The sequence below is a fragment of the Loktanella sp. 3ANDIMAR09 genome, assembly GCF_001420005.1.
In the GTDB taxonomy this organism is placed as follows: Bacteria; Pseudomonadota; Alphaproteobacteria; order Rhodobacterales; family Rhodobacteraceae; genus Loktanella.
Genome location: NZ_LJAK01000016.1, coordinates 1 through 57,671 on the forward strand (window position 1 = coordinate 1; position 57,671 = coordinate 57,671).

Consider the following 57,671-nt stretch of genomic DNA (forward strand, 5'->3'; position numbering starts at 1 on the left):
CCCCAAACCAGATAAACGTGATTTACGTAACGTTTTCATAACCTTAAATGAAAGTCACGCTGCGGATCGTCTGTCAGCGAGACGCCTTTCGGATCCGCCGCCCAATCTGCATCGCATCCTCTTGGACCGGGACAACGCGTCCAATGCATTGGGGTAGCAATGCCGCATAACGACCCAGAAACGCCTTTTTGCACAGACCGTGCCCGTGATCCGGGTCCAGGTCCGGACCATCATGCCGATCAGGTGGCTTGCGATTTTGGATGTTTACTCTGCGATATGGCAAATTATGATCCAGCGGGCGCAGGGGTTCAGCCTGCGTCAGCCCGTCCCATGACCAGCCCGGCGGAGATCATCATGCAGAATACCGCCGCCCTGACGCTGACCGGGGCCGCCCCCATGCCGGGCCACCGCGCCCTGACCAGGTCGATCGCACAGCCGCCGCAGATAACCAGCGCGCGGCAGACCGGCGATGCGCACCGCAACAGGTGCACCGTTTCAACGGACCGCTGACCCGCCCCCCGATCTGCCGCGCCTCATCCCTGCCTTTGACCGATCCCCCTTTGGGTATCGGGGTCATTTTCATTCCGACAGGCTGGATATCGCCATGACGCATTCCGACAGACAGACACGACCCGTTGATTCACACCCGGCCCCCACCTGGCAGCCACTCGCCCAAAGCGCACTGCTGCGGTGCTACCCCGATCATCCGCTTGCCCCGCAGGCTGCGCGCGCAAGCACCGACACGCCACCCGCCGCCGGCACCAGCGCCGCAGATGCCCTGCGCGCCTGGGAGATCAAGGAAGGCCTGGCCGATCTCTTTGACCCCGACGATCTTGCAGACGACATGCCCATGCCCAGCGGAACGCCTGCGGCCGATGCCATGAATTCCGCTGAGATCACCGCAGCCCTGACCGCGGGCGATGATCCATGGGCCACCGACAGCGTCACCCGGAACTGTCGCCCCCCCTACCCGGTCGCAGCCAGCGCTGTGCTGGCCCTCGCGCAGCTGGCCAAGACCTTTGGCGATCAGGCGGCAGCCAATGCACTGCTGTTCGATGGGGCCGCCACCGTGCTGATCTGCGACAGCACGGCCGAGGCGCGGCGCCTCAAGGACGCGCTGATGAAAGGGTTTCGCGCCAAAGCCACGCCCCCCGGCCAGCCGCTGTCGCAGACCCCGCTCCGCCCCGATGTCGTCCTGGTCGATACCGGCACACCGACCTCCATCGCGGCAGAGCTGGCCCGCGCCGAGGACAAGCTGGCAGAGCCTGCACCACTGGTCATTCTGACCTCACCGGGTCAGGACCTGCCCGGCGCGCTGTCGCTGCTGCCCGTCGTTCACATCGCCCGGCCCTGCACCCAGACGCTGATCTGGACCCTGCACCTGACCCACAGTGCGACCAGCCAGATTGCCGAGGATGCAGTGCGCGCGGCCCTGCCCGCTGATGCCGCCCTCGCAACGCTGCCGATGAGCACGGTCGACCTCGCCTTGCGCCAACACAGCCCGTTACGTGTCGCGCATAAGCTGGCAGAGCTGGCATTGCCGAAGACTATCGTCGCAGACGACGGACCGACGCTCGACGATCTGCCAAGTCTTGGTGAGGCAGGCCAAACCCTCCGCCAGATCGCCACCGATCTGAACGCCTACCGGGCGGGCACCCTGCCGTGGTCGGACGTTGCCAATGGCGTGCTGCTGACGGGCGCACCCGGCACCGGCAAGACCTTTGCTGCCGCAGCCCTCGCGCGTGCCGCTGGTGTGCCTTTGATTGCCACCTCATTGGGTGACTGGCAGACGGCAGATACCGGTCGCGGACACGAGATGATGCGCGCCCTCGCCAAAAGCTTTGAGACCGCCATCGCTGCCGCATCCGGCCCGGCCAAGGGGGCCGTGCTGTTCATCGACGAGGTTGACGCCATCCCCTCACGCGAAGGCCGCCAGGATCACAATTCGAACTATTACCGGAATGTCACCAACATGCTGCTGGGACGGCTTGACGGGGCCATTGCTCGCGACGGCGTGATCGTCATCGGGGCCACCAACCATCCCGAACTGCTCGACACGGCAATGGTCCGCCACGGTCGGCTGGGGCTGCGCATCGACATGCAGCACCCCACGACCGCCGATCTGCCGGATGTGCTGCGCTATTATCTGCGCAATGATCTGCCGGACGCCGACCTGATCACCATCGCGCGCGCAGCCGCCGGTGCCACGATGGCGGATATCAAGGGGCTGGTGCAACGCGCGCGCCAGACCGCCCGTGCCAAGGGTCGCGATCTGGCGGTCAGTGATCTGATGGCTGCGCTGAGGGACACCCGCCCGCCGGTGCCACAGGCGCTGCGCGCGCGTGTCGCCATCGCCGGTGCCGCCAAGGCCGTCGTCTCGCAAATCACCGGATACGCCCGCCCCGACCAGATCAGCCTGATCATGGCACGGGACGTCACGGCGCAGGTCGCGCTGACCCCGCTGCCGGATGCGCGCAGGCCGACCGACATTCAGCGCGAGATGATCGCCCTGCTGGCCGGACGTGCCGCCGAAGAGGTGATCCTTTGTTCCGTGTCCGGTCGCAGCGGCGGCGACGCGGCATCCGATCTGGCACGCGCCACCCGTCTGGCGATCGCCGCCGAACTCAGCTTTGGCCGTGGGCCGGGTCTGATCTGGTGCAGCGCCGACGCAGACCCGGCCACGCTCTTTGCCCGCCATCGCGGACTGCGTGACCGCACCGCCCGCCGTCTCGACGCCGCCTACGCCCAGGCCTGCGACCTCGTCCACACGCACCGCGTCACGATCGAAACGCTGGCCGGTGATCTGCTGGTGGGTGGCGTCGTGGAACGTGAAGCCCTGCGTGAACTGATGAAGGTTGATGTCACCGGTGCCGACGATCCGGCGGCCTTCTGGCCGGGCATGTAAACAAAGCCCGTCGCGGGCCGTTGTTCCCAGAACAGAACAGTCCGCGGCGTTGTCGCGCAAACCGAACAGCGACCGTCCCCACAACGACAATAGGGGCAAAAGGCCAGGACAACCCGCCCCATACCGCGCAAGTCTGCTCAGTCGTTGCCGAACAGATCCCGCGTGAACACCCGGTCCGAGACATCCGCGATGTCATCGGTCAGCCGGTTCGCCACGATCAGATCGCAGCGCGCCTTGAAGGCATCCAGGTCGCGGATCACCTCGGAGCCAAAGAAACGCTCTTCCTCCAGCGCGGGTTCATAGACCACGACGGTGATCCCCTTGGCCTTGATCCGCTTCATGATGCCCTGCACCGAGGATTGCCGCCAGTTGTCGGACCCCGCCTTCATCACCAGCCGGTGGATGCCCACGCAGGTCGGGTTCATCGCCACGATCCGGTCGGCCAGCACGTCCTTGCGGGTGCGATTGGCATCCACGATGGCCTGCATCATGTTCTGCGGCACATCGGCGTAATTCGCCAGCAGCTGCTTGGTATCCTTGGGCAGGCAATAACCGCCATAGCCGAACGAGGGGTTGTTGTAGTGATCGCCGATGCGCGGATCGAGGCCCACACCCGCGATGATCTGGCGGCTGTCCATGCCCCGCATCAGCGCATAGCTGTCGAGTTCGTTGAAATAGGCCACCCGCATCGCAAGGTAGGTATTGGCAAAGAGCTTGATCGCCTCCGCCTCGCCCGCGTCGGTGAACAGCACGGGCGCGTCCTTTTTCACGGCCCCCTGCACCAGCAGATCGGCAAAGCGGCGGGCCGCCTCGCCCCGGTCGCCCACGATGATCCGGCTGGGGTGCAGGTTGTCGTGCAACGCGCGCCCCTCGCGCAGGAATTCGGGGGAAAAGAGGATGTTGTCCGACCCCAGATCGGCGCGCAGATCGGCCACACAGCCCACAGGGATCGTCGATTTGATGACCACCGTGGTATCAGGTGATGCGGCCAGAACGGCCTGCGCCACCGCCCGGACAGAGCTGACATCAAAGAAGTTCGCAACCGGATCGTAATTCGTGGGCGTGGCCACGATGGCGTAATCCGCCCCCTGCACCGCCGCCGCCAGATCGGTGGTCGCACGCAGGTCCAATGTGCGGTTGGTCAGATAATCCGCAAGCTCTGCATCCTCGATCGGGCTGCGGCGCGCGTTCACCAGATCCACGCGCGCAGGGTCCAGATCGACGGCCACGACGGTGTTGTGCTGCGCCAGCAGCACCGCATTCGACATGCCCACATACCCCAGACCGATCACGGCGATTTTCATGGTGATGCTCCTTGTGCGGCCTGGCAGGGGGGGCCGCGCCCTATTCCCCCGGTTTCAGCTTGTCGTCCCAGAACGCGCGGCTGGTCAGTTCCGGATAGCCCGCCTGCCAGGTGTCGCGGATCTGGCGATAGTCGCGCGCCAGCCGGTAGACGTTCTTGATGAAACGCCAGGTTTCGGTGGCAAAGCGTTTGCGGTCACGGCGCAGCGTATAGGCCGCCGAGCGGTCCGCGTTCAGGAACGTGATCTGCCGCGCGCCATACATCAGCCGGAAATCCTCGCGGCTTTCGGGGGGCATCACCAGCTTGCTGCCACGTAGATTCGCAAAAGGCAGCAGGTGACCGTTCAGGGTCAGCAGCAGCAGGGCGCGCAGGGGGCGCGGCAGCCTGCCGATGCGTTCGGGTTTCGTGCGGTCCAGCGGTTCCCAGACCTCGGTCGTGGTCATCGCCTTCAGATCGCCCCGCCGCTGCGCCATATCCGCGTGATCCGCAAAGAACTGCGGCCCGCGCAGGATATCCTCGATCGCAAGGTTCACCGCCGACAGGCTGTCGTAATGGAACCGCAGGACGGTGCGCAGATAGAACCCCAGCAGCATCCGCCGCAGCCCCAGCCAGCCGACATCCTTTGCAGGCAGGCTCAAATGGTGGGCCAGGTGGCTGCGCAGGTCCAGATACCATGTGGTGGGCGAGGCCTTGCTGACAAAGCTTTCCTGGATCGAGGCCACCCCGGGCAGGGTCACAAAGGTGAAATCATTGGCCAGCGAGAAACTGACATCATCCCCGCGCACAAAGAACGGAAACGGCAGGTATTCCAGCTGCGTGACCGGAAAGGCAAAATACCACCAGCCGCCGTAGAATCCCTTTGGCTTGCCGATGGTGGTGTCGAATTCCATCCCGAAGACCACGTCGGGATCGCGCATGTCCGCGCCGAAATACAGCGGATGGCAGCCCCGATCAAAGGTGGCGCCGTTTTCCCAGATCTTCCAGCGATGGTCAGCGTCCATCATCGCCCCCACGACCGCCAGCCGCGGGTCCTGGCTATAGGCCAGGATCATCCATGTGCGGGTGATCGCCCCCATGTGGATCGAGGCATCGTCATCCATGAACAGGCAATGGCTGCCACCGGTTTTCTGGGTTTCCAGCAGACCGCGGGTGAACCCGCCTGCCCCGCCCAGATTGGCATTGGGGATCACCGTGACCCCGTCGCCGGATGCGGCATCGACCGACTGGCCGTTGTCGACGATCAGCATGCGGATATGGTCGCGCATGGGCGCTGTGGCACGGAACGCCCTGAACCGCGTGATGGTCGCCGATACCGCGGCTTCGCGCCGAAAGGTGGTGACCGACAGCACCAGCTCAGGCAATTGACGCGGGGCCGCGGTGGTGGTCCAGGCGAAATCGTCCAGCCGCCCTTCATCAAGGGCTGTCAGCGCAAAGAACAGGATCGTGCGCGGATCACGGGCCTCGGGCTGCAGCGGCAGGTCAAAGACACCGTCCAGCGTCACCGTCTCGCTGAAAATACGTTCCGCGAAATCGCCGCGGCTGACCAGACCGTCATCCAGCCGGGCCTGCGGCAGCTTTGCCTTCTGGCGTTGTTTGACCTTCAGCTCGCGGTCCAGCAGCATCCGTTGCTGGGTCAGGAACTGGTTCTGCGTCGCCTTGAACACGGTCAGCTGGAACCGGCCCTGCCCCCGCAGTTGCAGCCCGATCGACGTTTCGCCGCAGGCGCGGGTCCATTTGCCCAGGTTGAACAGGTTGAAATAGGTATCCGTCCGCAGCATGCCGCCGGTCAGGAAATCCACACCGCCATGCGACAGCGACAACATGGCGCCGCCCGTCAGGGTGACATAGGGCAGCACCAGCGTGGACACGTCATGCTCTGGCCAGATCGCCGGCTGGATCAGCACGGGACCATCGGGCGCAGCCGTGATCCGGCGCGCGTCGGGCTGAGGGGTCATCAGTCTTTTCCGTGTTGGATCAGAATGTCATCCACCGCGATCCGCTTGGACTGGGGCACCAGCACCTCGGGGTCGTAATGGCCCACGGCCACAAAGGCGATGAAGACCTCATGATCGGGGATGCCCAGGATCTTGCGGATCTTGTCCTCGCGTTCGGTGCCCATGGCGGTGTTCAGGCTGCATGATCCCAGACCGACCTGTTCCAGGGCCAGCAGCATGGTCATCATGAACAGACCACCATCGACAAAGGGCTGGTTGCGTTCGGCCGCAAACAGGAACGACCGCAGATCAGAGGTGATCAACAGGGCCTGCGGCGGCATCTTGTAGCCACCGAAACCGCCCTGCAATTTCAGCGCATCATTGATCATGCGCGGGTCCTTGATCTGGTGAACCCGTGCCGATTGCCGGTTGCAGACCGACGGGGCCTGCATGGCAATCTGGACCGCGCGGGCGATATCGGCGTCATCGACCGGCTGATCGGTGAATTCACGCACGCTGCGCCGTCCGTAGACCACATCCAGGAAATTGCGCGGCTCCAGCGCCTCGACCATGGCCTCGCGTTCCGACCTGGCCGACATCACGCCGCCCTGCTTGTCGGTGGCCGCGTCGATGATGTCCTGCACCTCTGGCTTGAACTGCTTGCGGAAATCCGACACGTCCACGTCCAGCGTGGCATGGCGTTCGAAATAGGCGTTCATGACCGAGGCCGCGGTCCGGAAAAACTGGTCCTGACGGTCGTTGCCCGCCACCAGCCAGCCGTTCATCTCCTTGGCCAGCGCCGGCACCGAGATCTTGCCGAACCCCGGACGGAACTGCATGTGGCTCAGGCCCTTTTCGATCGCATGGGCGTGAAACATCAGGCGTGCGCGCCAGGCGCCGATATCACGCGCGGCGACAGCCTTGGTATGGGCCCCGGCAAAGCGCAGGTTGTCCTTGATCGACAGGTCATAGGACACTTCGGCGAAAGTCTTGCCCTTTTTCGCGGGCACCACGGCGCTGGAGGGGATTTCCTGCACGGTGATGTATTCCACATCCGCCCCGCCGTTGTTCCCCGAAAAATGGACGGCCCCCAGCATGAACTGGGTAAAACCGGGCTGTTTGACACTGAAATCAACCGTGTCGATGCGGCGCCCGATCGAGACGCCCTTGATCTTGAGGGTGCGCTGACCGACGGGAATGTCGGGGACATTGATGGTGCGGTTGCCGATGCGCACGCCTTCCAGGCCCACGCGGCCGATGCCTGTGAACTTGCCCGTTTCGGGATTGCGGATATGCAGGTTCACCGCGTCGCCGCTGGTGCGGACCTTCCACTTGATGGTCAGACGGTAGGATGCGCCGTCCTCCAGCTCGTGGGGCAGATCGCACCAGACGGTATTGCCGCGGATGGCACCGCTGGGGGCAACGGACAGCTTGGTTGCCGTGCCGCCGCGGGTCACGCTCCAGGCGTCGTTGCTGGCGGTGAAATCGGGCTTGTCGACCCGGTGCACCGGGGCCGCAGTCCTGGCGGTATCGGCCTGTCTGGTGCCTGCGTGAACCGGCACGTCCTTGGCCAGTGTCTCCTTGAGCCATGCGAGCGAGCGCGCGCCTTCGTTGGCGATATAGGCATTGGCCCCCGTGAAATCGATGTCAAAGGTGACATTGGGGTTTTCGGCCAGCGTCTGGGGGGTATCGGTCTCGTAGATGCGTCGCGTCTCGCCAAAGCCCAGCAGCGACATCAGGCTCTTGAACCGGTCGGCGCCGCGGTGGGTGTTGTAGATCGACGAGAACGGCTTTTGGAAAATCACCGAAAAGGCAGAGCCGTGGAAACTGTCGGTCGTGACATAGGCGGCCTTGCTGTAGACATGCAGGAAATTTTCCGGCGCGTCCTCGGATACGATGTCGAACCGGTCGTCGGCGAACAGCTCTTGCGCCAACGGGCGGCCCCCGTCGGGGTTGGGGATGACGACGATCTTTTTCAGACCCAGCCGGTCGGCCAGCGCCACCGCGACATCGCGTTTTTCAGGCGTGGCATCCAGAAAGAACACCGCCAGGTAATCGCCCTCGGGGCGGTAGGTCGCCTTTTCGGCCAGCGCCAGGTATTCGGATTGCGGCAGCAGGAACACCGGGTCCACCACCTGCACGGCATCGACGCCGAATGCATCGCGCGCGGTGTCGATGGCGTAATCCTCGCGCACCGAAATGCCCGCGAATTTCTGCAGGTTGGGGCGGTGCTTGGCCAGGAACTCGGGGGTGAACTTGCCGGTGCCGCGGTTTCCGAACGACGTGCCGTAGGCGACACGCTTGTTTTCGGGGCTGACGAAATCGAGGAACAGGTCATCGTTGACCCGGCCGATGCGCGGGTTCCACAACTGGTCGCTGCCCACCAGGAACGTCTTGGCCTGCGCGTTCAGCGCGGGCAGTTTGTCGAAATGTTCCTGCGTGGTGTAATTGTAGCCGATGCGCCGTGCGAATTCCATCGACAGGATATCGTCGGGCCATTTCACCCGGTATCCGTTGTAACCCAGCGGTTCGTGCACCATCAGCACGTTGTAGCCCAGACCGACGACGGCGCGGTTCAACCCGTAGTAGGTCAGGATCGAGCCGTAGTTCTTGCCATACCACCAGCCCAAAATGCCAACGTCGTATTTCTGGGTCGCCATGTTTAATTTCCTTGCATTACAAGCTGGTTAGGCATCACCAGAGCCACCCAGACCGGTTTTTTCCAGGCGTCCGCCTCATCGGGCGCATCAAAACCATAATTGCCCCAACAGCACAAGGCTCGGCGGCCCTGCCGGGGGATCAGCTCGCCTCCAGCACCTTTGTATAATTGGCCCGCATGAAGATCAGTCCCAGCAGGATCAGCACCAGCGCCAGGCCGAACCCGTAGCTCAGCGAAATGTAGGTCGGGTGATAGACGGAATAGAACCCGGTGCGCACCAACCCGCTCACATGCACCAGCGGGTTCCACCACAGAAAGTTCTGCACCCCCTGCGGCATGTCCTCGAGGATAAAGAAGATACCCGAGGCCAGGAACAGCGGCCGGGTGATGATCTTCCAGATGGTTTTCCAGATGGGGAACAGGCCGAACAGCACCGCGTTGACCAGACCAACCCCCAGACCCAGCAAGGCGGCCATGGCCAGCCCGACCATGATCGGGCCGACGGTGATCGTCAGGTGCAGCTCGAACACCAGCATGATGCCGACGATCACGATGCAGAACACGGTGATCTGCGTCAGCAGGTGCAGGATGAACCGTGCCAGCACCGGGTCCGCCCAGGTCATGCGCGGATAGGCCAGCAGGGCGCGCGAATAGATGATCGCATGGTTCGTCTTGCCCTCGATCTCGCTATACAGCGTGAACGGCAGGAACCCCGTGGCGTAGAACATCGCGAAATTGGTGCCCAGCGACGGCGCCCGCACGATCAATGAGAACGCCAGCGTCAGCAGCGCCAGCATCCCCACCGGTTGCAACACCGCCCAGATATATCCCCCCGGAGAGGCCCCATAGGTCGATGCCATCTCGCGCAGGATCAGCGCCACGATGGCGCGCACCGACTGGAACCGGGGCGGCTTGAGGTTGGGGCTGGGCAATGGCGTATCGGTCATGGGGTCTGCATCAATCAACCCAGCGTCCGGCGCAAGAGCGCAAGACCCCGGTCAAGCGTCATGGCGGCGGCATCGGCGCTGTCGCTTTCGACATAAAGCCGCAGTTCGGGCGCATTGCCAGAGGGACGCAGATGCACGATGCGCCCGTCCATCAGCGTCATGCGCAGCCCGTCGGTGCGGTCGATCGCCTGTTCGGCACCGTCAAGGTCGTCCAGAAATGCGGCTCTATCCTGCAGTTCAGAGCCTAATTTTTCGACCAGCGCCAATGAGGCTTCGGTCGGCACCCCTTGCAGGCGGTCGGCGGCGGTGAACCGGGCGGGCTGGTCTGCCACCAATGCGGCCAGACCGCCTGCCGCGCGGGCCGCAGCCAGTGGTGCAACCCATGGCAGCACCGCGTCGCGCGTGGCCAGTGCGGACAGTTTGCCCGTGGGGCCCTCTGCATCGAACCCCAGCAGGAATCCTCCGTTCGCCTCGTATCCCACGACACGGCCCCCCGCCTGTTCCATGCCCGCGATCACATGGGGCGACCCGATCCGCGTGCGGATCACGCGACCGAACACCTGTTCGGCCCCGGTATTCGACGATACCGGCGTCACCGCCACGTCAGCCCCCAGTGCTGTGCCCGTGATCTGGCCCAGAATGTCGCCGGGGATCACCCGGCCCGCCCCATCGGTCAGCAGTGGCCGGTCGCCGTCGCCATCGGTGGATACGATCGCATCAAGGTGCTGTTTTGCGGCCCAGTCCCGCAGTTGCGCGGCCACACCCGGATCGACCGCTTCGGTATCGACAGGAATGAACACTTCGGACCGGCCCAGTTCCACCGGCGTGGCCCCCAGACCCGCCACCACTGCCAGCAGCAGGTCGCGGCCCACGGCTGAATGGCTGTAGACGCCGATGGTCAGCCCCGCGAGTGCCGCGCCATAGGCGCTGACATAGCGGGCGACGTAATCGGCACCTGCGGCCGTGTTGACCGCCAGCGTGCCGGCTTTGCCCGCAGAGGCACGCCCCAGATGCGCCAAGATCGCCGCCTCGTCAGCCTTGCCGATCTCGCCGCCCGGCAGATAGAACTTCAGCCCGTTGCGGTCGGCGGGAATATGGCTGCCGGTGATCATCACGGCCGCGGCCCCTGCCCCCATGGACGCCAGCGCCAGCGCGGGCGTCGGCACCGCACCGCAATCGGTCACGGCCAGTCCTTCGGCGCGGGCGGCCTCCATCACCATCGCGGCAATCGCAGGAGAGCTGTCCCGCAGGTCGCGCCCCACGAACAGACCCGTCCCCGTCTCGCAGGCCGCGACAAAGGCGCGGACGTGATCGGCCACCAGATCGGGCGTCAGGTCCACGACAAGGCCGCGCAGGCCAGAGGTGCCGAATTTGGGGGGCATATCGGGTCTGTTCCTATTGTTTGACGTCTTGCGTGCGCGGGGTCAGCACCTGTTCGCCGCCTTCGACCCAGCGCGCGACCAGCGCGCGCAGCGCGTCCTCGTCGGCGGTATCCAGCGCGCGGCGCAGCGCCTTGAGGGCGGCGGCAACCTCGATTTCAGAGGGATGCGCCTCGCGGGCCTGCATGATCTTGGGGTGCGGCGTGGTCAGCTGGCCTTCACCGATCAGAAGTTCCTCATAGATCTTTTCGCCAGGCCGCAGCCCGGTCACCTTGATCTCGATATCGCCGTCGGGGGTGTCATCGTCGATCACGCGGTAGCCGGCGCTTTCGATCATCTGGCGCGCCAGATCATAGATGCGGATGGGCGCGCCCATATCCAGCACGAAGACATCGCCGCCCTGCGCAAAGCCGCCCGCCACCAGCACCAGCGCCGCGGCCTCTGGAATGGTCATGAAGAACCGGGTCACGTCGCGGTGGGTCAGGGTGACAGGTCCGCCCTTCTGGATCTGTTCCTGAAACAGCGGAATGACCGACCCAGAGGACCCCATGACATTGCCGAACCGCACCATGGTGAAAATCGTCCCGCCATTGCCGGACCGGCTGGCCATGTCCTGCAGGATCATCTCGGCCAGGCGTTTGCTGGCCCCCATGATATTGGTGGGGCGCACCGCCTTGTCGGATGAAATCAGGATGAACCGGTCCACACCGGCGGTCTGGGCGGCCTGCGCCAGCGCCTGCGTGCCCAGCACGTTGTTGGACATACCCACCAGCGGATTGGCCTCGACCAGCGGCACGTGTTTGTAGGCGGCGGCGTGCAACACGACCTGCACGCCGTGGGTGGTCATGACGCGCAACAACAGCGCCTCGTCGGTGATCGTGCCCAGCACCGGGACGATCTCGATGCTCTGGTCGCGCAGCAGGGCGCGCAATTCCATATCCAGCGCATAAAGCGCCAGTTCGCTGACCTCGAACAGGACCATCTTGGACGGCTTGCGGGTCAGCAGTTGGCGGCACAGCTCCGACCCGATGGACCCGCCCGCCCCGGTGATCATCACCACGCGGTCCTTGTAGGTGACCCCCGATTTGGGCAGCGACCCGTCCAGCGCCTCGCGGCCCAGGAACCGGCCCGGCACCACGGGCTGCAACTGGTCGATCAGCGCCTCGCGCCCGGTCAGCTGGGCAAAGGACGGCAGGGTCTGCACCTCCAGCCCCATGTCCTCCAGCCGGCGCGACAGCTGGGCCACCCGCGCGCGCGGTGCCGACGGCATCGCCAGCAGCACGCGGTCGATCTTGTGTTCGCGCACCAGCGTGTTCAGCGCCACGGGCGGCGACACCATGATCCCCTGGATGATGGTGTTCTGCACGCTGACGTTGTCGTCGATAAAGGCCACGGGAAACACGGTTTCATCCCCGCGCAACGCGGCGGCCAGCTGGCGGCCCGTGCGCCCGGCCCCGTAGATCAGCACCCGGCTGATGTCCTGACCCTGCCGGTAGATATGCAGCAGGATGTTCAGCATCGCGATCCGTGCCGCGACCGAAATCAGGAAATAGACCAGCGCAAAGTTGATGAAACTGGCCAGCGGGGCCGCGACCCCCGCCATGTCATAGATCACCGCCGCCGAGACCCCCATCAGCACCGCATGGCCTGCGGTCAGGGCGATGGCGTGGCTCTCGTAGGATTTCAGCTGCACCTGCGGCAGGCCCAGCACGCTGGACAGCAGCCCGCCGATGGCCATCAGCACCGGCAGCGCCAGCCAGTGCCGCGCCAGCGTGTCGGCATCCACCAGCGCATTGCCCTGCAATGTCAGCGCCACGATCAGCGCCACCGGGATCAGCAGGATATCGACGCACAGCAGCACACCGCGCTTGGCGCGTCGCGGCAGAATGCTGACCCATCGATACATAGATACCCGTTCCCGATCCAAGGTCCCGCCGCGACAGCGGGCCACAATCTGTCTTAGGCCCCCCCTTGCCTCTGTTTCAAGGGCAGAGCCCATGGCACGGGTCGAAATGCGCCGGATGTGGCCTGCGCTGCCCGCCCGTTTTGCATAAAAGTCTCGGAAAACCTGCACAAAGCGTCACGCTGCTGCCCCGGTTCCGCCCGCACCGCGCACGGCCCTGCCCTGATCCTGGGGGCATGGCAGGCTGTGGCGGGTATCATCAATGGGCGAGCTGACACGGATCACACAGGTCACGGCCTGGGATTCCGCCCGTGTCTCGGCCCCCGATGATCTGAAAATCATCGATGGCCGCCTGTTCGCCACCACCAATTACGACGGGCGCATCTACAGCTGGACCCTGTCGGACGACGACCTGACCCTACGCAACGCGCAGGCCCACAGCGACGTGCTGCGCCCGGGCGGGCATGGCTGGATCACCCCGCTGGATCTGGACGCAGGCCCCGTGATCATGACCGGCGGCGGGGCGGGTGGCGCACTCGTGCTGCGCGGTGTTTCCGGCAACGGAGCCCTGCTGCCGGGTGACACGGTGGCAGGCAGCACCGGCCTCTGGGGCAGCCTGCAACACACCGCCAGCATCGCGGCGTCAAACGGCAACCACGTGGTCTGGGGCGGACTGGCGGGCACGTCCGGCGTGGCGCAGATGACGTTCTCGGACCAAGGCAGGCTGATCGACAAACGCATCATCGCGGACACCCCCAGCATTTATGCCGCCGACGTGTCATCCGCCGTCACCGCCACGGTGTCCGGGCAGACCTATCTGTTCACCGCGTCCGCGCTGGAAAACGGTGTGACCACATGGGCCGTGGGGGCCACCGGCACACTGACCGCGCGCCACGCCACCGGCAACGCAGAGAGCCTCTGGATCAGCGCGCCCACCGCCGTGGGCCAGATCAGCGCAGGCGGGTCGGACTGGCTGGTGGTGGCCGCCGCAGGCACCGACAGCCTGACCACCCTGCGCATCGGGGCGGATGGGTCCCTGACGCCAGTCGATCACCTGCTCGACACCCGCGACACCCGCTTCGGAGAGGTCGCGGCCATGACCACCATCCGCCATCAGGGCCAGGCCTATGTGATCGCGGGCGGTGGCGATGATGGCATCACCCTGCTGCAACTGTTGCCCGACGGCACCCTGCTGCACCGCGCCACGCTGGCCGATGCGGTGGACACCACGCTGGCCAATGTGTCGGCCATCACCGCGCGCAGCAACGGCAGCGCCATCGACATCTACGTGGGCTCGGCTTCGGAACCGGGGCTGACGTTGCTGCGCTATGATGCGGGGGCCGCGGGCCTGACCCGCACGGCCGGACCCGCGGGCGGCAGCTTATCGGGCAGCGCCGGTGGCGATCTGCTGACCGGCGGCGCAGGTGCTGACCGGTTGTTCGGCGGTGCAGGCGACGACATCCTGCGCGACGGGGCGGGCACCGACACGCTGACCGGGGGTGCGGGGGCGGATATCTTTGTGCTGGCAGCGGATGGCACCCCAGACACGATCGCGGATTTCCAGCCCGGCCTGGACCGGATCGACCTGTCGGGCTGGTCGTTCCTGCGGTCGCGCAGCCAGCTGGACCTTGCGATCACCCAGACCGGGTTTCGCATCACCTATGGCGACGAGGTGCTGGAGGTCCGCAGCGCGGGTGGCCAGCCCGTCGACCACCGCACCCTGCCAGAGGCCGACCTGATCGGGGCCTTTCGCATTCCGATCGTCATCACGCCGGGCTATACCACGCCACCCTTGGATCCCGTCGATCTGCCCGTCTACGAAGGCTATACCTCCGGCCTGCAACCCAGGCCCCCCGGCGCTGTCCCTTCGGTCTGGGACGTGCCGGGCAGCGATCCCGCAGACCAGCCCGACCCCGGCGCATGGCCGCTCATCGCCGGGTCCGGGGCGATCCCCCGCATCTCCTTTGGCGGTATCTCAAACTATGCGATCAGCGGCATCCGCTGGTCGGGCGGCGGGGCGGGCGACCGGAAATCCGGCACCGCCCGGTCGGACAAGCTGGACGGCAACCGCGGCCATGACACGATCTGGGGCCAGGCCGGTCACGACTACATCTACGGCGACAGCGGCAATGACCGGCTCTACGGATCGGCCAACAACGACCGGATCTATGGCGGGTCGTGGAACGACGCATTGTTCGGCGGATCGGGACGCGACAGAATTTATGGCGGGACCGGCAACGATGCGATGTTCAGCGGCAGCAACGATGATGTGGTCTATGCCGGAGATGGCAACGACCGCGCCTACGGCTGGTCGGGCAACGACCGGATGTTCGGCGACAGCGGTGCTGACAGGCTCTATGGCGAGGCAGGCAACGACTGGCTCTCGGGCGGCAGCGGGCGCGACAGGCTCTATGGCGGATCGGGCGGCGACTGGCTTTATGGTGGCAGCAGTGGCGACGCGCTGTTCGGCGGGTCCGGCAACGACCGCCTGTCCGCGGGCAGCGGCGACGATTACCTCGACGGTGGATCGGGCAACGATCTGATGTTCGGCACTGCGGGCAAGGATATTTTGTATGGCCGGGACGGGAACGACACGCTTTATGGCGGGTCCGACGGCGACCGGCTCTACAGTGGAGCAGGCAACGACCGCATCCTGGGCGGGTCGGGCAATGACCGGATCGCCAGCGGCAGCGGTGACGACCGCATCAGCGGCGACAGCGGTCACGACCTGATCTACGGCGAAAGCGGGCGCGACCTGATCTATGGGTCCAGCGGTGACGACACGGTGTTCGGCGGGTCGGGTGATGACGCGCTTTATGGCGGGTCAGGCAACGATGCGGTGCAGGGTGGTGACGGCGACGACCGGATCGACGCAGGGGCTGGCGACGACCGGGTATTCGGGGGCGCAGGCAACGACACGGTCCATGGCAACGCAGGCGCCGACAGCCTGTCCGGTGACGCCGGCACGGATACGCTCTTTGGCGGTGACGGCGACGACCGCCTGTCCGGGGGTGACGGTGCCGACGACCTGTCCGGCGGCACGGGCCAGGATATCCTCTGGGGCGATGCGGGCGACGACATGCTGCGCGGTGCGAAGGATGAAGACACGCTCTACGGTGGGACAGGCCAGGATACCCTGTCGGGTGACGCAGGGGATGACATCCTCTTTGGTGACGCAGGCACGGACACGCTGGATGGCGGCAGTGGCAATGACACCCTGTTCGGTGGTGATGACGCGGATATCCTGCTGGGGGGCGACGGCGACGACAGCCTCTTGGGCGAGACAGGCGCCGACAGCCTGTTCGGCGGGGCTGGCGACGATACGCTGCTGGGGGGCGACGGCGATGACTGGCTGGACGCGGGCGCGGGCCTGGGCATCCTGACCGGCGGGGCGGGAGCGGACAGTTTCGTCTTTACCCAAGGAGCCGCGACCGTGACCGATTTCGACCCGCTAATGGATCGCATCATGATCGAAACCGACCTCTGGGGCGGCGGCATCAGCCGGGATGACCTGATGTTCCTCTACGGACGCATGGACGGCGCGGATGCAATACTGAGCTTTGGCGATGATACCGCACTGACGGTCGCGGGCACCACGCTGGACACGCTGGCCGATACGCTGGTGTTCATCTGAACGGTTTGATCGCCGTGCGTCCGATCAGCACCAGATCCCAGCATAGCGTCCGGTGCCGCGCATAGATCAGGTCCAACCGTGCCTTTTGCGGGATGCAGCGGCGGCGATAGGTGGCCTCGGTCGCCTCTGGGGTATCGCAGGCCGCCAGCAGACGTTCCTCATGCGCGTGATAGACCAGACTGGCCAGCCCGGTGATCCCCGGACGGCAGGCCAGCACGGCTGCATAAAGGTCGGGATAATCCTCGACATAGCGGCGCAGCGGCGGACGCGGCCCGACAAGGCTCATATCCCCCCGGATCACGTTCCACAGCTGCGGGATCTCGTCGGCGCGGGACCGGCGCAGCAGGCGGTGCATCCGGCTCATCTGGCGTTGCTTGTCACCGCCCGTGACACCGCCGACGCGGTCAGACCCCACCGGCATGGTGCGCAGCTTGATCAACCCGAACCCCCGGCCCGGCGCGCGCATCCGTTCGCTGATATAGAACAATGGCCGCCCTTCGGTGATCAGCAGCACCACCATCAGCACGCACATCAGCGGCAACAGCAACAGCCCCAGCGTCACCGCCAGCACCAGATCAAGGATGCGTTTGCCCGCACTCATGCGGGCCACCCCTGCTGCGCCATGGCCGCGGCATCGGCGCCCGGCACAGCGCAAATCCCCTGCAACAGGGTCACATCCAGCCGCAAATCAGGCAGCGCGTCAGGGCCTGCGGCGCGCCAGACGAATGGCTGACCGAGGGCCGCCAGCACGTCGGCCATATCCACCGATCCGGCGCGCGCCACGTTCAGCACAGGCGGCAGGGCGGGGGCGGCAAACAGCGCAGGCACCATCGCCATCAGGTCGGCTGCACCGATCATCGCACGCCGCGGCCCCTGCCCGTCCGCGAACCGGTCCAATGTCACGGGGCTCTCTGGCGTGGCGGCTGCAATGCCTGCCGCCAGCGCATCGCAGCCTGCGACATTCCCGATCCGCAGACAGGTCACATGGTCCTGCCCGGCAAGGGTGTTTTCCATCGCCAGTTTCGCGGCACCGTAACCGCCCTGCGGCGCACAGGCAGAGCCTTCGTGCAGCAAGCCAGGACGCGGGCCGTAAACCGCCTGCGAGGAGGCCACCAGCACCCGACAGCCCAGGGTCTTGCCCAATCGGGCTGCGGCCTGCGCCAGCGTCGTGTTCTGCGCCAGCAGATCGGGGTCGGGGCCTGCGTATCCCGCCAATGCCAGAATGCCCGCGATCCCCGCCCGTTCCAGATCGGCCAGCGGTGCGGGGCTGTTGAGGATATCCCAGGCCACCGCGGGGACGGCGGGGGCAGTGCTGTCAGGGCGGTGCTGCCACAGGGCGGGCAGATCATCCGGCCAGACACGGGCCAGGGCGCGGCCCAGCTTGCCCGTGCCGCCAAGGATCAGAATGGTGTCGCGCATGCCCGGGCCCTCCTGCGTGGCCATCACGGCACACGGGGGCAAGACCTACAGAAAAGCGATATCCTCCGCCAGCACCGACACGTCGCTCAGCCCTTCCAGGATCAGCGTGTCACCACTGTCGAACGTGATGACCGTATCGCCGTCCACCACCTGCGCGCGGTCCATGACATCCTGGGGATCGTCGGCCAGACCTGCCGCGATCAGCAGCCGGTCGATGCCCACCTCGAAATCCGCGATCCGGTCGGTGCCCGCGTCGAAATGGAACTGGTCCGCGCCGAGGCCACCCATCATGTAATCGTCGCCCGCCCCGCCGAACAGCAGATCGTCGCCCGCATTGCCCACCAGCCGGTCGTCATGGGTGCCACCATACAAGGTATCGTTGCCGGTCCCGCCATAGAGCACGTCCATCCCCTCGCCCCCGTAGAGCGTATCGTCACCCGCACCGCCCGACAGGCGGTCACGGCCTTCGTCCCCGGTCAGCACGTCCGCACCGTCCTCGCCCGACAGCCGGTCGCGGCCATCGGCACCGGACAGCTGGTTGCTGCCCGCGTTGCCGGTCAGGAAATCACCCCCCGCGCTGCCGGTCAGGTCCAGATCGGCGCGACCCAGCAGACGCACCTCGGTGGTGCCGAAATCGACCGTGGCGGACCCCGACAGCAACAGCACGCGGTCGCCGTCGGCGGCCGTCACCACGTCCAGTTTCACGTTGCCCGCGCTGGTGTCGATGCTCAGTTCCGCCAGCACGTCGTCACCGACCAGCACCGTCACGTCACTGGCCACCTCGGGGGCCATTGCCAGCGCATAACCGCCAGCCTCGGCGGTCTGCACCTGGCGGCTACCGTGGCGCAGGGTGACACCCTTGACCCCCTCGCCCATGCCATAAAACAGGTTGCCGTCCGCATCGTCAAAGGCCACCCCGGTGACAAAGACATCCGTCCCCGTCGCCGCGAAATTCACCGTTGTCATCGAGGCCGCGTAATCCCGCCCGTCTTCGGTAAAGGTGCCACCGACCTGACCGATCCCCACCTCCTTGAGCTGGGGGGCAAAGGTGTTGACGCGGTGGGTTTCGCTACGGAACAGGCCCTCGTGATGGGCCGCGATCGCGGTGGACATGTCGATGCTGCCGGTGCCGTAGACCCCGCGCCAGGCAAGGTTTTCACGCCAGGACCAGGCCCCGGTGAATTCATATCCTTCGGCCCGCATCCGGGTGCCGCCGTTCGACCCATTCGCCCCGCCGTGGCTGAAACTGTCGTTCTCCAGCATCCATGCACTGTGGCCGGTGGCGGCCGCATGCAGCTGGTCATTGGGCGCCAGCACCTGTTTGGCACTGTCGGTGATGGTGCCGTCCTTGAGGTCGGCATTCAGGTCGATCCCGTAGCGCGCCGCCTCGGCCTGCGGGTCCAGGCGGGCGCGGTTGATCAACTCTAACAGATATTGCTCGTTACGATTGAATGACACGACCGGGGGCAGCCTTCGGTTTCAGGGGGATTCCCGCAGCAGCAGCGGAAATCGTCACCCTTCAGGAAACCGGGCAAAGGTGCCGCGCAGGCGGCGCGATACTGTCGGAATTGTGGTTAAACAACCTCAGGGTTGCAACACAGCGTTGCCTGTTCTGCGACAATGATCGCCGCAGGACAGGATCAGTTCGCAAGCCCCATGGTCGCCCCAGCCAGACCCACGACCGAGGCCGCAGCCCCCAGCGGGCTTTCGGTGGCATAGACCAGATCACCGGGCTGGATCTGGAACTTGCCCGCGCTGAACAACCCGTCCGCCGATGTCAGGTCGATGGTGAACACCACCCGTTCCTGCGGCGGCCCGGCGGAACTGACGGGACCTGCCACCGTATCGGCGGCGGCGTATTCGCGCAGCACCAGAATGGCCTGCGGATTGGCACGGGCATCGTTCACACCGCCGATGATCGCCAGCGCATCCAGTGCCGTGACCTCATCCTTTGGGAACACATGCAGCGATTCCGTGGTGGTCGCCCCCAGCGACAGGAAATAGCGGTCGTCCGCCTCGATCAGCACGCGGTCGCCGCCCTGGATCACCGTATCCAGGGTTGGGTCGTCGAACAGACGGTTCAGACCGATGCCATAGGACCGGTTGCCCCGGAACAGGCGCACCTGCGGGTTGGGCAGCGCCTCGTTCACGCCGCCGCCCAGCGACAGCAGCGTCAGCAGGCTGACATTGCGATCGGGCAGCGGATAGACACCGGGTGCGCGCACGCCCGACACCAGGTTGGCGGTATTGGCCCGGCCCGGATCGACGCTCAGCTGCACCTGTGCGGATGGCACGGTATTCACCAGCATGTCCTGAATGCGCGCACGCGCCGTGTCGGGGGCCATGCCGCTGACACGCATATTGCCCACGAATGGCAAAAAGATTCGCCCGTCGGGGCCCACCTTGACGTTCTGCAACTGGGCCACGCGCTGGCCGGGGGCGGTCAGCAGCGAATTTTCCTCGGCGTCCCAGATGGTGATCGCCAGCGTGTCACCGGGGGTGATGATCATGCTCTGGGGTTGGGCCTGGTTCGCAATCCAGGACATCCGCTCTGTGTTGTTGGACGGCCAGGCCTGCAACACCGGCAGGCTGTCGCGCGTCACGCTGAACACGGAAAAATCATAGACCGGGGTGCCATCCACATCCGACACCTGCGTGCTGCTGGCGGCCAGAACCTCGGACTGGAAACCGGCCCCACGCGGCGCGTTACAGGCCGCAAGGCCCGCCGTAAGCACCGTCAGCAGTGCCGTGCGCATGATGACATTCATGACCGTCTCCCCTGGTCCGCACTGGCCCCCCTGGCAGGAGAGGTCTCGGTGGCGGTTGGGCGCAAAATACAAGCCCACCCCAAAGGGTCAATCGCCCATTGCCCCGTGCAGGGGATTTCGCGCGGGCCGTGCCCTTTACCCCACGCGGCAAATAAAGCTAAAAGCGGCGCAATCACATGACTGGCGAGGGTGCAATGACACAACGGTTTATCATGGTTGGCGCGGGCTTTTCCGGCGCGGTCGTCGCACGCAAGCTGGCCGAGGCAGGTCATGCCTGCACCGTCGTCGATGCACGCGATCACGTGGCGGGCAATTGCCACACGGCCCGCGATGCCGATACCGGCGTCATGGTCCATACCTATGGCCCGCATATCTTTCACACCGGTGATGACGAGGTCTGGGACTACGTCCGGAAATTCGGTGAATTCGCACCCTACAAGAACCGGGTGAAATCCACGCACAAGGGTGCGGTCTATACCCTGCCCGTCAACCTGCACACGATGAACCAGTTCTTTGGCACCGCCCTGCGCCCCGACGAGATGCGCGCCCATGTCGCCACCCTGACCGCCGATATCCCCGAACCCGAAAGCTTTGAGGAACAGGCGCTCGCCTTTGTGGGGCCCGACCTCTATGCCGCCTTCTTCAAGGGCTACACGGAAAAACAATGGGGCACCTCGCCGGCCAATCTGCCGGCCTCGATCCTGAAACGCCTGCCGCTGCGGTTCAACTACGACGACAATTACTTTGCCCATCCGCATCAGGGCATGCCGGTGGATGGCTATACCGCACTGGTGGAAAACATCCTCGATCATCCGCTGATCACGGTCCAGCTGAACACCGTGTTCGACCCCGCCACCGCCGGTGACTGGGACCACGTGTTCTGGTCCGGGCCGCTGGACGGGTTCTTTGGCTATGACATCGGTCGGCTGGGCTATCGCACGCTGGATTTCGAGGAATTCCGCGCGGATGGCGACTGGCAGGGCTGTGCGGTGATGAACCATCCAGACCCGGATGTGCCATTTACGCGCATCACCGAACACAAACACTTTGCACCCTGGGAAAGCCACGAGAAATCAGTGCTTTACCGTGAATACGCCCGCGCCTGCGAACCGGATGACACGCCCTATTACCCGATCCGCCTGGTCGAGGAAAAAGCCCTGCTCGTGGAATATGTGGAACGGGCCAAGACCGCGTCCAACGTGACATTCATGGGCCGCCTGGGCACCTACCGTTACCTCGATATGGATGTCACCATCCGCGAGGCGCTGGATACCGCCGATGCGTTTCTGGCAGCACAGGCCGAGGGCACACCACCACCGCTGTTTTCGCAGTCGCCGCTGTGACACTCTGCGCCGTCGTCGTCACGTTCAACCGTCTGGCGGAATTGCAGATCACCCTGCCCCGCCTGCTGGCCGAGGATGTCGAGCATATCGTCGTGGTCGACAATGCCAGCACCGATGCCACACCCGACTGGCTGCCCGCACAGGCCAGCGACCGGGTACATGTCATCCGGCTGGACGACAACACCGGCGGTGCTGGCGGGTTTGAGGCCGGCATGGCCTACGTTCGCGACCAGCTTGACCCCGACTGGGTCGTGCTGATGGACGACGACGCCCGCCCTGCCCCCGGCGCGCTGGCGGTGTTTCGCCGCGAAACACCTGCGCTCATGCAGCAATTCCCCCGCCTTGGCTGTGTTGCCGCCGCCGTCTTCTATCCCGACGGCACCCTGTGCGAGATGAACCGCCCGTCGCGCAATCCGTTCTGGCACGCGGGGCTGTTTGCCAGGACCCTGTTCACCGGGTCGCGCGCGGGCTTTCACGTCTCTGACGCGGCCTTTGCCCCCGACGCCCCTGCCCTGCCCCTCGATGTGGCGTCCTTTGTCGGTTATTTCGTCCACCGTGACGCGGTGGCCGCCATCGGCCTGCCAGAGGGCGGTTTGTTCATCTACGGCGATGACGTGCTCTATTCCCTGCGCCTGCGCCGCGCGGGGTTCACCATGGCGCTGGCGCCATCCGTGCGATTCGAACATGACTGCGGCACCCTGGGCGAAGGCTTCGTCTATCGCCCCTTGTGGAAGATCTACTACCACTGCCGCAACGGCGTCAGCATCGCGCGCCAGGCCGCAGGACCGATCGTGTTTCCCGCAGCGCTGGCCTATTACACGCTGATGTGGTGGCGCCGTGGCCGCCATACCCAAGGTGCCGAACGCCGCACCTATTACAAACTGATGCGCATGGGCCTGCGTGACGGGCTGCTGCGCCGCCGCGGGCGCAACGATCACGCACACGCCCTTGCAAGGGCCGCTGACAAACCGGCCCAAGCCGCGTAACAAGGCCGTAACAACAAAGGCCACGCCAGATGACCGAGACCCCGCAGACCCCGCAGCCGACCACCGCGGCGGCCCCCGCCGCCCCCGCAAAACCCGCGCACAAGCCGATCAAGCCCGTCGCAGGGCCTGCGCGCGTGCGCAACCGGCATCTGGGTCTGGTGGTGTCCTTTGCGGTCATCACCCTGCTGCCGATCCTGCTCAGTGCCTTTTACCTCTGGGGGCGGGCTGCGGATCAATATGCCTCGACCCTGGGGTTCACCGTCCGCTCCGAAGAGGTCGCAACCCCCGCCGACATGCTCAGCGGGTTGGGCGGCGGTCTGGCCGGTGGCGGATCCGCCAGCCGCGAAACAGACATCCTGTATGAATTCATCCGCAGCCAGGAAATGGTCCGCCAGGTCGATGCGGCCCTTGATCTGAAAACGATCTACGCCCGTCACCACGACAGCGATCCGCTGTTGGGTTTCGACCCCGAAGGCGCCACGATCGAGGACCTGACATCCTACTGGCAGCGCATGGTCCGGATTTCCTACGACAGCGGCACCGGGTTGATGGAACTGCTGGTGCTGGCCTTTGATCCTGCCGATGCCACCCGCATCGCCGAAGAAATCTTTGAGCAGGGCAGCACGCTGATCAACCAGCTGTCCCAGATCGCCCGCGACGACGCGACCCGCTACGCCCAAGAGGATCTGCTGATCGCCGTGGACCGCCTGAAATACGTCCGCGAGGCGCTGACCACATTCCGCCTGCAAAACCAGATCGTCGACCTGACGGCTGACATTCAGGGCCAGATGGGCCTGCTGAACACGCTTCAGGCGCAACAGGCCGCGGCCCTGATCGAATTCGACCTGATCTCTGAAACCGCCAGCGCCAGTGACCCGCGCGTCGCACAGGCCCGCCGCAGGCTCGAGGTGATCGAGGCCCGTATCGCAGAGGAACGGCGCAAGTTCGGATCGGGCGGCGGATCAGCCGACCCCGAAGGCGTGGAATACGCCGAGACCGTCGCCGAATTCGAACGCCTGACCGTGGACCGCGAATACGCCGAAAACGCCTATGCGCTGGCCCTCAGCGCATTCGATGTCGCCCGCGGCGAGGCCAACCGCCAGAGCTTTTATCTCGCCCCCTACATCACGCCGACGCTGGCCGAGAAATCCCAGTATCCGCAACGCTGGCTGATCCTGTCACTGGTGGCGCTGTTCAGCTTTCTGATCTGGGCCATCACCAGCCTGATCTACTACGCCCTGCGCGATCGCAAATGATCCAGTTCGACAACGTCACGAAAACCTTTCGCACCCCCGGCGGGCGCAAGACGATCTTTCGCAACGCGACCGCCACCTTTCCCACGGGGCGGTCGGTGGGTCTGCTGGGACGTAACGGGGCAGGCAAGACCACGTTGATGAGCATGATCGGCGGGTCCATCCGTCCCGACAGCGGCACCATCCACAAGACCGGCACCGTCAGCTGGACAGTGGGTTTCGCCGGCAGCTTCAACCGGCTGATGACCGGTGCGCAGAACACGAAATTCGTGGCCCGCATCTACGGCGTCGATACCGACGAGCTGGTGGATTTCGTGCAGGATTTCGCCGAACTCGGCCCGCATTTTCACGCGCCGGTGCATAGCTATTCGTCCGGCATGAAGTCGCGACTGGCCTTTGGCATTTCCATCGGCATCCCCTTTGACACCTACTTGGTGGACGAGGTCACATCCGTGGGCGACGCGGCCTTCAAGCGCAAGAGCGGTGCTGCCTTTCTCAACCGGATGAAAACTGCGGGGGCCATCGTCGTGACCCATTCCATGGCGCAGATCGCCCGGCTGTGCGACGCCGGGATGATCCTCGAAGATGGGCAGCTGACCTATTACGACGATATCCACGAGGCGATTGCCCAGCACCACATCAACATGGGCACCACCGAGGACGAATGAGTGTCGCGCTGCGAAACAGGCTCTGACCCCGGGGTCAGAGCCTGTTTTCAGCCACGATCCAGATCACGCAGCGCCTGCAGCATCCGCGATACGAACGCCTGATCCTGCAGGGCGGCCCCCGTCAGCCTGATCTGACCATCCTTGTCCACGCGATATTCCAGACCATCACACAGCGTTTCGCGCAGCGACGGCAGTTTGGGCCGGTCCTGCGGGGCATAGGGTGGGGCAGGGGCATGGGTTGCGGCAATCGTATCCGCGATGATCTGCGCCTCTTGTGCAGCCGTGCGCTGCGGTGTCCGCGACAGGGCTGCGGTCAGACGGTCGGCCAGTGTGCTGTCCGCCTCCAGCGCCTGCACCAGGGCCAGACCCGACCGTTCCGTCAGATCCGTGGGGTAGGCCAGAACAGGGTCTAACAAACGCACGATAGACACGAAATTACCGATCTTGGACCGCTTGGATCGGGACACGGCCGCGAACAATTGCGACAGCGCGACCCGGTCGCTGCTGAACACGCCCTTGTCCACCGCACGTGCCACGATCCGGGCGCGTTCATAGAACGACAGGCCGACGCGAATCTCGTTTTCCTCGACCATGGCGACATAGGCATCCGCCGCATCGGAGGGGGTGCGCACGATAGCCAGAACAGTCTCGAACGCGGCATCTTTCGTCTCGAACGCCAGATCGCGCAGCGCCCCCAGTCGGCGCCAGCCCGAGATCAGACCAAAGCGCCCACCTTCCAGTGCCACCACTTCGATCGCGGTCTGCTGGCCACGTTCGCGGATGCTGTCCTTGAGGACCGTCATTTCCTCGGCATCGGCGATCATGCGGTCGCGCACCAGATGATCGGCGTCGATCAGATCCAGCGGCAGGCGCTGGATCAGGCGTCCTTCGCTGCGGGCATCGGTCAGGGTTTGCGCGACCTCGGCCAGGGCAGCTGACGACGATGCATCCTGTGCGACATCCGCAATCGGGATCCGCGTGCCCGACAATCCGCGCGGCATGGCGGTCTTGGTTTCGGGGGCCGCAACCTGTGCGTGGCGGGTCGGTTCCGGTGTCAGTCTCTTACGCTTGGCCATCGGGTGTCTCCTTGCGGGATGCGACAATCAGGGGGCCTGGTAAACAGGTTCTGAGCCCTGCGCCCGCTGCGCAAAAATTATATGTCGATTCCGTGATGTTTCGCATGCGAAACATATTATGTAATATAGCGATCACTCCGCAGCCTTTGCCTGCGCCAGTTCATCCCGGCGCCATGCCCCCAAGAGCAGGCTCTTGAAAGCGGCATAGGTCGCGTCAAATGTCTCGCGACCGCGGGCATAGGTTTCGCGGTTGAAATCGCGGTAATCCGCCTCGTAGATGCCCTGGACCTGCTCGCCGGCCTGACCGATCAGGGCGGTGAAATCCTGACGGTGGGGCGACAGGGTCTTGCCCAGATAGGCCTGCATCAGACCCGCCATTTCGGTCTGTTGGCTGCCGTCGAACCGGGTCACGACCGCACGGACGGCATCCCACTGGAAGGCCATCTCTTCACGTCCCAGCGCACGCGCGGCGAGGTTCTCGCCTTCCTCGATGGATTGGAACGTGGTGTGGAGCATGTCGAAAAACCGCCCCGTGGAATCGAACTCCAGAAAGCTGGCACCGACGGGAACCAGCAGGATATCGGCGGCAGCCAGCCCGTTGATGGTCAGATAGCCCAGGGCAGGGGGGGTATCGATAAAGATCACGTCGTAGTCGTCAAGGATACCATCCGCGTCCAGCGTATCGGTCAGCGCATCCCACAGTTTCCACCCGCGGCCCTGCATCCGCCAGACCGGCACCTGGAATTCCGCCCAATAGAGGTTCAGCTGGGCGCCGATCAGGTCGATGTTGGGCCAATGGGTTTTCTGCACCAGGCTTTGCGCCGTGATCCCCAGCGCTTCTGTCAGGGTGTCGTCCAGTGGTTGGGGGGCGTCACCGCGATCCAGCCGCCGCTGGTTGTCGAGTTGCAGGTGTTTCGCATAATGCCGCGCCAGCAGCGGGAAGACCGTCTGCCATTCGTCATCGACGCGGCCGCCGAACACCGATGTCATCGAGGCTTGACTGTCCAGATCGATGACCAGCACGCGGTAACCATCAAGAGCGGCCGACATCGCCAGATGCGCCGCCGTGGATGTTTTGCCCACCCCGCCCTTGAAGTTGGCGACGGCGACCATTTTGGCAGGCAGCCCCTTGGGACGGTAGGGGACATATTCCTTGGCCTTGGACCCCTCGCGGCCAAAGAAGGCGCGCAGACGCAGAACCTCGTCGAGGGTGAACCACTTGGCGCCGCCCGTGGTTTCCGACTGGCCTTGCGGCAGGTCGGGGTTTTGTTTCAGCACGCGGCGGAAATGGGCCTGGGCCACGGGGATCAGGTAACGGGTGATTTCCCAGGTCGAGAACAGGCGCAGATGGCGCTGACCGTCCTCGGCCAATCCACGCCCCGCCAGGTCGTCACGGCCCGCGCGGGCCGCCCCCGCGATACTGGCAAACCCGGTGGTGGTGACGGGATCATCCAGATCGGCCAGCGCCTGATCGGGGTTGATCCGAAAATATGGTGGAAGGTCTGTGCTGCTCATCTCTGGGTCCCTCTGGCGGCCTTATGTGCGGCCTTTGGGTCAATATACGCAAAAACCACGCACATGAAAGAAAAGGTTGCACATGGGTGCGTTTTTCTAAGCAAATCAAGGGGAATGACACAGCGCTACCACGGCTTTGGCGTGCTGCCAAAAAAAATATGATGTTAGAGATCGTTAGTTGATCGTTACAGAAACAGGCAGTATCGGTAACAGTTTGATTCAACGCAGATTATTGCGTCATCGAAACACCGCTGCGACTCTGATCCCCCGATAGCGCGACTCTGATACACCAATGCGGTGACTCTGATCCCCCGTTCACGGGCGTTTACACAGACCTGTGGATAACTTTAGGGTGTCACTGAAACCCCGAAGCGGGAATCGACCGGCAACGACCGGAAGCAGGACAGGCAGACCGACATGAGCACCGCGCGACCGGACGATTTTTTCGTATGCGATATCTTTGACGCAGCCCCCAAGGGGGATCTGGGGTCGATGGAACATCCGATGTTTTCACTGTCCACGCGACCTGACAAGACGATCCGCCATTATACCCGTGGCGATACCACGGTGACGGTGACGCCTTCGGTGCGGGGGCGGGCCACGATCCACGACAAGGACATTCTTATCTATTGCATCAGCCAGCTGATGGCCGCCCTCAACGCAGGCCGTGCGATTGCCCGCACCCTGACGCTGACGGCGCATGACCTGCTGATGGCGACCCAGCGCGATACGGGCGGCGACAGCTATACCCGGTTGCGCGACGGGTTCGAACGGCTGGCCGGCACCCGCATCACCACCAATATCGTCACGGGCGATCTGGAAACCACCACCGGTTTCGGCCTGATCGAAAGCTGGGAGATCGTGCGCAAATCCCGCGGTGGCCGGATGGTCAGCGTGCGCGTGACCCTGTCGGACTGGCTGTTCCGGGCGGTGCAGGCCAAATCGGTCCTGACGCTGAGCCGCGATTATTTCACTTTGCGCAAACCGCTGGAACGCCGCATCTACGAGCTGGCCCGCAAACACTGCGGCCAGCAGCGGACCTGGCGCGCGAGTGTCGCCACGCTGCACGAAAAGGCGGGATCGGACGCGCCCTTGCGCGTGTTCCGTGCGGCGCTGCGCCGGATGATCACCGCCGACGGACTGCCTGATTACACGATGGAAGAAGAGGCGGGCGATCTCATTCGGTTCACCCGGCGCGGCATGCCCGCCGAACAGGCGGGTGTCACGCTCAAACCCCAGACGCTGGATGCGGCGCGCGCGCTGGCGCCGGGCTGGGATGTCTATGCGCTGGAATCCGAATGGCGCGCGTTCTGGGTCGCCAGTGGCCGGCCCGCGTTGCGGTCGGCGGATGCGGCCTATCTGGGCTGGCTCAAGGGGCGGCTGGCCCGTTAGTTCGGGGCGGTCATGCCGATCAGGCCAGAGCAGTTGAAATAGCGCGTGCCCCCCAGCGTGCTGCCCGCCGCAGCACGGATCGCGGCAAAGACATAGCCTTCGTCGGGGGCGGTGTAATCCACCGCGTAGCTGACCCGCACCATGCCGTTGATCTGGCCCAGGCCGGTCACGGTCGGGGCCACGATGGTGTCGCGCAGGGTGGATGTGTTGTTGGTCCAGCCCGCGTTCCAGGGGCCATGTTGGAAATAGATCCCGATCTCGAGGTCGCCCACGTCGCTGCTGGTGATGTCGCCCGCCAGCACGATCCGGTCGATATGGGACCCGGCCGAAATCAGCAGCGCGGCACAGTCGAAATCGATGCTGGGTTCTGCCCCGGTGCCAAGGTTCTGCGAGGCATTGGCCGATCCGGTGTTCGACGAGGGCGCGCACCAGCGCTGGTCGGCATAGAGAAAATGCCGGAACCGGTAGCTGAGTAATTGCCGCGCCCCCTGGGATGCGTCTGTGGCAGGGGTCGCGGGCAGGGTGACCGCACCGGTGGCGGCATCGATGCGCAGCGCCTCGGTGAAGGTGCTGCCGTCGGCGCTGACCTTGATGGCGAAATCATCGCTGCCCGCCAGCCCCATTTCCGCCCGCCCCGACCAGCCAGACTGGAACAGCAGGCTGGCGGTGTCGGTGGTGGTGGCCTTGTTGACCTTCAGCTGGTGACCGCCGCCTGCATGGGTCAGCAGCGTGGCATCCGCGGCCACCGCCAGCCGGTTGGTGGTATCCGATGCGGTGTTCACGCCGAGGCCCGGCAAATTGTCCAGATCGGGGGCGCCGCCCACCGCCTCCCAGCCGGTGCCGGTATTCACCCGCAGCACGCCCGCCGCCCGGTCCCACAGCCGCCAGCCGACCGCCGGCGTGATGAACAGCCAGCCGCCGCCCGCGACACAGGCGATATCGCCGTCATGCCCGGCCCAGTCTCCGGTAGGGGCATCGCCCAGATGCCAGCAGGTGCCTTCGACCAATGTGGCGGGCGGATCGGTGGCATCGAACCCCGCGACCGCGCCCTGCACGATCAGGTCCAGCCGTTCGAGGGCCGCGTTGTGCGTGACGTGTTTCTGCGCCTGCGCGCCCTCGATAAACGGCAGATCGAGGCGGGGGGTATATGTGGTCATGGCATGGCTCCGGTCATCAGGGATCGCGCGATGATGTCCTGCGCCAGGGTGAACGCGGTCTGACCGCAGCGCCCGCCCTATGGGGCAGACCCGCAACGGTCCGTGGCGAATGCCGGGCCCTTTGCCCCCCGCAGTTGTGAGGGTGCGGCTTTTGCGACAGAAGACCGATGACAGGCGTTGGAACGGGACCAGATACATGACGAAACGGGCTTTGATCACCGGTGTGACCGGGCAGGACGGCAGCTATCTGGCGGAGTTCCTGCTGGACAAGGGCTACGAGGTGCACGGCATCAAGCGCCGCGCGTCGCTGTTCAACACAGGCCGGGTCGATCACATCTATCAGGACCCGCATACCGACAACCAGCGGTTCCAGCTGCATTACGGCGATCTGACCGACAGTTCCAACCTGACCCGCATCATATCCGAAGTGCAGCCCGACGAGGTCTATAACCTGGGCGCGCAATCCCACGTGGCCGTCAGTTTCGAGGCGCCTGAATACACCGCCGACGTGGATGCCATGGGCACCCTGCGCCTGCTCGAGGCGATCCGGTTTCTGGGGCTGGAGAAAAAGACGAAATTCTATCAGGCATCGACGTCCGAACTTTATGGTCTGGTGCAGGAAACCCCGCAGACCGAGACCACGCCGTTCCACCCGCGCAGCCCCTATGCGGTGGCCAAGATGTATGCCTATTGGATCGCCGTGAACTACCGCGAGGCCTACGGGATGTTCGCCTGCAACGGTATCCTGTTCAACCACGAGAGCCCGCGCCGGGGCGAGACATTTGTCACGCGCAAGATCACACGGGGCCTCGCGAACATCGCCATGGGCCTCGAGGATTGCCTGTTCATGGGCAATATCGACAGCTTGCGCGACTGGGGCCATGCCAAGGATTACGTCCGCATGCAGTGGATGATGCTGCAACAGGACGCGCCAGAGGATTACGTCATCGCCACCGGTGTGCAGTATTCGGTGCGCGAATTCATCACCTGGTCGGCGGCTGAAATGGGCGTGACACTGGCATTCACCGGCACCGGCGTGGACGAGATCGCGACCGTCACGGGAGTCGACGGCGATCTGGCCCCGCATATCGCGGTGGGCGATGTCATCATGCGCATCGACCCGCGCTATTTCCGCCCCGCCGAGGTCGAAACCCTGCTGGGCAATCCCGCCAAGGCGAAAAAGAACCTTGGCTGGACGCCCGAGATCACGGCGCAGGAAATGTGCGCCGAAATGGTGCGCGAGGATCTGAAATCCGCGCGCCGCTACGCGCTGCTGAAAACCCACGGTCTGGACCTGCCGGTCAGCGTCGAGGGTTAGGCCCGTGAACTTTACCGGCTACCGGCGCGATATCGACGGGCTGCGCACGCTTGCCGTCGTGCCGGTGGTGCTGGGGCATGCGGGCCTGGGCCTGTTCGCGGGCGGGTTCGTCGGTGTGGACGTGTTTTTCGTGATCTCGGGGTTCCTGATCACGGGGATCTTGGTGCGCGAGCTGGATGAGGGGCGGTTTTCGCTGATCGATTTCTACGAACGTCGCGCGCGGCGTATCCTGCCCGCGCTGTTCGTGGTGCTGGCCGCCTGCATCGTGGTGTTCTGGTTCCTGCTGCTACCGCAACACTACGAGGTGATGGGCAAGGCGGGGATCGCCTCGCTGCTGTTTTCGTCCAACATCTACTTTTTCCGCGTCGACAGCGCCTATTTCGGGAACGGGGCCGCGGTGCAGCCCTTGCTGCACACCTGGTCGCTGGCGGTCGAGGAACAATTCTACATCGTGTTTCCGGTGCTGCTGTGGCTGATCGCGGCCTGGCGGCGCACCAGCCGGACCCTGCTGGTCGCGGGTCTGTCGCTGGCGTCATTCGCGCTGGTGGTCTGGATGGTGCCCCGTCACCCTGTCGCTGCATTCTACCTGACGCCCACCCGCGTGTGGGAGCTGGGTCTGGGCGCGCTCCTGGCGCTGGGGGCGTTTCCTGCGCTGCGCCACCGGTTGCTGGCCGAACTGGTGGCCGCCGCAGGTCTGATCGCCATCGCCTGGGCGGTGTTCACGCTGGACAAGACCGATCCCTTTCCGGGGTTGAACGCGCTGGCCCCCTGCCTGGGGGCCGTGGCGATCATCTGGGCGGGGCAATCGCAGGTCACGCTGACCGGGCGGCTCTTGTCCACCCGTGGCATGGTGGGGATCGGGCTGATCTCCTATTCGCTGTATCTGGTGCATTGGCCGGTGCTGGTGGCGGCACGGATCCTGACCAGTGCGCGCGGCAATCTGGACCCGGTGACCATCGTGATCTGTCTGGTCTTGTCGCTGGGGCTGGCCTGGGCCAGCTGGCGTTTCGTGGAACGCCCGTTTCGCGCACACGAGGGCGGCACAAGGTTCGGTCGCCGTGCGATCTTTGCGCTGTCGGGGGCCGGGGGTGCGGTCCTGCTGGGCCTGTTTGCCCTGCTGATGGTCAAGGACGGTTTCCCGGCCCGCCTGCCCGCAGGTCTGGAACAGGCCTATACGCAGGCCACGACCCGGCTGGACCGGATGGACCGATGCCATGTCGGCCGCATTGCAGCACCGCGCTGCCCTGCGCTGGGTGCTGCGCTGGATGGTGGTCCTGTGGATGTGCTGCTGATCGGCGATTCACACCTTCAGTGGGGCACCCTGGGGTTCGATGACTGGCTGATGGCGCGCGATCTGCGCGGTCTGGCGTTTCATGAGGCGGGCTGTCCGCCCGTGCTGGGGGTGCGGCGCATCAGCGGTGCCAGCGACGCGACCTGTCATCCCCAGACACTGGAACTGACGGATTGGATCGCGGAACAGGGTCCTGTCGATATGATCGTGTTGCACGCCAGATGGGCGATGTTTGCCGAAGGCACCCGACCGCCGGGCGAGGACGGTCCGCTTGCGACGCTGGTCCCCGTTGATGCGGCGGCACCCGCAGACGGCGATAACGCGGAGCTGATGCGCTATGGTCTGGACCGCATGCTTGCGGCGATCCGGCCCCATGCCGACCGGATCGTGCTGATCGGTGGCATTCCCGAAATCGGTTATCACGTGCCGACCTTTGCCACGCGGGCGCTGATGGCGGGGCGGCCGCTGCCAGACACCCCCGATCTGGCGGATTACCGCCAGCGCAACGCCCGCGCGCAGGCGATCCTGACCGAGATGGCGCAGAAATACGGGGCGATCCATGTCGATCCCGGCCCGGTGTTCTGCACCCCCGATTGCCGGATCGCGCAGGACGGGCAATTCCTGTATTTCGACGACGATCACCTCAGCAGCTTTGGGTCGCGGCTGATGATCCCGCAACTTCTCGATCTGGCGCTGGCGCCAGAGACGTAATTCCAGACAAGGATGCAGCCCATGCAACGTATCTATATCGCAGGCCATCGCGGCATGGTGGGGGGCGCGATCCTGCGCCAGCTGGAACAGCGCGGTGGGCATGAACTGATCACGCGCACGAGTGCGGAACTGGACCTGACCGATCAGGCTGCGGTGCGCGATTTCATGGCCGCGGAAAAACCGGACGTGGTCATTCTGGCGGCGGCCAAGGTGGGCGGCATCATCGCCAACAACACATACCCTGCGCAGTTCATCTATGAAAACCTGATGATGGAATGCAACGTCATCCACCAGGCCCATGCGGCAGGCGTGCAGCGGCTGCTGCAACTGGGGTCCTCCTGTATCTATCCGCGCGAAGCCCCGCAGCCCATGGCCGAGGACGCGCTGCTGACCGGCACGCTGGAGCCCACGAACGAGCCCTATGCCGTGGCCAAGATCGCAGGCATCAAGCTGTGCGAGAGCTATAACCGCCAGTATGGCCGCGACTATCGGTCCGTGATGCCCACGAACCTTTATGGTCCCGGTGACAATTTTCACCCCGAAAACAGCCATGTGCTGCCCGCGATGATCCTGCGGTTCGATGCGGCAAAGCGCGCGGGCGATCCGTCGGTCACGATCTGGGGGTCCGGCACGCCGATGCGCGAATTCCTGCATGTGGACGATATGGCGGCGGCGTCGCTCTTTGTGATGGATCTGGACCGCGCGACCTATGAGGCGGAAACCGAACCGATGCTGAGCCATATCAACGTGGGCACCGGGGTGGATGTGACGATCCTGGAGTTGGCACGGATGGTGGCGGCCGCTGTGGGCTATACGGGTGACATCCTGACCGACCCCAGCCGCCCCGACGGTGCGCCGCGCAAGCTGATGGATGTGTCGCGTCTGGCGCGGATGGGCTGGACCGCGGATATCGCATTGGCTGACGGGATCGCGCAGACCTACGACTGGTATCTGCAACAGGTGGATGCAGGGGCCGCCGTGCGCGCCAAGTAGCGCGGACGGGTGCCTCCGGCGGGAGTATTTGGGGCAAGATGATGCCGGGGTGCACTGCGCCGAAAAGATGAATTTTAGGCATCAAGGTGCCATGTTTTGCCGCTAAGGTGGCGCAAAGAATAATGATGAGGTATCCCGCGATGATCACTCCGGTTTTGTTGTGCGGTGGGTCGGGCACGCGGCTGTGGCCGCTGTCGCGCAAGAGCTATCCCAAGCAATTCTCGCCCCTGATCGGGGACGAAAGCCTGTTTCAGGCCAGTGCGCGCCGTCTGGCGGGTGATGGATACGCCGCACCCGTCGTGGTGACCGCCGATGCGTTCCGGTTCATCGTGACCGAACAGCTGGCCGAGGCGGGCATTGCCCCCGGTGCCGTGCTGATCGAACCCGCGGGCCGCGACACAGCCCCCGCCGTGCTGGCCGCCGCCTTGCATCTGTTCGCCAGCGATCCGGACGGCGTGATGCTGGTGGCCCCGTCGGACCACGTGATCCCCGACACGGCGGCCTTTAATGCCACCGTGCAGGCGGCGCTGCCTGCGGTGCGTGACGGGCGGCTGGTCACATTCGGGATCAGCCCCGACCGGCCCGAGACGGGCTATGGTTATCTGGAACTGGCCGCGGCCCCGACCGACGATCTGACGCCGCTGCCGCTGAAGGCCTTTGTCGAGAAACCCGATGCTGAAACCGCGCAAGGCATGCTGGATGCGGGGCGTTATCTGTGGAACGCGGGGATATTCCTGTTTTCCGTGCGCGCCATCGTCGCGGCCTACCGCAGCTTTGCCCCCGAGATGGTGACGGCGGTGCAGGGCGCGCTGGATGGGGCGCAATCCGATCTGGGCTTCACCCGGCTGGCGGCCGACCATTGGGAGGCCGCACCTGCCATTTCCATCGATTACGCGGTCATGGAAAAGGCGGACAACCTGTCGGTCGTCCCCTTTGCCGGGCGCTGGTCGGACCTGGGCGACTGGGCCGCGGTCTGGCGCGAAACCCAGGACGGTGGCCTGTCCCTGTCGGGGCCTGCCACGGCGCTGGATTGCGACAATACCCTGCTGCGATCCGAGGTGGAGGGGCAGGCCATCGTGGGCATCGGCCTGACCGATATCGTGGCGATCGCCATGCCCGACGCCGTGCTGATCGCCCACAAGGATCGCACGCAGGACGTCAAACAGGCGGTCGCGGCACTGAAACAGAAAAAGGCCCCGCAGGCCGAAGCCTTTCCCAAGGATCACCGTCCCTGGGGCTGGTTCGAGAGCCTGGTGGTGGGCGACCGGTTCCAGGTCAAACGCATCGTGGTCCACCCCGGTGCCGCGCTGAGCCTGCAAAGCCATCACCACCGGTCCGAACACTGGATCGTCGTGCAGGGCACGGCAAAGGTGACCGTGGACGACGAGATCAGGCTGATCAGCGAGAACCAGTCGGTCTATATCCCGCTGGGGGCCGTGCACCGCATGGAAAACCCCGGCAAGGTGCCGATGGTCCTGATCGAGGTGCAGACCGGCAGCTATCTGGGCGAGGACGACATCATCCGCTACGAGGACGTCTACGCCCGCACCTGATGCAGATTTTCTGTGCGGAAATGCTGATCCTGTTTTGGAATAAATCCGGGGCTGCGCCAGAAAATGGCGTAGTTCAGCCTTATTTCGCTGGGACATTCGGGGAAACACATCGTTTCTCAGTCAGGATGACCCTCATGTCACGTTTATGGATCACAGGCACCGCGCTGATCGCCGCGATTGCCACGCTCAAGACCTGTCTTGTCATGCATTTCGCACTGAGCCCCGCGCAGGCGACACCGCTGGTGCTGGGCGCGCTCTTTGTCGCGTTTTTCATGCTGACCACGGGTGTGGCTGTGCTGGCCTATGGTCAGGTGAAACGGAACCTGAACTCTGAACGCCGCCGCCGGATGGCGCCGGGTGCCAGCGAACCCGTGGCTAAGGAAACCGTCATTGCGCGCTATGCGCAGGACTGGGCGCTGTCGCAGGCCGAGGCCGATGTCGCGATTTTCGTGGCCAAGGGGTTTTCCAACAGCGAAATCGCCGACATGCGCGGATCGGCCCTGTCGACGGTCAAATCGCAGCTGGGATCGATCTATACCAAATCGGGTCTGGGGTCGCATTACCAGCTGATGGCCTTTGTCACCGACGAGGTCTGCGCCATGGCCAAGGAGGCCGAACAGGCCCCAGCCGCGCCTGCGCGGATCGACACCCGCAAGGTGCTGCCGCTGGTCGGCCGCGCGCGGCGTGCGGCCCCCGCCCGTGATGCACAGGACCTGAACCACCGCGCCGCGGGCTGACCTGCGCGATCACTGCACCAGCCGGATCAATTCGCAATGATGGCCCGTCAGGGCCAGCTCTCCGGCGCCCAGTTGCAGGCCGGTGGGGGCGATGATGCCGTCCACGATCCCGTCCAGCGGATCGGTCAGCGCGGTCAGGATCTGGCCGGGCAGGGCGGCCATGACGGTGTTCAGCACGGGGGCGACCAGCCCGCCCACCAGCCCTGCGTCGCCCGGTTTTACCCGCAGTTCCAGATTTTCCGCTGACAACAACTCCGCGACGGCCGTGCGCGTCAGCTGGCCCGACCCATAGGTGGCGGTGGTCCGGCCTGCGGCCAGATCGGCGCGGGTAAAGGCAATCTCTTCGACCTGCGACTGGCCCACGGTCACGCGGCTGCGCGCCTGCACGGTGATGCCCGGCACGACGAGGTCGGGCAGCAGCGGCAGGGACACCCTGATCGTCAGGTCCAGCAGGTCGGCATAATCCAGTGATGCGGGGTTGATCGTGGTGCTGTCCGAGGTGCCGCCGGGCAGCGTCCCCAGATAGAGTGCGGCCACGGATGTGCCATTGCCCGGATGCAGCGGCGTGTGGCTGGTGCGGAACCGGGCGATCACCGTATCGGGGTCCGTGCCCGTGCAGCTGATGTCGTCCAGCGTTGCGGTCGATCCGGCCAGTTCCACCATCAGCGGCAGATTGATCTCGCCTGCGCTGACGCCGGTGCCGATCAGCCCCAGCGTGCCCGCGCTCAGGCTGATGTCGGTGGTCAGCCGTGCGCTCGCGCGGTGCAGCTGGGTGCCGGCCTCGCCGATGGCGATCCAGCCCGATTGCGCAGGCGGTTCGCCCGCGACGATGCGGGCGGAAATCGCGGTCAGCCCCGGCACGTCGATATCGCTGGTCACGATGGGGTCGATCCGGGTCTGGTCCGTGCTCACCAGGCCGCGCAGCACGTCCAGGGCCGGCATTTCGATCTGGTTGAGGAAATCCACCAGCGTCAGTCCCAGATCGGTATCGGCGCTGCTGATCAGCTGGGTCATCTCGAATGGCGCGTCACTGGCGCTGTTGACCACCGGCGACAGCGCACCCCAGCCAGGTCGGGGCACCAGGTCGCGCAGGGCGCTGACGACGGCTTCGTCGGTGGCGGTGCCATCGAGGATCGCGGCCGGATTGGTATTGCTGCTGTCGATGCCCAGCACCAGATCGCCGATCCGCACCTCGGCTGCGGCCAGGTCGTTCATGTTGCCTTGGGTCAGGCCCTGCGCGGTGCCGAACCGGCGCATGATCCCGCGGTTCAGGTCCAGCCCGTCCAGCCGGGCGATATGGCTTGTCAGGCTGAAACTGGCGGCCCCCGTGCGGGTGGCCAGCGCACGACCCGTCAGGCTGACCTGCTGTTCATCGGTAAAGATCTGCGCGAAATACAGCGGCGCATCATCGGTCAGCGTGACGGCGATGGCGTTGATGCCGGGGCTGCCGGCGGGCAGGGGGGTGAACCGTTGTTCGGGCGCAATGGCGGGATTGCGCAGGAACCGGCCCGGTTGCAGGTCGGTCAGCGTGGCCGCATCCCGCCCGTTTGCCCCCAATGCGACCTCTGCCCGTGCCGTGGCGGCACTGGGATCACCCATCGCGGACATGGCGGTCAGGTCACTGGTTGCCTGCAGGTTGGCCCGTTCGCGATAAAGCGCGCCGATATCCACGCCAAAGGCCACGAAACCCAGCAGCATGGTCAGCACCAATGCAACGATGACGGCTACGGCGCCATCCTCGTCGCGGGCAAAGCGGGTCATGATCCGGTCAATAGGCGACATAGGCCCGCCCCGTCAGATCCGTCAGGCCCAGTCGCAAGAACCCGTTGGCCAGTTCCAGCAGCGATCCGTCCAGCGCATAGGTCACATTGACCGTGATGCTGGGCACACCGGTATCGACAACCGTGATGGCGGGTGTGATCGCGCTTTGGGTCAGCAGCGGATAGTGGCTGGAGGCCTCGTTGATGTAATCCTGTGCCAGTGCGGCGCGTTCGGTGCCGTTCAGCCCCGCCACCGACACGCGGGCCGCACTGGTGGCCAGCTGGTGCACCGAATGGCTGATCCCGAGGAAATATCCCACGGTGATGATCCCGAACAGCAGCGCGAACAGGATCGGCGCGATCAGCACGAATTCGATCGCGACGGCCCCGTCACGGTTGCGTATAATAGACCCTACACGAGGTTTCAGGCTCTGGTTGAATGCAGAAAACACGGGTCAGCCCCCACGCATGATGTTGTCGATGATATTCAGGACGGCAGGCCCCAGCAGCACGACGAACACCGCCGGCATGATGCAAAAGATCAGCGGCAGCGTCATCAGCACCGGCAGGCGGGCGGCCTGTTCCTCGACTGCCATCAGCCGGTTGGCGCGCTGTTCGGTGATCAGCGTGCGCATCGCACGGGCGAATGGGGTGCCGTAGGTATCGGACTGGTCCAGCGTCTGCAGGAACACGCCGACCTCGGGCAGGGGAATGCGGGCGTTGAACCGGTCATAGGCGCCGCGTCGGTTGTTGGTCATGCCCATTTCGGACACCATCTGCAGCACGTCGCGGGCGAGTTCGGGTTCGGCCACCGCCAGTTCGCGCGCGACCCGGTGCAGCGCGGGCTGCGGACCCAGACCCGCCTCGGAGGAGATCACCAGCAGTTCCAGCATATCGGGAAAGCCCTGGCGGATGCGGGCCAGACGCTTGCGCCGGCGCTGGTCGATAAAGATGTCGACCCCCTTGGACAGGGCGAGGGCGATACCCGCAACCAACCCGCCGGGCAGGATCATGCGCGCGCCGCGCGGCCCGTCCAGCCACAGCCACAGCACGCCGACCAGCACCGCCGAGGCAGGCAGCACGGTTTTCAAAAAGGCATAGATCAGCAGCGCGTCGCGCCCGCGATACCCCGCCGAGGCCAGTTCGGCCACGGTTTCGCGCGCCTCGCCGCCCATCATCGCGGCCAGCCTCTCGCCGGTCAGCAGGACGATGCGGCGCAGGTAGGCACCGCTGTGCGACAGGCTGCCTGCGGCATGTGGCCCGCGGCGCTGGTCGCGTGCAGGACCGGACCCGGTCGCGCGCTGGATGCGGGCCGCGGTTTCGCTGTCGCGCGACTGGACGTAGATCAGCATTCCCAGCGCCGCCATCATCAGCGTGAGCCCGACAAAGGCCATCCAGAACAGGGGGGTCATCGCCTCAGACATTGAGCTTGCCCATGCGGACCATGGTCATGATCCCCAGACCGATGCTGGACACCGCGACGATGGCCATGACCTGCCCGCGCGGATCGGTGAACAGCACGCCCAGATAGGTGGGGTTCAGGAACCCGATCAGCAGCGCCACGGCAAAGGGCAGGGCGGCCAGGATCATCGCACTGGCGCGGGCCTCTGACGACAGGGCACGGGCCTTGCGGCGCAGCTGGCGGCGGTCACGCAGCTGTTTGGCCAGGTTTTCCATCGTCTCGATCAGGTTGCCGCCGGTTTCGGTCTGCAAGGCCGTGGCCACGGCAAAGAATGCGACCTCGGCCGTGGGGATGCGGCGGTTCAGCCGGTCCAGCGTATCGGGCAGGCTGTTGCCCATGCGCATCTCGTCGCGCGCGCGGGTGAATTCGCGCAGGATCGGCAGACCGCCGGTGCTGGATTCGACCACGATGGTCAGCGAATCCGCAACCGGCCGGCCGGCCCGCAGGCCGCGGGCAAAGACGTCCAGCGCCTCTGGCAGGTCATTGGTAAAGGACTGGATGTAGCGCGCCCGCGCCACGCGCAGGACCAGCCCGCCCAGCAGCACCGGCATCGCGGCGGCCAGGATCAGGGCGGACAGCGGATGCAGGCCCAGCACCAATGCGCCCAGGCCGTAGACCGCCACGGCGACCAGACTGCCCTGGATCATCGCCTGGCGCACGGTCATTTCCAGGCCCGCGCGGGCCATCTGGCGGGCCAGTCTGGCGCTCAGCTCGCTGGGGGGCGTGTCGGATGCGGCCTTGCGCTTGGCCGCGCGCATGGTTTCTTCGACCTGCATGCCGCCCGTGTCGGGACGCGCGCGCAGCAACCGGTCCAGATGGCGCCTGCGCAGCCGGTCGGCCATGATGACCGCGACCAGCGCCAGCACCGCATAGACCACGAAACCGCCCAGAAACGTCAGGATGAGTGTCGGCATGGTTCAGCCCCCAAGCACCGCATCAAGTTCTGCGGACACCCCGTAATCGGCGGCGCGGGTGGCGAATTTGGGGCGATATCCCGAATAAACGTAGCGTCCCTTCACTTCGGTGCGGGTGCTGTCGGGATCGGGCACAAAGGCAAAGAGTTCCTGCAGGGTGATGGAATCGCCCTCCAGCCCCGCGATTTCGGAAATCGAGGTGATCCGGCGTTTGCCGTCACGCATCCGGCTGACCTGCACGATCAGGTTCACCGCATCCACCAGCTGGCGGCGCACCACGCCGCCACCGGGGGCAAAACCGGCAAGGGCGGCCATGCTCTCGACCCGGGTCAGCGCCTCGCGCGGGGAATTGGCGTGCAGCGTCGACATCGACCCGTCGTGGCCGGTGTTCATCGCCTGCATCAGGTCCAGCACCTCGTCACCACGGATTTCGCCGATGATGATGCGGTCAGGACGCATCCGCAGGGCATTGCGCACCAGCGTGCGCATCGTGACCTCGCCCGTGCCTTCGACGTTGGGGGGGCGGGTCTCGAACCGGACGACATGGGGCTGCTGGAACCGCAGTTCGGCCGCGTCCTCGATGGTGACGACGCGCTCGCCCTCGGGGATGAATTGCGACATGGCGTTCATCAGCGTGGTTTTGCCCGATCCGGTGCCGCCGGACACCAGGATGTTCAGACGCAGGAATGCGGCCAGTTCCAGAAAGCCCGCCATCTGCGGCGACAGGCTGCCGCCCTTGACCAGCCGGGACAGTTGCACGGGGGCCGCGGGGAACTTGCGGATCGTGATGGTGGCCCCGTCGATCGCCAGCGGCGGCACGGTCACGTTGACCCGGCTGCCGTCCTTGAGGCGGGCATCCACCATCGGCTGCGCCTCGTCGATGCGGCGCCCGACGGCAGCGACGATGCGGGTGGCGATGGCCACCACATGGGCGTTGTCACGAAAGGTGATGCCGGTCAGTTCCAGCTTGCCATGGCGTTCGACAAAGATCTGGTGCGGCCCGTTGACCATGATATCGCTGATGTCGGGATCGGCCAGGAGCGGCTCCAGCGGGCCCAGACCCAGCATATCCGCCAGCACGATGCCGACCAGGTCGGTGATGTCCTGACCATTCAGATGAAGTTTCCGCCGTTCCGACATCTGCCGGATCGCCTCGCGGATCATCTTGTCCTGTTCGTCGCGGGGCAAGCTGGCCATATCCGCGAAATCGGCGGTGTTGGACATGTCGGCGATGACCATGTTGGACAGTGCCATCATGTCGTTGCCCGACTGGGTGGTCCTTATGGCGGCGGGTGCCGGTTTTGCGGATTGCGCAGCAGTCGGGTTTTGCGCCGCGGGGGCGTTGGCCCGCAGGGTCTGGCGCGGCGCGGGCGCGGGGTCCGCCACGGGCTGGGCTGCGGGGGCCGGGGTCGGGGCCTCGCCTGCCTCTTCGGTCAGGATGCGGGTCGCCTCGGTCAGGATCTGGCGTTGCAGCGCCAGCGGCCAGGGCGCTTCGGCGGTGTCGACCAGATGCGAAATCGCGGCATTCACCCGGTCCTGATGCGCCAGCCCCTCGGCGTCGATCCGGCGGCACAGGTCCAGGACCTGCGTCACCGCATTGCGCAGCGACGGTTGGGCAAGGTGGAGTGTCATCCGAACATCCGCTTGAGCAGCGATGCGCGTGCGGGGGTATCCTGGGCTGGGGCCGTGCCGATCATGGACCACAGGTCACGGACGGCACGGGCGTAGGGGCTGCGCGGGGCTGCGTCGATCAGCGTGCCGGCGACGCGATGCGCCTGCAGGACGGCCTTGTCGCAGCGGGGCAGGGTGGCGGCGATATCCAGGCCGATGCTGCGGCCCATGTCGCGCGCGGTCAGCCCCGCATCGCGGCGCAGGTCCGACAGGACCGGCAGGATGCGCAGGTCGGGGGCATCCTCGCGCAGGGTCTGGATCATGCGGGCGGCGGCGTTCACCCCGCCGTAGCCACCGGGCACCACCATGACCAGCGTATCCAGCGCCTGCAGCAGGGCGCCGTCACGCAGCAGCGTGCCACGGGGCATGTCCAGCACGGTGGTCGCGAATTCCGATTGCAGGACAGAGATCAGGCCGGGCAGGCCTTCTTCGAGGATCGCGACGTCCTGGGTCAGGCGGATGTGATGACTATAAAGCGACAGCTGCGGCCCCAGGGTGGCCATGGTGGCCGACAGAAAGGTCCCGTCGACCCGGTCGGGGCTGCGCAGCGCATCGATGAACCCCGGCGTGTGATCGTGGTCGAGGTCCAGCGCCTGTGCACCGAACCGCAGGTCGGCATCGATCAGGGCCGTGCGCATGTTGGCGCCGCGCGGATTGGCGGCATGCACGGCCAGGTTCCGGGCCAGCAGGCTGGCACCGACGCCGCCGTTGCTGCCGGTCACCGCGATGCAGGGACGGCGGCTGGCGGGGGGCGTGACATCATTGGCGGGCGGGCGGCGCTGGATCGCGAGGATCTCGTCCGCGGTCACCGGAAAGGCGAAATATTCCAGCGCACCGGCCTGTCGCAACGCGCGGTAGGTGCCGATATCATCGGCCCGGCCCAGCACGATCACCTCGGCCCCCGTGGCGCGCAACTCGGTCACGCAGTCGCAGGCCATGTCGACGGGGATATTGCCCATCTCTGTCAGCAGGGTCTGTGCGATGGGCGCGCCCGAGCAGAGACGCGCCGCACCGCTCAGACCGCCACCCCGCAGGGCGCTGTCGTCGCCGCCCGACCGTTCCACCGCCCTGCGCGCGACATCGGCCCCTTCGTCGGTGCAGACGTAGGCGGCAAGGGGCATGGTGTCGGAAGGGGGGCGGGTCATCGCAGTGATCCTGATACAGAGAGGGACAAAAGAGGCAGGGACGGTGCGCCGGTTGGCCCGGCGGCACCGGTCTCTTTGTTTCAGCTGCTGGGTCCGGCAGCTGCTGCCTCGGCGGCATCATTCGCGTTTGTCAGTGCAGTGCTCATCGTGCTGAAACCTCGGTTGGTCTCGGTGCCCAGCGTGGTAACAGTGCCGACGATCACGGCACCGATCAGGGCGGCGAACAGGCCGTATTCGATGGCGGTCGCGCCGTCCTCGTCACGAACGAAGGTGCGGATGGTCTTGGAGAGGAGGTTACGTGCCAGGGTCATGATAGTCTCTTTCAGAGTTATTATGGATCGGGAGTGATCCGGGACGCCCTGAGATCTGGCAGCCCCGGCCGTGCTGCGAAATCGTCCGATGGGGCGAGTTGCGGGACACCCGCCCAAGGTCAGAACCGCCTCAGACCAAGGTATGAGTTGCATCATCCCAAGGTATGATCGGTTCAAGGCGCAATCAGGGCAGGGTCCTACAGCACCAGATTCGCGCGCCATCCCGGTGCTGCGCTGCGGCATGCACGCGGCCCGAGTGCGGTCCCGCAAGATCGCAAAACGGCGCGTGCCAGCGGTTTTGTCGAATCGCACTCTGGCCCATTGTCGCAATGACAGCACCGCTGCAGACCCATGTGGCCGCAGCATATGACATAATCATCATTAACAGAACATTTACGCCCGCAAGGACGCGGCCCCGCTCTGCCGGGGATCCGCGCCATGTTGCGCGGGTCAGACGACCTGCAGTTCGGGCAGGCGCGTCTTGAAATAATCGACCGTGCGGCGCAGCCCTTCGGTCAGTTTGACCTCCGGGTCCCAGTCCAGCGTCGTCTTGGCCAGCGTGATGTCGGGGCGGCGCTGCTTGGGGTCGTCTTGCGGCAGGTCCATGAATTCCAGTCTGGACTTCGATCCGGTCAGCGCAAGCACCTGTTCGGCCAGTTCCAGCATGGTGAATTCCCCCGGATTCCCGAGGTTCATCGGTCCGGTCACGTCCGGCCCGGTGGCCATCAGGCGGATGAAGCCTTCGACCAGATCGTCGACATAGCAGAACGACCGCGTCTGCTGACCGTCGCCATAGATCGTGATCGGCTGGCCCAAGAGCGCCTGCACGATGAAATTCGACACCACCCGCCCGTCGGCGTGGTGCATCCGCGGCCCGTAGGTGTTGAAAATCCGCGCCACCTTGATGTCCAGACCGTGCTGGCGGTGATAATCGAAAAACAGCGTCTCGGCGCAGCGTTTGCCCTCGTCATAGCAGGACCGGATCCCGATGGGATTGACGTTGCCCCAATAGCCCTCTGGCTGCGGGTGCACCGACGGGTCGCCGTAAACCTCTGATGTGGAGGCCTGAAAGATCTTGCATTTCAGGCGTTTTGCCAGACCCAGCATGTTGATGGCACCATGCACGGATGTTTTCGTCGTCTGCACCGGATCGTGCTGGTAATGCACGGGGGATGCCGGACAGGCGAGGTTGTAGATCTCGTCGACCTCCACATAGAGCGGCAGGGTCACGTCATGGCGGATCAGCTCGAACCGGGCATGGTTGTGCAGGTGATCGACGTTGCGCTTGGTGCCGGTGAACAGGTTGTCGACGCAGATGATCTCGTGGCCCTGTTCCAGCAGGCGGTCGATCAGGTGCGAGCCGACAAAACCGGCCCCACCGGTGACCAGAATGCGTTTGCGGCTGTCATAAAGGCGGGCCATGCGGAAATCCTTTTGCGTCAAAATAATCGGTGTCGGCGTCTCTATAATCACAGGCGTGTGACTTGCACAGCGCAGGATGCGTTCAGATGCGACGGTGGTTGCGCCAGCGCCAGATCCGGTGCGCGATCCGGTCCTGTGGGGCGTAGGCGAAATCGGTCTGCGGGGCGATCGTGATCTCGCGCGCGGGCGTGGCAGGCAGTGCCGCCAGCCGGTCGGTGTAGATCTGATAGGGGTGGTATGTGGTCAGGATCTGCCGCCGGGCGCGGGCCAGCCCCTCCTGGACGCGGGCATACATGTCATTTGCGATGGCGGTTTCGATCCGGTCGATGCAGCTCTGGGGGTCCGCAATGTCGATGCCCAGGATCGTGGCCGGGTCAAAAGAGCGCCCGATATCGGGTGCGCCCCAATAGACCGGCACGCAATTGGCCACATAGGCGTCGATGATCTTTTCGGTCCAATAGCCGGGCCAGGCCCCGTTTTCGAGACAGATGTGATACTTGTGATCGCGCAGGGCGGTGATCTTGGGGGCGGTCAGATCGTTGATGCCGCGCCCCCACCAGTCCAGCCGGTCGCCGAAATGCGCCTTGAGCCGGTGCATCAGCGCCAGACGTTGCCGGTGGCCGGGCGTGTCGGTCTTGGCCGACACCACGGCCGAAATCAGCCGGGGCTTGTCGGTGAACCGCGTGGGTGCGATGTCGTCATGGGGCACCTCGACGAACCAGTGATGCGCACCCGGCTCCAGCCTGCGCCCCGGGTGGCGCACCCGTGTGTCATGGCAGATCACGGACGCGAATTGCGCCAGATAGCCACGCGGCAGAAAGGTGATGTCGGGCGGTTCCTTGAGGCAGATCAGCGTCCGGCCGGGTGGACAGGTCAGCCGATAGCTGCGGCTGAGCGCGCTGACGCTCTGGTGGACCACGACCCCGTCGAAATGCCCGCCATCGGGGTTCACCACGAATTCGGCGTCGCCCCAGCGTGGCTGCCCCGAGGGCGTCAGGTAGGGCTGGAAATACCGCACGAATTTCAGCGCATTGTCCGGCAGCAGATAGGCGATCTTCATGGTGGGCCCCGACGGCGGCTGATGCGGCATGCAGGTTGCCGACAGGCAACGTCCGCCGCAAGAGTGCCCTTCGCCCGTGGAATTGCAATGGCGGCTCTTTTCTACCCGGGTCTTTTCGGGATAGCTGTGCACCCGTTGACACGGACCAGGTCCGACATTGCATTTACGCCCGCGCAGGCTGGCCCCGCAGGGGGTCGCCCGCTGAAAGAACCGATTTGGACATGACAGAGACCCCGACCCCGGCCTTGCGGCAGATCGTCTTGGAAAACGGGCGGACGGACAGCCATTACTGGCGCGATATCTGGTCCTACCGCGAATTGTTCTTTGTGCTGGCCTGGCGCGACATCGCCGTGCGCTACAAGCAAAGCGCGCTGGGGGCGGCCTGGGCCGTGGTGCGCCCGGTCATGGCGATGATCGTGTTCACCTTCATCTTTGGCCGGATCGCGAACCTGCCCAGCGTGGGTGACGCCCCCTACCCGATCATGGTCTATGCCGGCATGCTGCCCTGGTTTTTGATGTCCACGATCCTGGGCGATGCCTCGCAGAGTCTCGTGGGCAGCGCCAACATGATCAGCAAGATCTACTATCCGCGCCTGATCACCCCTGCGGCCAGTTCGATCGTGTCGCTTGTGGATTTTCTGATTTCCTTCTGCGTGCTGCTGATCCTGATGCTGATCTTCTGGTATCCGCCCAGCTGGCACATCGTGTTCCTGCCGGTTTTCGTGGTCTATGCGGTGGCGGTGGCCTTTGGGCCTGCGCTCTATCTGGCGTCACTCAACGTGCGTTACCGGGACTTCCGGTTCATCGTGCCCTTTGTCGTGCAACTTGGCCTTTATGTCTCGCCCGTGGGCTTTTCCAGCGACGTGGTGCCGGATCAATGGCGCCTTCTTTACAGTCTGAACCCGGCGGTGTCGGTCATCGACGGGTTCCGCTGGTGCATCCTGGGCGGCGAGGCTGTGATCTACTGGCCCGGTTTCGTGCTGGGGCTGGGTGTGACGGCTGTCCTGATGTTCCTCGGCCTGCGCGCCTTTCGGCGCACGGAACGCAGCTTTGCGGATTATATCTGATGACGGACACGATGATTTCCGTGCGCGGCCTGGGCAAGCGTTACCTGATCGGCCACGACACCCAGCGCGCGACCACCCTGCGCGAGGGGCTGGCCCAGACGGCCGCCACCCTGAAGCGCAACCTGGGCCGCACCCTGCGCGGCGAACAGCTGCTGGCGGGTGACAGCGTCGAGGAATTCTGGGCGCTGCGTGATCTGGAATTCGACGTCAAACGCGGCGATATCGTCGGCGTCGTGGGCGCCAATGGGGCGGGCAAATCGACCCTGCTCAAGGTCTTGTCACGGATTACCGAACCGACCGAGGGGCAGGCGCGCATCACCGGGCGCATGGCCAGCCTGCTCGAGGTCGGGACCGGGTTTCACCCCGAACTGACAGGCCGCGAGAATATCTTTCTCAACGGGGCGATCCTCGGCATGAGCCGGGCCGAGATCCGCGCCAAGCTGGACGAGATCGTGGATTTCTCCGGCGTGGAAAAATTCCTTGATACCCCCGTCAAACGCTATTCCAGCGGCATGTCCGTCCGGCTGGCCTTTTCGGTGGCCGCCCACCTGGAACCCGAAATCCTGGTGGTGGACGAGGTGCTGGCCGTAGGCGATGCCGCATTCCAGCGCAAATCCCTGGGCAAGATGGAACAGGTGTCACAAGAGGGACGCACGGTGCTGATCGTCAGCCACAACCAGGGATCGCTGCGCAACCTGTGCAAGACCGGCATCCTGCTGCAAAAGGGCCGCCTGACCATGACCGGCACCATCGACGAGGTGCTGACCTGCTATGCGGGCGACCATGACAGCAACTCCAGCGCGATCACCGACAGCGGGCGCGACGGGGCTGCCTTTACCAGCCTGCGCATCGAAAGCCCGGCCAATCAGCTGCGCGGCGCTGTCTGCGGTGCCCCTTGCGATATCGTGCTGGGCTACCGCACCGACCCCGAACGGGTGAAATCGCTCAGTTTCCGGATCGGGGTGCTGGATGCCTATGGCAACCGGCTCACACAGCTGGCGTCGGAGGATTTCGGCAAGACCTACGCCAGCACCCCGACCGGCGAGGTCCGGATCCACCTCGACCGTCTGCCGCTGGCGGCGGGGCGCTATACGCTGAACCTGAACATGCGGCTGGACGGCAACCGGCTGCATCATCTGGCCAATGCCGCCGCACTCGATGTCGAACAGGGCGATTACCTGGGCACCGGCACCCTCAGCGGCAACACCCAGGTCGGGCCGGTGATCATCGACCATAGCTGGAGTTGAGACCGGCGATGGCGCGCAGTTTGAAATCATGGCTCTTTGGTCACGGCATTTCACTCAGCGTGCTGCGACCGGGCCAGCGCGCGCGGCTGCTGGGCCAGACCGACAGCCGGGCCAGCGATGTCTATCTGTGTTCCTTTCCACGTTCGGGCAACACATGGACCCGGATGATCGTGGCCTTTGTGCTGGACCCGGCGCTGGATGACGTGGATCTGGATGTGATCGACAGGCTGGTGCCGCGCAGCCGCGAGGCGGACCACAGCCCGACCACCCCGCGGGTGCTGAAAAACCACGCCCCCGCCTTTGATCTGTTTCCGCGCGTGATCTACAACGTGCGCGACGGGCGCGACGTGACCCTGTCGAACCATGCCTACGACTCAAAAACTATCGGCTATACCGGCGACCGGCTGACCTATATCGCGGACCGGGCCGGACGGCCCTTTGGCCTGTGGCACGACCATGTCCGGCAGGCGCTGGCCTATCAGCGCCGCTACCCCGACCGGTTCCTGATGCTGCGCTACGAGGATCTGCGCCGCGATCCCGCGGCCCAGATCCGCCGCGTGGCGGACTTTCTGGGCAAATCCGTCACTGATGCCCGCATTGCCCGGATCATCGCGCTGACCGATCTGGACCGGCAACGCGCGCGGGCCACCAGCGACGACCCGCGCAAGGCCCATACCTTGCAAACCGGCGCGGTCGGTGGCTGGCGCGACCGCATGACCCCCGACGAGATCAGGCTGTTCGAGGCCCTCTCTGCCCCTGAACTGACGCTGCTGGGCTATCCGCTCAGCACCGATCCGCAAGAGGGGGCATGATGGTTGCAGTCGCATACATGGCACGGGCGGTTCGTGTGCGTCATGTGGAGTCTTGTGTTGCGATGGCGGGTGCGCGTGACCGGCCCCGGCCGGCTGGTGGTCGTGGCCCATGTGTGCGTCGCGGCCGCCCCAATGCCCGCATCACCCTGTCGGATGGTCTGCTGCATCTGGGCGCGCGCTGGCCGCATTTCGCGGCCCTGCCTTGCGTGCTCAAGCTTGACTCAGGCGCTGCGATCACGGTGAAGGGGCGGTTTCGGCTGCATACGGGGTTCGTCTGCGCGCTGGCACCGGGGGCGCGGCTGACGCTGGGGTCTGGCTACATGAATTATCGCGGCACCATCGATTGTTTTGCGGATATCCGCATCGGTGACCGGGTCGCCATCGGACCTGACGTGGTGATCCGCGATTCCGACAATCACGCTCTGGCGGGGCGCGGCCCTGCGACGGCGCCTGTGGTGATCGGGGATGACGTCTGGATCGGACAGCGTGCGATGATCCTCAAGGGGGTGACCATCGGTGACGGGGCTGTTGTCGCGGCGGGCGCTGTGGTCACCCGTGATGTAGCACCGCGCAGCCTGGTCGGCGGTGTGCCGGCCCGGGTGCTGCGCACAGGGGTCCAGTGGCAATGACCAGCGCCCCCGATATCACCCATGCGCTGGCCGCGTTGCGCCCGGCGGGGGCGATCGCGCCGCCGCCCGCGCTGCTGGATCGCACTGCGCTGGATGTGCCGCTGGCGGACCCGGATGCAGTGGGTCACTGGGCCGGACAGGTCCTTGCAGGGCACAGCCTGCCTGATGGCCTGCGCATCGCGCTGGATCTGGACGACACGCTGCTGCACGGCAGCCAGACCTGTCCCACGCTTTGGGATCGGGGCGGCTATGCTGATCCTGCGATCGTGCCGGGCTGGCGCTATGACCGGATGCGGGTGTCATGGCGCGGGCGGTTGCACTTGCTGCGCGGGCGGCCGCGCTATGATGCCGTGGCCCGCCACCACCACCCGGCCCTGACCGCGCCGCGCATCGTGGTCAGCCCGGACCTGCCGATGCTGTCGGTGCTGGGCTGGGTGCAGGCCCGTGGCGCGGTCCTGGGTCTGGCCACGGCCAGCGCGCGCATGCGTGTCGATCTGCTGCTGGACCGCCTGCCTGCCCTGCGCGCGCTGGTGGGTCCCCGTGTCATGGCGGCCGAGGATCTGGCACGCCGCCTGACCACCGCCCCCGACGACGCGGACCCGCTGTGGTCTGCCGCGGCCCCGGCCCATGCCGCACGGCCCCTGTCGCTGGCGGCCAAGACGCCCTGGGCGCTGGCCCCGCTGTGGGACGGGGCGGGCTATGACCTGCTGGTGGACGATTCCGCTGTGACCGCCGCCTTGATGGATACCGCCGGGCTGGGCGACCGCCTGCTGCATATCCCGGGCGGTGCGCTGTCACCCGCGGCCGGATGGGCCAATGCCGCGGCCCTGCTGCGCCGTCTGGCGGGTCTGCCCACGCCGGACAGCATCCCCGCCCCGCCGCTCGTGGGCACGCTGCGGATCGAGGACCCGCTGTATTGGCCCTGCCTGCATCTGTCCGATCAGTTCGAGGATCCCGCCCATGGATAGTGTCGCCATCATCGTCATCAACCGCGACCGCCCTGATCTGACCGACGCCGTCGTGGAACAGGTCCGCGACATGGGGGCCGGGCTGGATGTGGGGCTATACGTGGTCGAGGCCGGCAGCAGCCCGCAGGGCCGGTCGCGCCATGCCACCCACAGTTTCCATGACCCGACCTACCGGGGGCGCTATTTCGCGTTCAATCAGGGGTTGGCCTTTGCCCATGCGGACCGGCCCGCCTGGGATTACTACTGGTTCGTGTGCAACGACATCGTCTTTGCCCCCGGTCAGGACACGCTGCGGCTGTTGTGGGAGGCCATGCAGACCGACCCCGCGATGGCCGCGATCGGCCCGGCAGAGCCGGAGGCCGACGATTATCAGGGCTGTTTTCCCAAACCGGGACGCCAGTGGCACAAGGCCTCGACGATCCACGGGTTGGCGATGCTGATGCGCGGCACGGCTTACCGCGAGGTCGGCTATTGCAGCCCGCGGTTCCACTATTCCCAGGGGGCCGGGACCGAATTCGCCTATAACGTCTACCGCGCGGGCTGGTTTCTGGCCTATTCGGATGTGGCGACACTCTATCATGCGCCGGGTGGCAGCACCTACGGTCAGGTTGTGCCGCTGTCGCGCCATGAATACCAGCGCCGCGCGCGCAATTTCGCCGCAAAAGAACTGCGCCGCCGCTACGGTCCCAACTGGGACGAGGTGTTCACCGCCGTGCTGCCGCCGGATGTCGAGGACAATACCTTTCCCTGGCAGAAACAGGTCTGGGAAACCAGGTTGCGCCGCAACTACAAGGCCGATTTCCCCCGTTTCTTTCGCGCGGGCTCGCGCGTCAAACAGGCCCTGCGCCGCCTGATCGGACGTGGCTGACATGCGGGTGCTGGCGCTTTCGACGACGGACTGGCGCGGGGGGGCTGCGCGGGTCGCCCATTACCTGACGCAAGGGCTGCGGGATCGCGGCCTCCACGCCGACCTTCTGGTGGCGGACAAGACGTCGGATGCGGATTTCGTCCAGACCATCGACGCCCCACCCGCGCCGCGCCGCGGGGTGCGGCGCCGCGTGGTGCAGCGGCTGGGTTACGGCGCGCTGAACCTGTTGTCGCCCAACGGTCCGGTGGCCTTTGATCCTGCGCGACTGGCGGATTACGACGTGGTGCACCTGCACGACGTGCCGCCCGTCAGCCTGCTGGATCTGGTCCGCCGACTGGACAAACCCATCGTCTGGACCGTGCATTCCATGGCACCGCTGACGGGCAACTGTGTCTATCCCTACGGCTGCGACCGCTGGATGCGGCGCTGCGGGTCCTGCCCCCAGTTCGGCCAGTGGCCCCTGATCTATCAGGCCCGCGACGCCAGTGCCGAGATCCTGACCGCCCGCCGTCTGGCCTACGGGCGGATGCGATTTCAGGCCGTGGGGGTCAGCCAGTGGATCACCGACCGGATCGCGGACAGCGTCATGGGCGGCCAGCCCCGCCATACGGTGCAGAACCCCAGCTGGCGGCCTGACTATTATCCGACAGACCGCGCGGCGGCGCGCGCCGCACTGGGCATCCCCGACGGCGCCTTTGCCGTCATGGTATCGGTGTCGGGCAATGCGCTGGACCTGCGCAAGGGGCTGGACATCACCGCCGCCGCCGCGCGGGACATGCACCTGACGGGACCCGATGCCGACCGCCTGTTCCTGCTGCCTACGGGGATCGTGCCGCCCGACGGTGACATGGCCGCCCTGCTGCGCGACATCCCCGGCCTGCCCCCGCGCATGATCGAGGACACCGCCACCCTGCGCCGCTACTACACCGCCGCCGACGTGGTCTGGCATCCGTCGCGCGCGGATACCAGTTCGATGGTCAGCCTCGAGGCATTCGGCTGTGGCACACCGGTGATCGCGGCCGCCGTGGGCGGTGTGCCCGAGATCGTGCGCGACGGTGTGTCGGGCCTGCTGATCCCGCCCGATGATCCCGCAGCCCTTGTCGCAGCCACCCGCCGCCTGATCCGCGATCCCGCGCTGATGGACCGCTTGCGGGCGGGCGCATTGGCCACAGCCCGTGACCACAATCCGGACCGGTTCATTGACGCCTACCTTGCCATCTATCAAAAGACAGTCGCGTCCCCGCCCCTGTCAAAGGATATCCCGTGATCGGCAGACTCTTTTACAAGGCGCGCCATCTGGCCCGCCAGTCGCCCCGGCTGATCCACGCCCGCGATATCATCCGGCCCCGCATCCTGAAGACTGCGCCGGTGACAGGCACCACCGATACTGACGCCGAACTGCATGTGCTGACCTCGACCGGGGATTGGCTGAACCTGATCTGGTCGCTCAAGAGTTTCTATGCGCAGACCGGCCGGTCCTATGCGCTGGCGATCCATGGCGACCCCGACCTGTCTGCCGAGGCGATCACCGCCCTGCGTCATCATTTCCCCGATGCCCGCGTGATCGAACAATCGGACGCCCGCGATGCGGTGCTCGACAGCCTGTCGGGCCATCCGCGCTGCCGCCGCCTGCGCGAAACCAACACCCTGTCGATCAAGAGTTTCGATTTCGCGCATTTCCTGAACAGCGACCGGATGATCCTGTTCGACAGCGACCTGTTGTTCTTTGACCGGCCCACCGCCTTTCTGGACCGGCTGGACGATCGCAGCCGCCGGGTGAACGCCTATAACGCCGATGTGGATACCGCCTATGCGGTGGATATCGACACGATCCGCGCCCATGGCTTTGACATCGTCCCGCAGATCAATTCGGGCTTCGGGCTGGTGCACCGCGACAGCCTGAACCTTGACTGGATGGAGGAATTCCTGGGAATTCCCGGCATGATGGAGGGGCATTTCTGGCGCATCGAACAGACCCTGTTCGCCCTGTCAGGGTCGCGTTTCGGGGCCGAACTGCTGCCCGAGGATTACCGCGTGTTCCTGCAAGGGGACGTGGGCGACAAACCCTATCGCCATTATGTCGGTGCGGTCCGCAACCAGATGTATACCGAAGGCATGCGGCGTCTGCAGGGGGCACTGCTGGCGACATGACCGGCGGGGGTGACATGCAGGTGCGTGCGGCCCCCGACTGGCGGCAGGGCAATCCCTATCAGCAGCTTCTGGCGCAGGCCCTGTCGCCCTTGGGTGTCGATGTGACCTTTCCCCGTGGCTACCGGCGCGGGTTGCCGCTCTGGCGCGACCTGCGCACCGCCCCCCGCCCCGAGATCCTGCATCTGCACTGGCCAGAGGCCTATCTGCGCCGCACCGCCCCGCTGCTGCGCGCAGCCTATGTCCTGCGCACGCTGACCGATCTGGCCCTGGTCAAACGTGGCGGCACGCGACTGGTGTGGACCGCGCATAACCTGACCGCCCATGACACCGCGACGCCGCGGCTGGATCTGGTCTTTGCCCGGCGGCTGGCCCGGTTGGCCGACCGGATCATCACCCATGGCGACGGCGCGCGCGATGCGGTCGTGGACCGGCTGGGCGCGGATCCCGCCCGGATCACGGTGATCCCGCATGGCACGTTTCGCGATGTCTATGGCCCCGCACCCGACAGGGCCACCGCCCGCGCGGCACTGGGACTGGACCCCGATGCGCCGCTGGCGCTGTTTTTCGGCATGATCAGACCCTACAAAGGCGTTTTGCCCCTGCTCGACGCATGGGACGCGCTGGGGATGCAGCGCGGAACCGCCCGGCTGATGATCGCGGGCGAGGCCCCTGATCCCGCCCATGCCAGCGCCACCCGCGCCCGCGCGCAGCACCTGCCGCAGGTCCGGCTGGACATGGGCAAGGTGCCGGACGACCGGGTGCCGCTGCTCTTGGCCGCTGCCGATGTGCTGGTGCTGCCCTTTGCCGCCAGCCTGACCTCGGGCACGGTGACGCTGGCGCAGGATTACGGCGTGCCGGTGGTCGTGCCCCGCACCCCCGGCACGGCAGAGGCCCGCAACGCGGTCATTGCAGATGACACCACGCCCGGCCCGCTGGGGCAGGCCATATTGCAGGCGCTGGCCCTGCCGCGCGGCCCCCGCACCCCGGATCCCGCCACCGGCTGGGACCGTGTCGCGGCACAGCATCGCGCGGTCTTTGAACAGGTGCTGGAGGCCGGGACATGAGCGCCGTGCAGACCGTGGTGCACAAGGCGGCCCGCGCCAACATGCGGCTGGGCCTCTATACCCCGCGCATCCGGGAATTCTGTTTCGTGCTGGGCGCGATGAAGAGCGGGACCACCACGCTCTATCGGTATCTGGTGCAGCATCCGCAGATCGCGCCGAACCAGTTCCAGAAAGAACCGGAGTTCTTTTCGACCGCCACCGCCCCGCAGGACCTGCGCCCCTATCTGCGGCAATGGCTGCCACGGCCCTACGGGCGGCAGATCGCGCTCGAGGCCTCGACCGGCTATACCAAGCGGCCTGCCTTTCCCGATGTGGCCGCACGGCTGGCCGCCCTGCCGGGCCGCAAGCATCTGATCTATATCATGCGCAACCCCATCGACCGGATCGAGAGCCACCTTGCGCATAATTTCGCGGCCCGCGAACAGGTCATGCCCGCACCGGGGGACTGGCCGGCGCTGGATCACGCGCTGGCGGTGTCGTCCTACGCGATGCAGCTCGATGCCTACCGCGCGGCTCTGCCGGACTGCCCGGTCAAGCTCTTGTCCTTCGACCAGCTCCGGCGTGATCCGGCGGGCATGCTGGCCGCGGTCTGCGCCCATCTGGACCTCGACCCCGGCTTTGCCTTTGCACCGCTGGCCCCGCAGAACACTCGGGCCACCCGGGCCGATGTGCAGGCCTTTCGGCTGACGCAGGCGCAGCGGGACGATATTGCGACCCGGTTGCGCCCCGATATGATACGTCTGCGCGACGATTACGGGTGCGATATTGCCCAATGGGGGTTTTCATGACGATGCAGGATCAGACCGCAGCGCCAACCCGCATCCGCCTGCTGGCCAAAGCGCTGCGCCGCGCGCTCTGGCCCCAGATCACGCTGCGCCGCTTTGACGTGCTGGTCTGCTCGCCCGGCGGGGTGGGCACCACGTTCGTGATGAAACACTTGCAGCAGTTCGTCAAAACCAACACCGCCCACGATCAGGACGGGCTGAAACATCCCGCCCGTCCGCCGCTGTTCCTGCGCGGGCGGCCGCGCATTCTGTTCATCCACGGCGATCCCGACGTCGCCTTGCGCAGCATCATCCGGCGCGGGTTCTTTCCCTATCAGGCGGCCAAGCTGGGGCTGCCCGCCTGCGTGGCGCTGGGGGAAACACCGCTGGGCCAGCGGCTCTATCTGCGGGGTCAGGCGCGGCAGCTGGCCCGTTTCAGACGCTACCGGGGTGACGTGCTTTGTGTCAGCTTTGATGAGATTTGGGACCGGCTGGATGACATCGCCCGCTTTGCCGGTGTGGACCCCGCCACATTCGCACGCGATTTCCCGCCCCGGCGCGCCCGCGCCAGCCAGCCGGAGGGTGCCGCGTGACGCCCCGCGCCTCTGTCCTGATCCCGGCCCATAATGCGGGCCCCTGGGTTGCCGCCGCGATCGACAGCGCGCTGGCACAAGGACCGGATATCGAGGTCATCGTGATCGACGACGGGTCCACCGACGATACGCTGGCGCAGATCCGCGCCTTTGACGGGCGCATCCGCTGGGAGACCGGACCGAACCGTGGTGCCCCTGCCACCCGCAATCGCGCGCTGGCGCTGGCACAGGCCCCTTGGGTGCAGTTTCTGGACGCCGACGACTGCCTTGAGACAGGCAAGATCGCGGCCCAGCTGGACGCGGTGGATGATGACACGGACGTACTTTACGGGGCCGAAACCGTCGAATGGCATGGCCATGGTGCCGTGCACCGCACATGGACGCCGACCCCCACACCGCATGATCCGCCCGCCTTGCTGGCAGGCTGGCATCTGCCGCAGACCGGTGCACCGCTGTGGCGCAAGGCTGCCCTGGACGCGGTGGGCGGGTTCCGGGTGGACCAGCCCTGCTGCCAGGAACATGAACTCTATCTGCGGCTGCTGATGGCGGGCAAACGGTTCGTTCACCATCCCGCGGCGCGCGGTGCGATCTATCGCCGGTTCGACAGCGGGACCCTGTCGACGCGAAACCCGGCCCGCGTGCGGACCCAGCGTGCGCTGATCCTCAACCGGCTGGAGGCTTGGCTGGACCAGACCGGCGGTCTGACGGCGCACCGCCAGCAGGCCATCGATCAGGCGCGGTTCGACATGGCCCGCGCCGCATGGCCCCACGACCGGACCGAGGCGCGCGCGCATCACGCCGCCATCGCAGGGCGCGGGTTCCGGCCCGCCGGGGCTGCGGCACCCGCAGCCTACCGGTTGTGCTATGCGCTGACCGGCTTTGCCACCGCCGAACGGGTCGCCGCATGGCGCAGGAGGCT

General features: G+C 65.5%; 47 protein-coding genes (1 of these 47 running past the window's edge). 25 read left to right on the plus strand and 22 right to left on the minus strand.

What is annotated here, in order from left to right:
• The first annotated feature begins 330 nt into the window (after positions 1–330).
• Positions 331–510 (plus strand): hypothetical protein, encoded by a 180-nt coding sequence (locus AN189_RS19405; protein ID WP_172794938.1) that lies wholly within the window; start codon positions 331–333, stop codon positions 508–510.
• Between the two features lie 94 nt (positions 511–604).
• Positions 605–2,905, plus strand: coding sequence for an AAA family ATPase (locus tag AN189_RS16765; RefSeq protein ID WP_056038657.1), 2,301 nt, complete (start codon positions 605–607; stop codon positions 2,903–2,905).
• A gap of 137 nt (positions 2,906–3,042) precedes the next feature.
• Here the strand turns inward: AN189_RS16765 and AN189_RS16770 are convergent, their stop codons facing one another.
• From AN189_RS16770 to AN189_RS16795, 6 genes are all read right to left on the minus strand, one after another.
• Positions 3,043–4,209: a nucleotide sugar dehydrogenase gene (locus AN189_RS16770; RefSeq protein ID WP_056038661.1), complete on the minus strand. Its 1,167-nt coding sequence runs from the start codon at positions 4,207–4,209 to the stop codon at positions 3,043–3,045.
• A gap of 40 nt (positions 4,210–4,249) precedes the next feature.
• Positions 4,250–6,163, minus strand: a complete 1,914-nt coding sequence (locus tag AN189_RS16775; RefSeq protein ID WP_056038663.1) for a glycosyltransferase — start codon at positions 6,161–6,163, stop codon at positions 4,250–4,252.
• Entirely contained in the window at positions 6,163–8,802 is a 2,640-nt protein-coding gene (locus tag AN189_RS16780) for a polysaccharide pyruvyl transferase family protein (RefSeq protein ID WP_056038667.1), read from the minus strand. Before AN189_RS16780 ends, AN189_RS16775 begins: the two co-directional genes overlap by 1 nt.
• A gap of 139 nt (positions 8,803–8,941) precedes the next feature.
• Positions 8,942–9,748: an ABC transporter permease gene (locus AN189_RS16785; protein WP_056038670.1), complete on the minus strand. Its 807-nt coding sequence runs from the start codon at positions 9,746–9,748 to the stop codon at positions 8,942–8,944.
• 14 nt (positions 9,749–9,762) lie between these two features.
• Positions 9,763–11,130 (minus strand): phosphomannomutase, encoded by a 1,368-nt coding sequence (locus AN189_RS16790; protein WP_056038673.1) that lies wholly within the window; start codon positions 11,128–11,130, stop codon positions 9,763–9,765.
• 13 nt (positions 11,131–11,143) lie between these two features.
• Positions 11,144–13,033, minus strand: a complete 1,890-nt coding sequence (locus tag AN189_RS16795; RefSeq protein WP_056038676.1) for a nucleoside-diphosphate sugar epimerase/dehydratase — start codon at positions 13,031–13,033, stop codon at positions 11,144–11,146.
• A 259-nt stretch (positions 13,034–13,292) separates the two neighbouring features.
• Between AN189_RS16795 and AN189_RS16800 the strand changes: the two genes are divergently transcribed.
• A complete protein-coding gene (locus AN189_RS16800; RefSeq protein WP_056038680.1) occupies positions 13,293–16,664 on the plus strand; it encodes a calcium-binding protein in 3,372 nt (1,123 codons plus the stop codon).
• Here the strand turns inward: AN189_RS16800 and AN189_RS16805 are convergent.
• The 4 genes from AN189_RS16805 to AN189_RS16820 all read right to left on the minus strand — a co-directional run bounded on the left by AN189_RS16805 (position 16,657) and on the right by AN189_RS16820 (position 20,851).
• Complete coding sequence (locus AN189_RS16805) at positions 16,657–17,265, minus strand: sugar transferase (protein WP_056038682.1); 609 nt, start codon at positions 17,263–17,265, stop codon at positions 16,657–16,659. The genes AN189_RS16800 and AN189_RS16805 overlap by 8 nt on opposite strands.
• Entirely contained in the window at positions 17,262–18,083 is an 822-nt protein-coding gene (locus tag AN189_RS16810; protein WP_172794939.1) for an NAD(P)-dependent oxidoreductase, read from the minus strand. The genes AN189_RS16805 and AN189_RS16810 overlap by 4 nt, the downstream gene beginning before the upstream one ends.
• 45 nt (positions 18,084–18,128) lie before the next feature.
• On the minus strand, positions 18,129–19,541 hold the full coding sequence (locus AN189_RS16815; protein ID WP_157057536.1) for a CAP domain-containing protein: 1,413 nt from the start codon (positions 19,539–19,541) through the stop codon (positions 18,129–18,131).
• 182 nt (positions 19,542–19,723) lie between these two features.
• Positions 19,724–20,851 (minus strand): polysaccharide biosynthesis/export family protein, encoded by a 1,128-nt coding sequence (locus tag AN189_RS16820; protein WP_056038689.1) that lies wholly within the window; start codon positions 20,849–20,851, stop codon positions 19,724–19,726.
• 194 nt (positions 20,852–21,045) lie between these two features.
• On the opposite strand from AN189_RS16820, the gene glf reads away from it, so the two are divergent.
• From glf to AN189_RS16840, 4 genes are read left to right on the plus strand one after another with little or no spacing between them, the layout of a single operon-like run.
• Positions 21,046–22,194: a UDP-galactopyranose mutase gene (gene glf / locus AN189_RS16825; RefSeq protein ID WP_056038804.1), complete on the plus strand. Its 1,149-nt coding sequence runs from the start codon at positions 21,046–21,048 to the stop codon at positions 22,192–22,194.
• Entirely contained in the window at positions 22,191–23,180 is a 990-nt protein-coding gene (locus AN189_RS16830; protein ID WP_056038692.1) for a glycosyltransferase, read from the plus strand. Before glf ends, AN189_RS16830 begins: the two co-directional genes overlap by 4 nt.
• Before the next feature lie 29 nt (positions 23,181–23,209).
• Positions 23,210–24,436 (plus strand): sugar transporter, encoded by a 1,227-nt coding sequence (locus AN189_RS16835; protein ID WP_253279663.1) that lies wholly within the window; start codon positions 23,210–23,212, stop codon positions 24,434–24,436.
• Complete coding sequence (locus AN189_RS16840; protein ID WP_056038695.1) at positions 24,433–25,101, plus strand: ABC transporter ATP-binding protein; 669 nt, start codon at positions 24,433–24,435, stop codon at positions 25,099–25,101. Before AN189_RS16835 ends, AN189_RS16840 begins: the two co-directional genes overlap by 4 nt.
• A 47-nt stretch (positions 25,102–25,148) precedes the next feature.
• Here the strand turns inward: AN189_RS16840 and AN189_RS16845 are convergent, their stop codons facing one another.
• Both AN189_RS16845 and AN189_RS16850 read right to left on the minus strand, forming a co-directional pair.
• Positions 25,149–26,177, minus strand: coding sequence for a ParB N-terminal domain-containing protein (locus AN189_RS16845; protein WP_056038698.1), 1,029 nt, complete (start codon positions 26,175–26,177; stop codon positions 25,149–25,151).
• Between the two features lie 132 nt (positions 26,178–26,309).
• Positions 26,310–27,692: an AAA family ATPase gene (locus tag AN189_RS16850; RefSeq protein ID WP_056038701.1), complete on the minus strand. Its 1,383-nt coding sequence runs from the start codon at positions 27,690–27,692 to the stop codon at positions 26,310–26,312.
• Between the two features lie 417 nt (positions 27,693–28,109).
• Here AN189_RS16850 and AN189_RS16855 point away from each other — a divergent pair, with 417 nt between their 5' ends.
• Positions 28,110–29,084, plus strand: a complete 975-nt coding sequence (locus AN189_RS16855; RefSeq protein ID WP_056038704.1) for a replication initiator protein A — start codon at positions 28,110–28,112, stop codon at positions 29,082–29,084.
• Here AN189_RS16855 and AN189_RS16860 read toward each other — a convergent pair.
• Positions 29,081–30,241 (minus strand): DUF2793 domain-containing protein, encoded by a 1,161-nt coding sequence (locus tag AN189_RS16860; protein ID WP_056038708.1) that lies wholly within the window; start codon positions 30,239–30,241, stop codon positions 29,081–29,083. The two genes, AN189_RS16855 and AN189_RS16860, sit on opposite strands and share 4 nt — an antisense overlap.
• A gap of 196 nt (positions 30,242–30,437) precedes the next feature.
• Here AN189_RS16860 and gmd point away from each other — a divergent pair, with 196 nt between their 5' ends.
• From gmd to AN189_RS16885, 5 genes are all read left to right on the plus strand, one after another.
• A complete protein-coding gene (gene gmd / locus AN189_RS16865) occupies positions 30,438–31,559 on the plus strand; it encodes a GDP-mannose 4,6-dehydratase (RefSeq protein WP_056038711.1) in 1,122 nt (373 codons plus the stop codon).
• A gap of 4 nt (positions 31,560–31,563) precedes the next feature.
• Entirely contained in the window at positions 31,564–33,561 is a 1,998-nt protein-coding gene (locus AN189_RS16870; RefSeq protein ID WP_056038714.1) for an acyltransferase family protein, read from the plus strand.
• A 21-nt stretch (positions 33,562–33,582) separates the two neighbouring features.
• Positions 33,583–34,554: a GDP-L-fucose synthase gene (locus tag AN189_RS16875; protein ID WP_056038809.1), complete on the plus strand. Its 972-nt coding sequence runs from the start codon at positions 33,583–33,585 to the stop codon at positions 34,552–34,554.
• A gap of 140 nt (positions 34,555–34,694) precedes the next feature.
• Positions 34,695–36,107: a mannose-1-phosphate guanylyltransferase/mannose-6-phosphate isomerase gene (locus tag AN189_RS16880; RefSeq protein WP_056038814.1), complete on the plus strand. Its 1,413-nt coding sequence runs from the start codon at positions 34,695–34,697 to the stop codon at positions 36,105–36,107.
• Between the two features lie 134 nt (positions 36,108–36,241).
• Entirely contained in the window at positions 36,242–36,844 is a 603-nt protein-coding gene (locus AN189_RS16885) for a LuxR C-terminal-related transcriptional regulator (protein ID WP_172794940.1), read from the plus strand.
• Between the two features lie 9 nt (positions 36,845–36,853).
• Here the strand turns inward: AN189_RS16885 and AN189_RS16890 are convergent, their stop codons facing one another.
• From AN189_RS16890 to AN189_RS16930, 9 genes are all read right to left on the minus strand, one after another.
• Entirely contained in the window at positions 36,854–38,605 is a 1,752-nt protein-coding gene (locus AN189_RS16890; RefSeq protein WP_056038720.1) for a TadG family pilus assembly protein, read from the minus strand.
• 7 nt (positions 38,606–38,612) lie between these two features.
• Complete coding sequence (locus tag AN189_RS16895) at positions 38,613–39,056, minus strand: TadE/TadG family type IV pilus assembly protein (protein ID WP_083484475.1); 444 nt, start codon at positions 39,054–39,056, stop codon at positions 38,613–38,615.
• Between the two features lie 3 nt (positions 39,057–39,059).
• Positions 39,060–40,028, minus strand: a complete 969-nt coding sequence (locus AN189_RS16900) for a type II secretion system F family protein (RefSeq protein ID WP_056038726.1) — start codon at positions 40,026–40,028, stop codon at positions 39,060–39,062.
• Positions 40,021–40,980 carry a type II secretion system F family protein gene (locus tag AN189_RS16905; RefSeq protein ID WP_056038729.1) on the minus strand — a complete coding sequence of 320 codons (960 nt, stop codon included), beginning with the start codon at positions 40,978–40,980 and terminating at the stop codon, positions 40,021–40,023. Before AN189_RS16905 ends, AN189_RS16900 begins: the two co-directional genes overlap by 8 nt.
• 3 nt (positions 40,981–40,983) lie before the next feature.
• On the minus strand, positions 40,984–42,612 hold the full coding sequence (locus AN189_RS16910) for a CpaF family protein (protein ID WP_083484476.1): 1,629 nt from the start codon (positions 42,610–42,612) through the stop codon (positions 40,984–40,986).
• The gene (locus AN189_RS16915; RefSeq protein WP_056038732.1) at positions 42,609–43,796 is read right to left on the minus strand and encodes a hypothetical protein; all 1,188 of its coding nucleotides are present in this window, start codon (positions 43,794–43,796) and stop codon (positions 42,609–42,611) included. Before AN189_RS16915 ends, AN189_RS16910 begins: the two co-directional genes overlap by 4 nt.
• A gap of 80 nt (positions 43,797–43,876) precedes the next feature.
• Complete coding sequence (locus AN189_RS16920; protein ID WP_056038735.1) at positions 43,877–44,107, minus strand: Flp family type IVb pilin; 231 nt, start codon at positions 44,105–44,107, stop codon at positions 43,877–43,879.
• Between the two features lie 450 nt (positions 44,108–44,557).
• Complete coding sequence (locus tag AN189_RS16925) at positions 44,558–45,529, minus strand: UDP-glucuronic acid decarboxylase family protein (protein ID WP_056038820.1); 972 nt, start codon at positions 45,527–45,529, stop codon at positions 44,558–44,560.
• Between the two features lie 82 nt (positions 45,530–45,611).
• Positions 45,612–46,589 carry a glycosyltransferase family 10 gene (locus tag AN189_RS16930; protein ID WP_056038736.1) on the minus strand — a complete coding sequence of 326 codons (978 nt, stop codon included), beginning with the start codon at positions 46,587–46,589 and terminating at the stop codon, positions 45,612–45,614.
• A 221-nt stretch (positions 46,590–46,810) separates the two neighbouring features.
• On the opposite strand from AN189_RS16930, the gene AN189_RS16935 reads away from it, so the two are divergent.
• The 12 genes in view from AN189_RS16935 to AN189_RS16990 are tightly spaced (at most 17 nt apart) and all read left to right on the plus strand, a layout consistent with a single transcriptional unit that may run on beyond the window.
• Positions 46,811–47,656 (plus strand): ABC transporter permease, encoded by an 846-nt coding sequence (locus AN189_RS16935; RefSeq protein ID WP_056038739.1) that lies wholly within the window; start codon positions 46,811–46,813, stop codon positions 47,654–47,656.
• Positions 47,656–48,903 (plus strand): ABC transporter ATP-binding protein, encoded by a 1,248-nt coding sequence (locus AN189_RS16940; RefSeq protein ID WP_056038741.1) that lies wholly within the window; start codon positions 47,656–47,658, stop codon positions 48,901–48,903. Before AN189_RS16935 ends, AN189_RS16940 begins: the two co-directional genes overlap by 1 nt.
• Positions 48,904–48,911: 8 nt before the next feature.
• A complete protein-coding gene (locus tag AN189_RS16945) occupies positions 48,912–49,715 on the plus strand; it encodes a sulfotransferase domain-containing protein (RefSeq protein WP_056038744.1) in 804 nt (267 codons plus the stop codon).
• Positions 49,716–49,732: 17 nt separating this feature from the next.
• The gene (locus AN189_RS19690) at positions 49,733–50,344 is read left to right on the plus strand and encodes a DapH/DapD/GlmU-related protein (protein ID WP_301281466.1); all 612 of its coding nucleotides are present in this window, start codon (positions 49,733–49,735) and stop codon (positions 50,342–50,344) included.
• On the plus strand, positions 50,341–51,312 hold the full coding sequence (locus tag AN189_RS16955) for a hypothetical protein (RefSeq protein ID WP_056038747.1): 972 nt from the start codon (positions 50,341–50,343) through the stop codon (positions 51,310–51,312). Before AN189_RS19690 ends, AN189_RS16955 begins: the two co-directional genes overlap by 4 nt.
• Positions 51,305–52,180 carry a glycosyltransferase family 2 protein gene (locus tag AN189_RS16960; protein ID WP_056038750.1) on the plus strand — a complete coding sequence of 292 codons (876 nt, stop codon included), beginning with the start codon at positions 51,305–51,307 and terminating at the stop codon, positions 52,178–52,180. The genes AN189_RS16955 and AN189_RS16960 overlap by 8 nt, the downstream gene beginning before the upstream one ends.
• 1 nt (position 52,181) lies before the next feature.
• Complete coding sequence (locus AN189_RS16965) at positions 52,182–53,447, plus strand: glycosyltransferase (protein ID WP_056038753.1); 1,266 nt, start codon at positions 52,182–52,184, stop codon at positions 53,445–53,447.
• A complete protein-coding gene (locus tag AN189_RS16970; RefSeq protein WP_056038757.1) occupies positions 53,444–54,331 on the plus strand; it encodes a hypothetical protein in 888 nt (295 codons plus the stop codon). Before AN189_RS16965 ends, AN189_RS16970 begins: the two co-directional genes overlap by 4 nt.
• The gene (locus tag AN189_RS16975) at positions 54,328–55,395 is read left to right on the plus strand and encodes a glycosyltransferase family 4 protein (protein ID WP_056038761.1); all 1,068 of its coding nucleotides are present in this window, start codon (positions 54,328–54,330) and stop codon (positions 55,393–55,395) included. Before AN189_RS16970 ends, AN189_RS16975 begins: the two co-directional genes overlap by 4 nt.
• Entirely contained in the window at positions 55,392–56,183 is a 792-nt protein-coding gene (locus tag AN189_RS16980; RefSeq protein WP_056038764.1) for a sulfotransferase, read from the plus strand. Before AN189_RS16975 ends, AN189_RS16980 begins: the two co-directional genes overlap by 4 nt.
• Positions 56,180–56,752, plus strand: a complete 573-nt coding sequence (locus tag AN189_RS16985) for a hypothetical protein (protein ID WP_056038767.1) — start codon at positions 56,180–56,182, stop codon at positions 56,750–56,752. Before AN189_RS16980 ends, AN189_RS16985 begins: the two co-directional genes overlap by 4 nt.
• On the plus strand, positions 56,749–57,671 hold the 5' portion of the coding sequence (locus AN189_RS16990; protein WP_056038768.1) for a glycosyltransferase. The gene runs 7 nt beyond the window's last position; 923 of the gene's 930 nt are visible here — the first part of the coding sequence; the start codon lies at positions 56,749–56,751; its stop codon lies beyond the right edge, outside the window. Before AN189_RS16985 ends, AN189_RS16990 begins: the two co-directional genes overlap by 4 nt.

Bases quoted from the DNA above. Each gene is read 5' to 3' on its own strand.
- AN189_RS19405 (WP_172794938.1), top strand. From the start codon at position 331: ATGACCAGCCCGGCGGAGATCATCATGCAGAATACCGCCGCCCTGACG.
- AN189_RS16765 (WP_056038657.1), top strand. From the start codon at position 605: ATGACGCATTCCGACAGACAGACACGACCCGTTGATTCACACCCGGCC.
- AN189_RS16770 (WP_056038661.1), bottom strand. From the start codon at position 4,209: ATGAAAATCGCCGTGATCGGTCTGGGGTATGTGGGCATGTCGAATGCG.
- AN189_RS16775 (WP_056038663.1), bottom strand. From the start codon at position 6,163: ATGACCCCTCAGCCCGACGCGCGCCGGATCACGGCTGCGCCCGATGGT.
- AN189_RS16780 (WP_056038667.1), bottom strand. From the start codon at position 8,802: ATGGCGACCCAGAAATACGACGTTGGCATTTTGGGCTGGTGGTATGGC.
- AN189_RS16785 (WP_056038670.1), bottom strand. From the start codon at position 9,748: ATGACCGATACGCCATTGCCCAGCCCCAACCTCAAGCCGCCCCGGTTC.
- AN189_RS16790 (WP_056038673.1), bottom strand. From the start codon at position 11,130: ATGCCCCCCAAATTCGGCACCTCTGGCCTGCGCGGCCTTGTCGTGGAC.
- AN189_RS16795 (WP_056038676.1), bottom strand. From the start codon at position 13,033: ATGTATCGATGGGTCAGCATTCTGCCGCGACGCGCCAAGCGCGGTGTG.
- AN189_RS16800 (WP_056038680.1), top strand. From the start codon at position 13,293: ATGGGCGAGCTGACACGGATCACACAGGTCACGGCCTGGGATTCCGCC.
- AN189_RS16805 (WP_056038682.1), bottom strand. From the start codon at position 17,265: ATGAGTGCGGGCAAACGCATCCTTGATCTGGTGCTGGCGGTGACGCTG.
- AN189_RS16810 (WP_172794939.1), bottom strand. From the start codon at position 18,083: ATGCGCGACACCATTCTGATCCTTGGCGGCACGGGCAAGCTGGGCCGC.
- AN189_RS16820 (WP_056038689.1), bottom strand. From the start codon at position 20,851: ATGAATGTCATCATGCGCACGGCACTGCTGACGGTGCTTACGGCGGGC.
- glf (WP_056038804.1), top strand. From the start codon at position 21,046: ATGACACAACGGTTTATCATGGTTGGCGCGGGCTTTTCCGGCGCGGTC.
- AN189_RS16835 (WP_253279663.1), top strand. From the start codon at position 23,210: ATGACCGAGACCCCGCAGACCCCGCAGCCGACCACCGCGGCGGCCCCC.
- AN189_RS16840 (WP_056038695.1), top strand. From the start codon at position 24,433: ATGATCCAGTTCGACAACGTCACGAAAACCTTTCGCACCCCCGGCGGG.
- AN189_RS16845 (WP_056038698.1), bottom strand. From the start codon at position 26,177: ATGGCCAAGCGTAAGAGACTGACACCGGAACCGACCCGCCACGCACAG.
- AN189_RS16850 (WP_056038701.1), bottom strand. From the start codon at position 27,692: ATGAGCAGCACAGACCTTCCACCATATTTTCGGATCAACCCCGATCAG.
- AN189_RS16855 (WP_056038704.1), top strand. From the start codon at position 28,110: ATGAGCACCGCGCGACCGGACGATTTTTTCGTATGCGATATCTTTGAC.
- AN189_RS16860 (WP_056038708.1), bottom strand. From the start codon at position 30,241: ATGACCACATATACCCCCCGCCTCGATCTGCCGTTTATCGAGGGCGCG.
- gmd (WP_056038711.1), top strand. From the start codon at position 30,438: ATGACGAAACGGGCTTTGATCACCGGTGTGACCGGGCAGGACGGCAGC.
- AN189_RS16875 (WP_056038809.1), top strand. From the start codon at position 33,583: ATGCAACGTATCTATATCGCAGGCCATCGCGGCATGGTGGGGGGCGCG.
- AN189_RS16880 (WP_056038814.1), top strand. From the start codon at position 34,695: ATGATCACTCCGGTTTTGTTGTGCGGTGGGTCGGGCACGCGGCTGTGG.
- AN189_RS16885 (WP_172794940.1), top strand. From the start codon at position 36,242: ATGTCACGTTTATGGATCACAGGCACCGCGCTGATCGCCGCGATTGCC.
- AN189_RS16890 (WP_056038720.1), bottom strand. From the start codon at position 38,605: ATGACCCGCTTTGCCCGCGACGAGGATGGCGCCGTAGCCGTCATCGTT.
- AN189_RS16900 (WP_056038726.1), bottom strand. From the start codon at position 40,028: ATGTCTGAGGCGATGACCCCCCTGTTCTGGATGGCCTTTGTCGGGCTC.
- AN189_RS16905 (WP_056038729.1), bottom strand. From the start codon at position 40,980: ATGCCGACACTCATCCTGACGTTTCTGGGCGGTTTCGTGGTCTATGCG.
- AN189_RS16910 (WP_083484476.1), bottom strand. From the start codon at position 42,612: ATGACACTCCACCTTGCCCAACCGTCGCTGCGCAATGCGGTGACGCAG.
- AN189_RS16915 (WP_056038732.1), bottom strand. From the start codon at position 43,796: ATGACCCGCCCCCCTTCCGACACCATGCCCCTTGCCGCCTACGTCTGC.
- AN189_RS16920 (WP_056038735.1), bottom strand. From the start codon at position 44,107: ATGACCCTGGCACGTAACCTCCTCTCCAAGACCATCCGCACCTTCGTT.
- AN189_RS16925 (WP_056038820.1), bottom strand. From the start codon at position 45,529: ATGGCCCGCCTTTATGACAGCCGCAAACGCATTCTGGTCACCGGTGGG.
- AN189_RS16930 (WP_056038736.1), bottom strand. From the start codon at position 46,589: ATGAAGATCGCCTATCTGCTGCCGGACAATGCGCTGAAATTCGTGCGG.
- AN189_RS16935 (WP_056038739.1), top strand. From the start codon at position 46,811: ATGACAGAGACCCCGACCCCGGCCTTGCGGCAGATCGTCTTGGAAAAC.
- AN189_RS16940 (WP_056038741.1), top strand. From the start codon at position 47,656: ATGACGGACACGATGATTTCCGTGCGCGGCCTGGGCAAGCGTTACCTG.
- AN189_RS16945 (WP_056038744.1), top strand. From the start codon at position 48,912: ATGGCGCGCAGTTTGAAATCATGGCTCTTTGGTCACGGCATTTCACTC.
- AN189_RS19690 (WP_301281466.1), top strand. From the start codon at position 49,733: ATGGCACGGGCGGTTCGTGTGCGTCATGTGGAGTCTTGTGTTGCGATG.
- AN189_RS16955 (WP_056038747.1), top strand. From the start codon at position 50,341: ATGACCAGCGCCCCCGATATCACCCATGCGCTGGCCGCGTTGCGCCCG.
- AN189_RS16960 (WP_056038750.1), top strand. From the start codon at position 51,305: ATGGATAGTGTCGCCATCATCGTCATCAACCGCGACCGCCCTGATCTG.
- AN189_RS16965 (WP_056038753.1), top strand. From the start codon at position 52,182: ATGCGGGTGCTGGCGCTTTCGACGACGGACTGGCGCGGGGGGGCTGCG.
- AN189_RS16975 (WP_056038761.1), top strand. From the start codon at position 54,328: ATGACCGGCGGGGGTGACATGCAGGTGCGTGCGGCCCCCGACTGGCGG.
- AN189_RS16980 (WP_056038764.1), top strand. From the start codon at position 55,392: ATGAGCGCCGTGCAGACCGTGGTGCACAAGGCGGCCCGCGCCAACATG.
- AN189_RS16985 (WP_056038767.1), top strand. From the start codon at position 56,180: ATGACGATGCAGGATCAGACCGCAGCGCCAACCCGCATCCGCCTGCTG.